General features: G+C 71.2%; 47 protein-coding genes and 2 pseudogenes (2 of these 49 only partly in view). 26 read left to right on the top strand and 23 right to left on the bottom strand.

The features are described from left to right. Both IH68_RS0128415 and IH68_RS0128410 read left to right on the top strand, forming a co-directional pair. Positions 1–257, top strand: partial view of a catalase gene (locus IH68_RS0128415; protein WP_030940472.1) — the 3' portion only. It extends 1201 nt beyond the left edge of the window; the window shows 257 of its 1458 coding nt (coding positions 1202–1458); its start codon lies beyond the left edge, outside the window; its stop codon occupies positions 255–257. Positions 258–626: 369 nt separating this feature from the next. Beyond that, positions 627–866, top strand: coding sequence for a hypothetical protein (locus IH68_RS0128410; RefSeq protein ID WP_030940469.1), 240 nt, complete (start codon positions 627–629; stop codon positions 864–866). A gap of 259 nt (positions 867–1125) precedes the next feature. Here IH68_RS0128410 and gcl read toward each other — a convergent pair whose 3' ends face one another. Beyond that, the gene (gene gcl / locus IH68_RS0128405) at positions 1126–2910 is read right to left on the bottom strand and encodes a glyoxylate carboligase (RefSeq protein WP_030940466.1); all 1785 of its coding nucleotides are present in this window, start codon (positions 2908–2910) and stop codon (positions 1126–1128) included. A gap of 183 nt (positions 2911–3093) precedes the next feature. Here gcl and IH68_RS0128400 point away from each other — a divergent pair, with 183 nt between their 5' ends. Then, positions 3094–3798, top strand: coding sequence for a hypothetical protein (locus IH68_RS0128400; RefSeq protein ID WP_030940463.1), 705 nt, complete (start codon positions 3094–3096; stop codon positions 3796–3798). Between the two features lie 59 nt (positions 3799–3857). On the opposite strand, the gene IH68_RS0128395 is transcribed toward IH68_RS0128400, so the two are convergent. Both IH68_RS0128395 and IH68_RS0128390 read right to left on the bottom strand, forming a co-directional pair. Further along, a complete protein-coding gene (locus IH68_RS0128395) occupies positions 3858–5447 on the bottom strand; it encodes an AMP-binding protein (protein WP_030940460.1) in 1590 nt (529 codons plus the stop codon). Then, the gene (locus IH68_RS0128390; protein WP_030940458.1) at positions 5444–7120 is read right to left on the bottom strand and encodes an AMP-binding protein; all 1677 of its coding nucleotides are present in this window, start codon (positions 7118–7120) and stop codon (positions 5444–5446) included. Before IH68_RS0128390 ends, IH68_RS0128395 begins: the two co-directional genes overlap by 4 nt. A gap of 117 nt (positions 7121–7237) precedes the next feature. Here IH68_RS0128390 and IH68_RS0128385 point away from each other — a divergent pair, with 117 nt between their 5' ends. From IH68_RS0128385 to IH68_RS0128375, 3 genes are all read left to right on the top strand, one after another. Then, positions 7238–8083, top strand: a complete 846-nt coding sequence (locus IH68_RS0128385) for a helix-turn-helix transcriptional regulator (protein ID WP_030940454.1) — start codon at positions 7238–7240, stop codon at positions 8081–8083. 133 nt (positions 8084–8216) lie between these two features. Then, complete coding sequence (locus tag IH68_RS0128380; protein WP_030940451.1) at positions 8217–11024, top strand: ATP-binding protein; 2808 nt, start codon at positions 8217–8219, stop codon at positions 11022–11024. 205 nt (positions 11025–11229) lie between these two features. Next, positions 11230–12021: a S1 family peptidase gene (locus IH68_RS0128375; protein ID WP_030940448.1), complete on the top strand. Its 792-nt coding sequence runs from the start codon at positions 11230–11232 to the stop codon at positions 12019–12021. A gap of 120 nt (positions 12022–12141) precedes the next feature. Here IH68_RS0128375 and dmpI read toward each other — a convergent pair whose 3' ends face one another. Both dmpI and IH68_RS0128365 read right to left on the bottom strand, forming a co-directional pair. Beyond that, complete coding sequence (gene dmpI / locus IH68_RS0128370) at positions 12142–12324, bottom strand: 4-oxalocrotonate tautomerase DmpI (RefSeq protein ID WP_030940445.1); 183 nt, start codon at positions 12322–12324, stop codon at positions 12142–12144. Between the two features lie 113 nt (positions 12325–12437). Continuing rightward, the gene (locus IH68_RS0128365) at positions 12438–13304 is read right to left on the bottom strand and encodes a LysR family transcriptional regulator (RefSeq protein ID WP_030940441.1); all 867 of its coding nucleotides are present in this window, start codon (positions 13302–13304) and stop codon (positions 12438–12440) included. Between the two features lie 78 nt (positions 13305–13382). On the opposite strand from IH68_RS0128365, the gene IH68_RS0128360 reads away from it, so the two are divergent. After that, positions 13383–14030: a LysE family translocator gene (locus tag IH68_RS0128360; RefSeq protein WP_030940439.1), complete on the top strand. Its 648-nt coding sequence runs from the start codon at positions 13383–13385 to the stop codon at positions 14028–14030. A 3-nt stretch (positions 14031–14033) separates the two neighbouring features. Here IH68_RS0128360 and IH68_RS53625 read toward each other — a convergent pair whose 3' ends face one another. After that, the gene (locus IH68_RS53625) at positions 14034–15461 is read right to left on the bottom strand and encodes a winged helix DNA-binding domain-containing protein (protein WP_078912635.1); all 1428 of its coding nucleotides are present in this window, start codon (positions 15459–15461) and stop codon (positions 14034–14036) included. Between the two features lie 202 nt (positions 15462–15663). Between IH68_RS53625 and IH68_RS0128345 the strand changes: the two genes are divergently transcribed. Next, on the top strand, positions 15664–16803 hold the full coding sequence (locus IH68_RS0128345) for a magnesium and cobalt transport protein CorA (protein ID WP_030940436.1): 1140 nt from the start codon (positions 15664–15666) through the stop codon (positions 16801–16803). Here IH68_RS0128345 and IH68_RS58350 read toward each other — a convergent pair. After that, a complete protein-coding gene (locus IH68_RS58350; RefSeq protein ID WP_234341628.1) occupies positions 16800–17096 on the bottom strand; it encodes a hypothetical protein in 297 nt (98 codons plus the stop codon). The two genes, IH68_RS0128345 and IH68_RS58350, sit on opposite strands and share 4 nt — an antisense overlap. Positions 17097–17146: 50 nt before the next feature. On the opposite strand from IH68_RS58350, the gene IH68_RS58345 reads away from it, so the two are divergent. The 3 genes from IH68_RS58345 to IH68_RS0128325 all read left to right on the top strand — a co-directional run bounded on the left by IH68_RS58345 (position 17147) and on the right by IH68_RS0128325 (position 23364). Next, complete coding sequence (locus IH68_RS58345; protein ID WP_234341626.1) at positions 17147–17644, top strand: hypothetical protein; 498 nt, start codon at positions 17147–17149, stop codon at positions 17642–17644. 37 nt (positions 17645–17681) lie between these two features. Then, the gene (locus tag IH68_RS0128335; RefSeq protein ID WP_030940431.1) at positions 17682–21407 is read left to right on the top strand and encodes a helix-turn-helix domain-containing protein; all 3726 of its coding nucleotides are present in this window, start codon (positions 17682–17684) and stop codon (positions 21405–21407) included. 1195 nt (positions 21408–22602) lie between these two features. Then, positions 22603–23364 (top strand): ribosome-inactivating family protein, encoded by a 762-nt coding sequence (locus IH68_RS0128325; RefSeq protein WP_030940429.1) that lies wholly within the window; start codon positions 22603–22605, stop codon positions 23362–23364. 111 nt (positions 23365–23475) lie between these two features. On the opposite strand, the gene IH68_RS0128320 is transcribed toward IH68_RS0128325, so the two are convergent. Beyond that, positions 23476–24507, bottom strand: coding sequence for an NADP-dependent oxidoreductase (locus IH68_RS0128320; protein WP_030940426.1), 1032 nt, complete (start codon positions 24505–24507; stop codon positions 23476–23478). Between the two features lie 100 nt (positions 24508–24607). Between IH68_RS0128320 and IH68_RS0128315 the strand changes: the two genes are divergently transcribed. Together IH68_RS0128315 and IH68_RS0128310 are read left to right on the top strand one after the other, a co-directional pair. Then, positions 24608–25540, top strand: a complete 933-nt coding sequence (locus IH68_RS0128315; protein ID WP_051833766.1) for a LysR family transcriptional regulator — start codon at positions 24608–24610, stop codon at positions 25538–25540. Between the two features lie 13 nt (positions 25541–25553). After that, on the top strand, positions 25554–26426 hold the full coding sequence (locus tag IH68_RS0128310) for a MaoC family dehydratase N-terminal domain-containing protein (protein ID WP_030940423.1): 873 nt from the start codon (positions 25554–25556) through the stop codon (positions 26424–26426). Here the strand turns inward: IH68_RS0128310 and IH68_RS0128305 are convergent. Continuing rightward, positions 26419–28578, bottom strand: coding sequence for an alpha-galactosidase (locus IH68_RS0128305; protein WP_078912634.1), 2160 nt, complete (start codon positions 28576–28578; stop codon positions 26419–26421). The two genes, IH68_RS0128310 and IH68_RS0128305, sit on opposite strands and share 8 nt — an antisense overlap. A 50-nt stretch (positions 28579–28628) precedes the next feature. Here IH68_RS0128305 and IH68_RS0128300 point away from each other — a divergent pair, with 50 nt between their 5' ends. Next, the gene (locus IH68_RS0128300; protein WP_159403731.1) at positions 28629–29258 is read left to right on the top strand and encodes a thiol:disulfide interchange protein DsbA/DsbL; all 630 of its coding nucleotides are present in this window, start codon (positions 28629–28631) and stop codon (positions 29256–29258) included. A gap of 32 nt (positions 29259–29290) precedes the next feature. On the opposite strand, the gene IH68_RS0128295 is transcribed toward IH68_RS0128300, so the two are convergent. Continuing rightward, positions 29291–29953, bottom strand: coding sequence for a histidine phosphatase family protein (locus tag IH68_RS0128295; RefSeq protein WP_030940418.1), 663 nt, complete (start codon positions 29951–29953; stop codon positions 29291–29293). 102 nt (positions 29954–30055) lie between these two features. Between IH68_RS0128295 and IH68_RS50260 the strand changes: the two are divergent. Next, a pseudogene (locus IH68_RS50260) lies at positions 30056–30577 on the top strand (AbfB domain-containing protein); the annotation flags it as partial. A gap of 17 nt (positions 30578–30594) precedes the next feature. Here IH68_RS50260 and IH68_RS0128285 read toward each other — a convergent pair. After that, on the bottom strand, positions 30595–31809 hold the full coding sequence (locus IH68_RS0128285; protein WP_030940408.1) for a cytochrome P450: 1215 nt from the start codon (positions 31807–31809) through the stop codon (positions 30595–30597). Between the two features lie 87 nt (positions 31810–31896). Further along, a complete protein-coding gene (locus IH68_RS0128280; protein WP_030940406.1) occupies positions 31897–32907 on the bottom strand; it encodes a DUF2278 family protein in 1011 nt (336 codons plus the stop codon). A 202-nt stretch (positions 32908–33109) separates the two neighbouring features. Here IH68_RS0128280 and IH68_RS0128275 point away from each other — a divergent pair, with 202 nt between their 5' ends. Genes IH68_RS0128275 through IH68_RS58335 form a run of 3 tightly spaced genes read left to right on the top strand, consistent with a single transcriptional unit; the run spans position 33110 to position 34119 of the window. Next, on the top strand, positions 33110–33550 hold the full coding sequence (locus IH68_RS0128275) for a hypothetical protein (RefSeq protein ID WP_030940405.1): 441 nt from the start codon (positions 33110–33112) through the stop codon (positions 33548–33550). Continuing rightward, complete coding sequence (locus IH68_RS58340; protein ID WP_234341620.1) at positions 33550–33867, top strand: hypothetical protein; 318 nt, start codon at positions 33550–33552, stop codon at positions 33865–33867. The genes IH68_RS0128275 and IH68_RS58340 overlap by 1 nt, the downstream gene beginning before the upstream one ends. A 54-nt stretch (positions 33868–33921) precedes the next feature. Then, positions 33922–34119, top strand: a complete 198-nt coding sequence (locus IH68_RS58335; RefSeq protein WP_234341619.1) for a hypothetical protein — start codon at positions 33922–33924, stop codon at positions 34117–34119. A 31-nt stretch (positions 34120–34150) separates the two neighbouring features. Here the strand turns inward: IH68_RS58335 and IH68_RS0128265 are convergent, their stop codons facing one another. The 5 genes from IH68_RS0128265 to IH68_RS0128245 all read right to left on the bottom strand — a co-directional run bounded on the left by IH68_RS0128265 (position 34151) and on the right by IH68_RS0128245 (position 40919). After that, complete coding sequence (locus IH68_RS0128265) at positions 34151–35302, bottom strand: XdhC family protein (protein WP_030940403.1); 1152 nt, start codon at positions 35300–35302, stop codon at positions 34151–34153. 47 nt (positions 35303–35349) lie between these two features. Beyond that, entirely contained in the window at positions 35350–36807 is a 1458-nt protein-coding gene (locus tag IH68_RS0128260; protein ID WP_030940401.1) for an NCS2 family permease, read from the bottom strand. Positions 36808–37045: 238 nt separating this feature from the next. Then, on the bottom strand, positions 37046–39442 hold the full coding sequence (locus IH68_RS0128255) for a xanthine dehydrogenase family protein molybdopterin-binding subunit (protein WP_030940397.1): 2397 nt from the start codon (positions 39440–39442) through the stop codon (positions 37046–37048). A gap of 2 nt (positions 39443–39444) precedes the next feature. Continuing rightward, positions 39445–40029, bottom strand: coding sequence for a (2Fe-2S)-binding protein (locus IH68_RS0128250; RefSeq protein WP_030940395.1), 585 nt, complete (start codon positions 40027–40029; stop codon positions 39445–39447). Next, on the bottom strand, positions 40029–40919 hold the full coding sequence (locus tag IH68_RS0128245; protein WP_030940393.1) for an FAD binding domain-containing protein: 891 nt from the start codon (positions 40917–40919) through the stop codon (positions 40029–40031). The genes IH68_RS0128250 and IH68_RS0128245 overlap by 1 nt, the downstream gene beginning before the upstream one ends. Positions 40920–41263: 344 nt before the next feature. On the opposite strand from IH68_RS0128245, the gene IH68_RS0128240 reads away from it, so the two are divergent. Both IH68_RS0128240 and IH68_RS0128235 read left to right on the top strand, forming a co-directional pair. Continuing rightward, positions 41264–42964: a PucR family transcriptional regulator gene (locus tag IH68_RS0128240; protein WP_030940390.1), complete on the top strand. Its 1701-nt coding sequence runs from the start codon at positions 41264–41266 to the stop codon at positions 42962–42964. A gap of 153 nt (positions 42965–43117) precedes the next feature. Continuing rightward, a complete protein-coding gene (locus tag IH68_RS0128235; protein ID WP_030940388.1) occupies positions 43118–43900 on the top strand; it encodes a hypothetical protein in 783 nt (260 codons plus the stop codon). Positions 43901–43960: 60 nt separating this feature from the next. Here IH68_RS0128235 and IH68_RS0128230 read toward each other — a convergent pair whose 3' ends face one another. Next, a complete protein-coding gene (locus IH68_RS0128230; protein ID WP_030940385.1) occupies positions 43961–44761 on the bottom strand; it encodes a GntR family transcriptional regulator in 801 nt (266 codons plus the stop codon). Positions 44762–44899: 138 nt separating this feature from the next. Between IH68_RS0128230 and IH68_RS50250 the strand changes: the two are divergent. After that, a pseudogene (locus IH68_RS50250) lies at positions 44900–45697 on the top strand ((2Fe-2S)-binding protein). A gap of 302 nt (positions 45698–45999) precedes the next feature. Beyond that, a complete protein-coding gene (locus IH68_RS0128220; RefSeq protein ID WP_030940384.1) occupies positions 46000–47046 on the top strand; it encodes a DUF2637 domain-containing protein in 1047 nt (348 codons plus the stop codon). Between the two features lie 56 nt (positions 47047–47102). Here IH68_RS0128220 and IH68_RS0128215 read toward each other — a convergent pair whose 3' ends face one another. Further along, positions 47103–47591 (bottom strand): ATP-binding protein, encoded by a 489-nt coding sequence (locus IH68_RS0128215; protein WP_037885358.1) that lies wholly within the window; start codon positions 47589–47591, stop codon positions 47103–47105. 196 nt (positions 47592–47787) lie between these two features. Here IH68_RS0128215 and IH68_RS0128210 point away from each other — a divergent pair, with 196 nt between their 5' ends. Then, entirely contained in the window at positions 47788–50796 is a 3009-nt protein-coding gene (locus tag IH68_RS0128210) for an alpha-mannosidase (RefSeq protein WP_030940382.1), read from the top strand. On the opposite strand, the gene IH68_RS0128205 is transcribed toward IH68_RS0128210, so the two are convergent. Both IH68_RS0128205 and IH68_RS0128200 read right to left on the bottom strand, forming a co-directional pair. Continuing rightward, entirely contained in the window at positions 50797–51258 is a 462-nt protein-coding gene (locus IH68_RS0128205; protein ID WP_030940380.1) for a hypothetical protein, read from the bottom strand. Positions 51259–51373: 115 nt separating this feature from the next. Continuing rightward, positions 51374–51985 (bottom strand): hypothetical protein, encoded by a 612-nt coding sequence (locus IH68_RS0128200; protein WP_030940379.1) that lies wholly within the window; start codon positions 51983–51985, stop codon positions 51374–51376. Between the two features lie 188 nt (positions 51986–52173). Between IH68_RS0128200 and IH68_RS0128195 the strand changes: the two genes are divergently transcribed. Further along, a complete protein-coding gene (locus tag IH68_RS0128195; protein ID WP_030940378.1) occupies positions 52174–53547 on the top strand; it encodes a helix-turn-helix domain-containing protein in 1374 nt (457 codons plus the stop codon). Here IH68_RS0128195 and IH68_RS0128190 read toward each other — a convergent pair. Continuing rightward, entirely contained in the window at positions 53544–55286 is a 1743-nt protein-coding gene (locus IH68_RS0128190) for a pyruvate dehydrogenase (protein ID WP_030940377.1), read from the bottom strand. The two genes, IH68_RS0128195 and IH68_RS0128190, sit on opposite strands and share 4 nt — an antisense overlap. A gap of 64 nt (positions 55287–55350) precedes the next feature. Then, positions 55351–56853 (bottom strand): PP2C family serine/threonine-protein phosphatase, encoded by a 1503-nt coding sequence (locus IH68_RS0128185; RefSeq protein WP_030940375.1) that lies wholly within the window; start codon positions 56851–56853, stop codon positions 55351–55353. Between the two features lie 227 nt (positions 56854–57080). Here IH68_RS0128185 and IH68_RS0128180 point away from each other — a divergent pair, with 227 nt between their 5' ends. Both IH68_RS0128180 and IH68_RS0128175 read left to right on the top strand, forming a co-directional pair. Next, positions 57081–57563 (top strand): DUF456 domain-containing protein, encoded by a 483-nt coding sequence (locus IH68_RS0128180; protein WP_030940373.1) that lies wholly within the window; start codon positions 57081–57083, stop codon positions 57561–57563. A gap of 66 nt (positions 57564–57629) precedes the next feature. Next, on the top strand, positions 57630–57671 hold the 5' end (the start) of the coding sequence (locus IH68_RS0128175) for a PPOX class F420-dependent oxidoreductase (RefSeq protein ID WP_030940371.1). It continues 327 nt past the right edge of the window; only the first 42 of its 369 coding nucleotides appear in the window; the start codon lies at positions 57630–57632; its stop codon lies beyond the right edge, outside the window.

The following is a 57671-nucleotide window of genomic DNA, read 5'->3' as shown; positions in this document are numbered from 1 at the left end:
CGCTGGCGCTGACCGGCCACACCGGCACCCACGAGGCCCCGCTGCACACCAAGGACGACGACTTCTTCCAGGCGGGCGAGCTGTACCGCCTGATGTCCTCGGACGAGAAGTCCCGTCTGATCGCCAACATCGCCGGCGGCCTCTCCCAGGTCTCCCGCGACGACGTGATCGAGAAGAACCTGGCCCACTTCCACGCCGCCGACCCCGAGTACGGCAAGCGCGTGGAGGAGGCGGTCCGCGCCCTGCGCGAGGACTGACCCACAGGCGGCCCGCGACCGCCGGACGGCCCGGATGAGGGGTGGCCGGCCGGCGGTGGCGGGCGAGGCAAGGACCGCGGCGGCGTGCGAGCCAGTGCGGTGGTGAAGGTCCCGGGCACTGCTTCTTCGACCTGAGGGAAGCGGCGCCGCGGTTCCGTCGCACCCGCCGCGGTCCCAGCCACCTTCCCCACAACCCACCGACTCCGTCCGGCGGCGCGAACGTCCTGTCGCGCCCAGCCTCGCACCGCCGGACGGCCACAACCGAAGACCTCACCGGCCGAGCGGCGCCGGATGCGGACGGTCCCGCATCCGGCGCCTTTCGGCGTTCGTGGGGGTGCGGATCGGCGCGGCCCGCAGGACGCTGAAGGCATGGCACATCCAACGGAGCATCCGCACATCGTGGTGCACTCGCCGGCCCTGGACGGCTCCCGACGAGTGACGGAGGGCGACGAGACGCTGGGGATCGCCACCCACGTGGACGACGTCAGCGAGATCCTGCGCCTGGCCGACCTGTACGTCACGGACGTCGAGGAGAGCGACCTCATCGAGTGGCAGGGCGGCGGCCCGGACGACTGGCCCGGGCTGTCGGAACACCACGAGGGGCCGTGAACACGTACGTACATCCGGGAACGTAGGACGTCTACGCAAACCTCAAATCCTGCTCTGAACATGGTTCAAGAGGCTTCAGCCGCCCCCACCCGAGGGGATATTCACGTCACATGGGGCCCGTCGGCACGGGGGCGGCGGGCCCCATGCCGGGGGAAACGGGGGATCGCACGGGGGAAACGGGGGACGGCTCCTGGGAGCCGGGCACGCGAAAGGGGCGGCCCAACCGGCAGGTTGGACCGCCCCTCAGCTGTCGGCCGGGTCAGACCTTCAGCGTCCTGATCGACGTCGGGGCGTGCCCCGGCTCCGTCGCGAGCTCCTCGAACTCGACGATGTTGCTGATGTCGTTGGTGGTCGACATGGCGATGTTGGTGACGCGCTCCAGGATCGCCTCGACGACGACCGGCACCTGGAACTCGGCGGCGAGCTTCTTGGCCTGCTCCAGGGCCGCACCCAGCTCGTTCGGGTCGGTCACCCGGATCGCCTTGCAGCCCAGGCCCTCGGCGACCTTGACGTGGTCGACGCCGTAGACGCCGAGCTCGGGCGAGTTGATGTTCTCGAACTCCAGCTTGACCTGGAAGTCGATGTCGAACGCCCGCTGCGCCTGCCGGATCAGGCCCAGGTAGGCGTTGTTCACCAGGACGTGGACGTACGGGATCCTGTGCTGTGCGCCGACCGCCAGTTCCTCGATCATGAACTGGAAGTCGTAGTCGCCGGACAGGGCGACGACCTGTGCCTCCGGGTCTGCCTTCGCGACACCGAGCGCGGCCGGGATGGTCCAGCCGAGGGGGCCCGCCTGGCCGCAGTTGATCCAGTGGCGCGGCTTGAAGACGTGCAGCATCTGGGCGCCTGCGATCTGGGACAGGCCGATCGTCGAGACATAGCGGGTCTCGGGTCCGAAGGCCTTGTTCATCTCCTCGTAGACGCGCTGCGGCTTGATCGGGATGTCGTCGAAGTGCGTACGGCGCTGGAGAGTTGCCTTCTTCTCCTGTGCCGAGGCCGCCCACGCGGAGCGGTCGGGGAGCCTGCCGGCCGCCTTCAGCTCCCTTGCCACCTCGACGAAGAGCTCGAGAGCCGCCTTCGCGTCGGACGCGATGCCGTAGTCCGGGGCGAAGATCTTGCCGATCTGGGTGGGCTCGATGTCGACGTGGACGAACTTGCGGCCGGCCGTGTAGACGTCCAGCTTGCCGGTGTGGCGGTTGGCCCAGCGGTTGCCGATGCCGAGGACGAAGTCGGACTCCAGGAAGGTCGCGTTGCCGTAGCGGTGCGAGGTCTGCAGGCCGACCATGCCGGCGTTCAGCTCATGATCGTCGGGCAGGACGCCCCAGCCCATCAGGGTCGGGACGACCGGGATGCCGGTCAACTCGGCGAACTCGACGAGGAGTTCGGCCGCGTCGGCGTTGATGACTCCGCCGCCCGCGACGATCAGCGGCCGCTCGGACTCGTTCAGCAGCCCGATCGCCTTCTCGATCTGGGCGCGGGTCGCGGCCGGCTTGTACGCCTTGAGCGGCTCGTACGTCTCCGGGTCGAACTCGATCTCGGTGAGCTGCACGTCGATCGGCAGGTCGATGAGGACCGGGCCGGGACGGCCGGAGCGCATCAGGTGGAAGGCCTGCTGGAAGACGCCGGGGACCTGTGCGGCCTCGAGCACCGTGACCGCCATTTTCGCGACCGGCTTGGCGATCGAGGCGATGTCGACGGCCTGGAAGTCCTCTTTGTGGATCACGGCGGTCGGGGCCTGGCCCGTGATGCACAGGATCGGAATGGAGTCCCCGATCGCCGAGTACAGGCCGGTGATCATGTCGGTCCCCGCGGGCCCCGAAGTGCCCATGCAGACACCGATGTTGCCCGGGTGCGTGCGGGTGTAGCCCTCGGCCATGTGCGAGGCGCCCTCGACATGGCGGGCGAGGGTGTGGTTGATGCCGCCGGAGGCCTTCAGCGCCGCGTAGAACGGGTTGATCGCCGCGCCGGGCACACCGAACGCGTTGGTGATGCCCTCGCGCTTGAGGATCTCAACTGCCGCACGGGCAGCGGTCATACGTGCCATCGAGTACTCCTGCTTCGGCTGTCGGACCAGCCCTCCCGTCGCGCCCCGCGGTGGGCTCTTCCGTAATCGACTTCCCTATCTAGTTTCCACATTGCGGAAACTATTTTCTACTATCTGGAAACAATGTAGGTGGGCGAGGGAAGGCCGTCAAGAGACGGACAAGCGGGGGCCCACTGGGGGACGATGTGGGCCATGTCAGAGAGCGTCTCGGTGCGCTGTCCGGCCTGCCGGCGCGAGCACCTCTATGCGGCGCCGTCGTATCCGTGCACCTGCGGGGCGCCCGTCGCCCCGCAGCTGGACCGGCACGGGACGGCGACGGCCGTCACCCATCGGGCCTGGGCGGAGGACTGGGTCACGCTGCAGTGCGGCTCCTGCGGCCGCCGGGACCAGTGGCCGCGCCCGGAGCTGGGCTGTCCGTGCGGGACGGTGCTGCGGATCGCGGTGGCCGGGCAGACCGCCGCGGCGGAGGCGGGCACCGGGGCCGCGCCCGCCCCGCCGAGGCGCCGCCGGCCCTTCCAGCCCGTCACGATCCGCACCGCCCGGGACGCGGTGACGGCCGCCGCCGTGTATCTGCGCTGGCTCGGCTGCCGGGACATCCGCCGGGCCGACCAGCGGCCCCCGTCCGGCATAGGAATCGCCGCCCGTGGCCTGCTGGCCCAGGTCGACCCGACCGTACGACCGGCCTCGCTGCGGGACGTGGAGTGCCTGTGGCTGACCGCCATGACGGAGTCGGCGGCCTGCGTCTACTTCTCCCTGGCCGGCTACGCCACCGACGCCCGCACCCGAGCGGACACCCTCGGCGTCCCCCTGTTCGTCCTCGACCTCACGGGTACACCGCAGCCGGTCAACAGCCTCGCCGACGAGCTGGACGCCACCGGGGTGCGGTAGTTCCGCACGGAAAAAGCGGGGGCGCCGTGGGCACCCCCGCTCGAACGACGTTCACGGAACTACAGGGCGTACTTCTCCCGCAGCTCCACCTTCCGCACCTTCCCCGACACCGTCATCGGGAAGGCCTCCAGGATCTGCAGCCGGCTCGGGACCTTGTAGTGGGCCAGCCGGCCCTCGCAGAAGGCGCGCACGTCCTGAAGGGTCGGCGGGTCGGCCGGGTCGCGAGGGATGACGCAGGCGAGGACCTCCTCGCCGTAGCGCTCGTGCGGTACGCCCACGACCTGGACGTCCGCGATCTTCGGGTGGCCGTAGAGGAACTCCTCGATCTCGCGCGGGTAGATGTTCTCACCACCCCGGATGATCATGTCCTTGATGCGGCCGACGATCTCGACGTAGCCGTCCTCGCGCATCACCGCCAGGTCCCCGGTGTGCATCCAGCGGCCGGGGTCGACGGCCTCGGCGGTCTTCTCGGGCTCGTTCCAGTAGCCGAGCATCACGCTGTAGCCGCGGGTGCACAACTCGCCCGGGACACCGCGGGACTGGGTCACTCCGGTCGCCGGGTCGACGACCTTCACCTCGATGTGCGGCAGGACCCGGCCGACCGTTCCGGTGCGGTGTTCCAGGTCGTCGTCCCTGCGGGTCTGGAGGGAGACCGGGGACGTCTCCGTCATGCCGTAGCAGATGGAGACCTCCTCCATGTGCATCTCGGCGACCACCCGCTTCATCACCTCGACCGGGCACGGCGAGCCCGCCATGATGCCGGTGCGGAGGGTGGAGAGGTCGTAGCTCGCGAAGTCGGGGAGGTTCAGCTCCGCGATGAACATGGTGGGGACGCCGTACAGGGATGTGCAGCGTTCCTGCTGGACGGCCTCCAGCGTGGCCTTCGGGTCGAAGGACGGCGCCGGGATCACCATGCACGCACCGTGCGAGGTCGCCGCGAGGTTGCCCATCACCATGCCGAAACAGTGGTAGAAGGGCACGGGGATGCAGATCCGGTCCTGTTCGGTGTAGGCGATCAACTCGCCCACGAAATAACCGTTGTTGAGGATGTTGTGGTGGGAGAGGGTGGCCCCCTTGGGGAAGCCCGTCGTGCCCGAGGTGTACTGGATGTTGATGGGGTCGTCGCAGGACAGCTCCTCGTACGAGGCCTCGGCCATCCCGCGGCCGAGCAGCGCCTGCCAGCCCGGGTCGCCGATGTACACGACCTCGCGCAACTCGGGGCAGCTGCCGCGCACTTGGTCGACCATCGCCCGGTAGTCGCTCGTCTTGTGGCTGAGGGAGGCGAAGAGCAGTGAGATCCCGGCCTGCTTGAGGACGTACTCGACCTCGTGGGTGCGGTAGGCCGGGTTGATGTTCACCATGATCGCGCCGATGCGGGCGGTGGCGTACTGGACGAGCACCCACTCCGGGCAGTTGACCGCCCAGATGCCCACCCGATCGCCCTTGGCGACCCCGCTCGCGACCAGCGCCCGCGCCAACTCGTCGACGTCCGCGCCGAATTGGGCGTATGTCCAGCGCCGCCCGGACGGCACGTCGACGAGCGCCTCGCGGTCCGGCCAGGTCGCCACCGCCCGGTCCAGGTTGGCGCCGATGGTGTCCCCGAGCAGGACGGTCGGGCTCGTCCCGTGCGTGTACGACAGTCCGGTCACCGGAAGTCCTCCTCGCGGTACTCGTCGGCCGAGCCCGCGGCGGTCGCCTCGCGCAGCTCGATCCGGCGGATCTTGCCGGAGACGGTCTTGGGCAGCGGCGCGAACTCCAGGCGGCGGATCCGCTTGTACGGTGCGAGGACCTCGCGGGAGTGCTCGAACAGCACCTTCGCGGTGTCGGGGCCCGGCTGCCAGCCCTCGGCGAGGACGACGTACGCCTTGGGGACGGCGAGGCGCAGTTCGTCAGGGGCGGGCACGACGGCCGCCTCGGCCACCGCCTCGTGCTCAAGGAGCGCGCTCTCCAGCTCGAAGGGGCTGATCTTGTAGTCGGAGGCCTTGAAGACGTCGTCGGCGCGGCCGACGTAGGTGATGTAGCCGTCGGCGTCGCGGGAGCCGATGTCGCCGGTGCGGTAGTAGCCGCCGGCCATCGCCTCCGCCGTACGGTCCGGGTCGCCGTGGTAGCCGGTCATCAGGCCGACGGGCTGCGCCGACAGGTCGAGGGCGATCTCGCCCTCGGTGGCTCCGGGCGCGCCCGTCACCGGGTCGAGGAGCTCCACCTTGTAGCCCGGGCTGGGCCGCCCCATCGAGCCGGTCTTGAGCTCCTGGCCCGGGCTGTTGGCGACCTGCACGGCCGTCTCGGTCTGCCCGAAGCCGTCCCGGATGGTGACGCCCCAGGCGCGCCGGACCTGCTCGATGACCTCGGGGTTGAGGGGCTCGCCCGCCGCCACGACCTCGCGCGGCGGGGTGCGCAGCTGGGTCAGGTCGGCCTGGATGAGCATCCGCCACACGGTGGGCGGGGCGCAGAAGGTGGTGACCCCTGCCCGGTCCATCTCGGCCATCAGCCGGCCCGCGTCGAAGCGGGTGTAGTTGTGGATGAAGACGGTTGCCTCCGCGTTCCACGGGGCGAACAGGTTCGACCAGGCGTGCTTGGCCCAGCCGGGCGAGGAGATGTTGAGGTGGACGTCACCGGGCTTGAGGCCGATCCAGTACAGGGTCGCCAGGTGGCCGATCGGGTAGGAGGTGTGGGTGTGCTCGACCAGCTTGGGCCGGGCGGTGGTGCCCGAGGTGAAGTACAGCATGATCGGGTCGTCCGCGAGCGTGGGGCCGTCGGGGAGGAACTCGGCGGGGCCGAGGGCGTACGCGTCCTCGTACGGCTCCCAGCCCTCCTCCGGCAGACCACCGACGGAGATGCGGGTGTAGGCGCCGGGGACGTCGTCGAACTTGGGGGTGTCCTCGGCCCGTACGATCACGTGCTTCACGCGTCCCCGCTCGACACGGTCGCGCAGGTCGGCGGGGCCGAGCAGCGGGGTGGCCGGGATGACGACGGCGCGCAGCTTCATCGCCGCGAGGGCCGTCTCCCACAGCTCGGCCTGGTTGCCGAGCATGACGAGGATGCGGTCCTCGGCGCGGACACCGCGCTCACGCAGCCGGCTCGCCACCCGGTCGGAGCGGTCGGACATCTCCGCGAACGAGACCCGGACCTCGCTCCCGTCCTCCTCGACGATGTGCAGGGCGGTCCGGTCGTTGCCGTCGGCGATGACGTCGAACCAGTCGAGCGCCCAGTTGAAACGCTCGGGCCGGGGCCAGCTGAAACCCTCGTACGCCTTCGCGTAGTCCTCGCGGTGCTCCAGCAGGAAGTCCCGCGCACTGCGGAAGAGCTCCGTCGCCGTCGTCATCGTCGTTCCTCCTCATCACCGGACCATTGCCGGGCGGCTCTCTGCCATCGTGTAATCCGTGATGCAGGTCTCACTACCCCCGAACGGGGGTGTGCGCTGCAGGGAAAGGGCAAGCAGGTGACAGCAGACGCGGCCGGGGCGGTCGAGATACGCAATGCGCTGGTACGGCTGCGGCGCACGACCGGGCTCCCGGTCGCCTTCGGCGGCCTGGTGGAGCCGGGGCGCCGGCACATGCGCATCAGCGAACTCAGCGGCACCGAGACACCCGCGCTGAGCGGACTGCCGGTGACCTCCGGCAACGGCCTGGGCGGCCGGGCGGTCGCGCTCGCCAGGGCGTGCGCGGTGACGGACTACTCCTCGTCGCGGCAGATCAGCCACGAGTACGACATCCCGGTCGCCACGGAGGGACTGCGTTCGATCCTCGCGGTGCCGGTGGTGGTGCGACGCCGGGTGCGGGGTGTGCTCTACGGCGCCCTGCGCACGGCGCAGCCGCTCGGTGACCGGACGCTGGGCGCGGCGATGGAGGCCGCGCGGGACGTGGAGCAGGCGCTGGCCGTGGGGGACGAGGCGCGGGGGCTGCTGGCGGCGACCGCCCGCACCGAGCGGGACCGGGATCCGGTGGCGGGTGCCGCCTGGGAGCAGGTGCGGGAGGCCCATGCGGCCCTGCGGGCGCTGGCGCCGCGGATCGCGGACCCCGCGCTGCGGGCGGAACTGCTCGGCGTGTGCGGGCTGCTGGCCCCGAAGGCCCGGGGCGGCCTTTCCGAGGGGCTGGACCTGGCCCCCCGTGAGCTGGACGTGCTGGCCTGTGTGGCAGCGGGAGCCACGAACGCGGTGGCCGCCGAGCGGCTCGGTCTGCGTGCCGAGACGGTCAAGGGGTACCTGCGGTCGGCGATGCGGAAACTGGGTGCTCACACGCGGGGCGAGGCGGTGGTCGCGGCGCGTCGGGCGGGGCTGCTGCCGTAGCGCTCTATTCGTTCACCGGAGCTTTGAATTTCACCATGCCTGACTGTTGTTATATCCCTCACCACGTGCTCCGTCCGAAATTCAAGGAGAGATTGCCTAGAATTTGGCCCGAACACGACACTTGGAGGGGAGCGTGCCTGTGCGAGGGGACTTGAGGGAGCCTGCCAGACGCCACCCCGACCTGGTCATCGGCCGGGACGAACTGCTCAGCGCGGCGCGCGAGCAGCTCGCGCAGGGCGGCAGCGTGCTGCTCCACGGCCCCGCCGGAATAGGAAAGTCGACCGCTCTGCGGGCATTGGCATCCGAATACGGGACAGCCGCCCGCACCGTGCTGCGCTGCTCGGCGACCGAGTCGGAATCCCACCTCCCGTTCCTGGCCCTCGCCGACCTGCTCGGCCTGGTCGTCGACCAGGTGTACGACAAGCTGCCCACCGCCCAGCGCACGGCACTGGAGTCGGCGCTCACCGGCCGCGGCGAGTCCACCCTCCAGCGCGACGGCCTCGCCCTGCGCCTGGCCGTCCTGTCCGCGCTGCGCGCGCTCGCCGCGCAGGGCCCCGTCCTCGTCGTCGCGGACGACCTGCAGTGGCTGGACCCGGCGAGCGCGGAGCTCCTCGGCTTCGCCGCCCGCCGCCTGGGCGACACCCCGGTGCAACTGCTGTGCGCGGTGCGCACGGAGGGCGAGGAGTACGACCGCCACCTGCACGCGTCGCCGCCCGACACCCTGGCCGTACGGCTCGGCGCGCTCTCCCGCGCCCAGGTGTCGTCCCTGCTCGACCACCGCGGCTACACCGGACTGCCACGTTCCACCGTCCGGGACATCCACCGCACCAGCGGCGGCAACCCGTTCTTCGCCCTCGAACTGGGCCGCGCCCTGGCCGAGAGCCCGACCCCGCCGCGGCCGGGCGAGCCGCTGCCGGTGCCCACCTCGCTGCGCGCCCTCGTCCTGAACCGGCTCGACATGCTCTCCGTCGAGGCCCGCCGCACCCTCCTGGTGGCCAGCGTGGGCGCCCGCCCCACCCTGGCCCTGCTGCACGACGCCGGCCGGGAGAACGCCGAGGCCGAGACCGCGCAGGCTGCCGACCTCGGGCTGCTGGCCACCGAGCCGGAGGGCCCCGCCGTACGCTTCGCGCATCCGCTGATCTCGGCCGCCCTGTACGCGGAGGCGCCCGCGCAGGAGCGGCGCGCCGCGCACGCCGCGCTGTCCACGGCGGCCTCCGACCCGATCGAGCGTGCCCGCCACCTCGCGCTCGCGACCACCGGCACCGATCCGGAGGCCGCGGCCCGGCTCGCCGAGGCCGCCGCCCTGGCCCGGGACCGCGGGGCACCCTCGGTCGCCGCCTCGCTCGGACTGCTCGCCGCCCGGCACACTCCGGCCGATGGCGAACCGGGCCCGGACGAGCACCGACTGCAGGCCGCCGAGGACGCGATCACCGCCGGCGAGGTGGACCTCGCCCGGGACATCGCCCGCGACGTGCTGACCCGGGCCGCCGAGCCCGCGGACCGGGTGCGGGCCTGGATGGTCGTCATCGAGGCCGCGGGGCAGGCCCTCGGCGAGGTCGACACCGTCTACCCGCAGGCGCTGGCCGACGCCGGCGACGACCCCGGGCTGCTGGCCCTGGTCCACTACCAGCTGGCCTGGCGCGGCCTGGTCGTGGAGGGCGACTTCGCCATCGGCCGGGAGGAGGCCGCGCACGCCGCCGAGCTGGCGGCCCGGGCCGGCGACCGGCGCACCGAACTCCTCGCGCTGGCCTTCCAGGCGACGACCGAGACCCTGATGGGCCACCCGGACGCCCCCGCGACCATCAAACGCGCGCTGAAGGAACCTCAGCTCCCAGACGTGGCCTGCCACCACAACGGGGCGGGCGCGACCCGCTACCGCTGGCTGATCATGAGCGACCAGCTGCCCGAGGCCCGCTCCACCGTCAACGCGCTGCTGCGCGAGGCGCGCCGGCGCGGCATGGTCGAGAGCGAGGTGCACTTCGTGCGTCTGCTCGCCGAGACCGAACTGCGCTCCGGGCACTGCGGCCGGGCCCTCGACCTGGCCCGGGAGAGCATGCGGCTGGCCCGCGACTCGGGGATCGGCGAGGTGCCCTCCGCCGTGCTCGCCTCCCTCACGGAGGCCTCCGGCGGGGACGTGGAGCGGGCGCTGACGCTGGGCCGCGAGGCGGTGGAGCAGGCCGAGCGGGCCGGCGACCAGATGTACATCTCCCGGGGGCTGACCGCGCTCGGCCACGCCCAGCTGGTCGCCGGGGACGCCGAGGGTGCGGTCCGCTCCCTGCGCCGGGTGCGGGACCTGGAGAACGGGCTCGGCATCACCGACCCCGCGCGCGGCCGCTGGCACGGCGACCTCGCCGAGGCCCTCGTCCGTATCGGCGAGACCGACGAGGCGCAGCAACTCCTCGACATGGCGCGCGAACACGCCCTGCGGCTCGGGCGCGAGGGCGTGCTGGCCGTGCTGGACCGGGCCGAGGCACTGGTGCGTGCCGCACGCGGGGAGCACGAGGCCGCACTCACCCAACTGACGTCGGCCCAGGACCGGCTCGCCACACTGGGGTACGGCCTGGAGGAGGCACGCGCCGCGTTCGCGCTGGCGTCGCTGCGTCCCGGCCGGCCGGGTCGCACGTCGTACGACGAGGCGGCCCGGCTGTTCCGGCGTTGCCGGGCGCTGCCGTGGGTGCGTCAGGTGGAGGCGGCCGCCGTGGCGAACCCGGTGGAACCGATCCCCCTCACCGCCGCGTCAGAGGGCCTGGAAGGGCTCGCCGCGATGGAACGCCAGGTCGCCGCGCTCGTCATGGAGGGCGCGACCAACCGGGAGATCGCCGCGCGGCTGTTCATCAGCGTGAAGACGGTCGAGGCAACACTGACCCGGGTCTACCGCAAGCTGGGGATCCGCTCGCGCGTGGATATCGTCCGTTTGGCGGCGGCACGGCGAGCGAAGTGACGGCGCGCCAGGTTAACTGAACCCGACCGAGGGTTTTCCCTCACGCAACCCCCTAGGGGGTTCCCTCATTGGGAGCCGGGGGTTCCGCGTCCTAGCTTGAGGACGTGCCGCTCGCCCGGGCATACGGGGGTCGGTCCCGCGACCCCCGTGCACAACCCCCCACACCCGCGCGACCCCCCACCGGCAACCCCCACTGAGGAGACTCATGTTCGGGTCCAACCGTGCCAGGAAGACCGCCGCGGTACTCACGGCGACCGCTGCAGCGGCCGCCACCGCACTGCTCGGCGCTCCTTCCGCGGCAGCCGCGCCCCAGCCCATCGTGGGCGGCACCACGACCACGACCACGGCCTACCCGTTCGTCATGCAGATCACGGACGCCTCGCAGAACCAGTTCTGCGGCGGCACCCTCGTCTCGGCCACCAAGGTGATCACCGCCGCTCACTGCATGGTCGGCGAGACCACCAGCAGCGTCAGAGTCGTCGGCGGCCGCACCTATCTGAACGGCACCAACGGTACGGTCAGCAAGGTCAGCAAGATCTGGATCAACCCGGACTACACGGACGCCACCAACGGCGACGACGTGGCCGTACTGACGCTGTCGACGTCGATGCCGTACACGACGGCCTCGTACGTCTCGTCGTCGGACACCTCGGTGTACGCGGCCGGCACCACCGCCCGCATCCTCGGATGGGGCACCACCTCGGAGAACGGCAGCTCCTCCAACCAGCTGCGGACCGCGACCGTGCCGATCACGGCCGACTCCAGCTGCAAGAGCTCCTACGGGTCTGACTTCGTCCAGACCGACATGGTTTGCGCCGGATACACATCCGGCGGCACAGACACCTGCCAGGGCGACAGCGGCGGTCCCCTGCTCATCGGGGGCGTCCTGGCAGGGATTACTTCTTGGGGCAACGGCTGTGCGGAGGCCGGGTACCCGGGTGTCTACACCCGGCTGACCACCTTCTCCAGCCTGGTGACCGCACAGGTCAACTCGTAGGACGGGTACCCCAGAAGATCTCCTGAGCACTCCTCAGGTGACAGACAAGGGGGCGTTGCGGGCTACCACGAGCAGCTCGCAGCGCCCCCTTTCCATGCGCTACTTGTCGCGCATGGGGCACTACTTGTCGGCGGTGAGCTTCCCCGCCGCGCCCCAGCTGTCCGTCGGCACCTCGTGGATCCACACCTGAACGGTCTCGGCCGGGATCCTGTACGCGTCGACGAAGGCATCGGTGATGCGCTTGACGAGGTCCCGCTTGAGCTCGGTGTCGCGGGGACCCTGCTGGACGGTGACGATCGGCATGGCTGAACTCCCTTGAGTGACTTGCCTGTTGGGGCCTGTTGCGGTCCCTTTCGGTGAGTCCAGTCCATCGCGTCGGGCGTCCGCGACCAAGAATCAGACCGCGACCGCAGCGATCAGTTCTCGTGATCGCCGCAGGCCAGCAGCAGGGTGTCCAGGTGCGGGGGCGGGGCACTGACGGGCACGGCGAGGCCCGTGGACAGGGCGAGGCCCGGCGCGCGGAACGGCACGAAGGCGACGCGGAGGCTGTGCAGCACGCGCGCGTGGGACGCGTACACGACGGTCCACAGGGGGCGGCTGCCGATGGTGGCGAGGATGTTCTGGAGGGAGCCGCTCGCCGGCCCGGGCAGCGGCTCGAACCCGGCCTCGTGACAGGCGCCGACGACCAGGTCGACCAGGGCGGGGTTGTTGCGGCGTTCGGTGAGGGCGAGCGGCAGCTCGGCCAGCTCCTCGATGCCGATCTCCTCGCGGCCGGCAAGGGGATGCGTGGCGGGGAGGGCGGCCACCAACGGGTCGGGCCACAGGGGCAGCACGCGTACACCCGGCACCGGTTCGACGGCCCGTACGAAAGCGGCATCCAACTGGCCGCCCGCGACCCGGGCCAGGCGTTCGGCGACCGGCAGCGAGAACAGCTCCACGGGCACGTCCGGCGCACGGCGCGCGAACGCCGCGAGCACACGGTCGAGATGCACGCCCAGGCCCGTACTGGTGCCGATCCTCAGGCCGGGCAGCGGGGCGACCGCGGCACGCGCCCGGTCGGCCGCCGCCAGCACCTCCCGCGCCTCGGGCAGCAGCCGCTCCCCCGCCGCCGTGAGCCGCACCCGGCGCGGCGTCCGGTCGAACAGCTCGGCGCCCAGCTCCCGCTCCAGACGCTGTATCTGCATGCTCACCGCGGACTGCACGATGTGCAGCCGCTCGGCCGCCCGTCCGAAGTGCAGCTCCTCGGCGACGGTCACGAAATAGGTGAGCTGCCGCAGTTCCATGGGCTCGACTCTAGAGGGGCCCCGCGGGGAGCTGTTTGAATGAGCGCCGGAAGGCACCGACCCGAGGGAGCGATACGCATGGTGTCCACGGACCGTTTCCTCGCCTTCGCCGCGATGTCCCTGCTGGTGATCGTGATTCCGGGACCCAGCGTCCTGTTCGTCATCGGCCGCGCGCTGGCCCACGGCCGCCGTACGGCGGTGGCGACGGCCGTCGGCAATGTCTTCGGCTCGTATCTGCTGGTGGTGGCGGTCGCGATCGGCATCGGCTCGCTGGTGGAGCGCTCCGTGGCGGTGTACCTGGCGGTGAAGCTCGCAGGCGCCGCCTATCTGGTGTACCTCGGTGTGCAGGCCTTCCGGCACCGGGGGCAGCTGAAGGCGTCGGCGATCCGGACGCAGCCGGCGGGACCGGCGCGCGGCGATCTGCGCACGGTGCTCGACGGTGTGCTCGTCGGGGTGACCAACCCGAAGGGAGTGGTCTTCTTCGCCGCCGTACTTCCCCAGTTCGTGAACCACGCGGCGGGCCACGTACCGCTGCAGATGCTGCTGCTCGGCCTGATCCCGATCTCGATCGGCCTGGTCACGGACACCCTGTGGGGCCTGACCGCCTCGGCCGCCCGCACCTGGTTCGCCGGCTCCGACCGCCGTCTGTCGATGATCGGCGGCGCGGGCGGCTTCGCGATGATCGGGCTGGGCCTGACGGTGGCGGTGACGGGCCGGGCGGACTGACGGTCACGCAACCACGGTCCCGAAGCGGATGTCGTACGACGACCCGGGGTGCATGGTGTCCAGCATCCTCACCCCTTCTTCCGCGAGGTCCGCGCGCTGGGCCTTGGTGAGTGTGCCGAACGGCTCGATGACGAGGGCGCCCTCCGCCAGCCTCCACACCCCCGCCAGGAAGCCGTCGACGAGGAACGTGCAGTAGGCCTGGTTGCCCACCCAGCTGCGGCCCCAGTACTCGGCCGGGACGACCCGGGTGCGGTCGGCATGCGAGAGGAGCAGGTTGTCGAACTCGGGGAGGAAACGGGGCGGGGCCGGAGTGTCGGCGTCGGGACGCGGTGCCTCCGGCAGATCGAAGAGCTCGACGCCGCGCTCGTCCCGAAAGGTGACGAGCTGCGGACTAAGCCGCTCGAAGGCCTCGCGCAGCCGGGTCAGACCGGCCCAGGTCTGCATGTCCTTGACGGAGGCGGGACCGAAGGCGGCGAGATAGCGGAGCACCGTGGCGTCGGGGGCGGGCGCGGCTCCGGCGCCCGGCGCCGGGGCGGACGCGGCCGATGATGCCGCGCCAGGCGCAGTCACGGCCGACGCGGTCTCGGCCGACGGGACGCCTTCGGCGAACGGTACATCCGACGGCGGAGCAGTCTCCGCCGACGCAGCCACGCCCGACGGCGTCACGGCTGACGCGGTCTCGGCCGGTTCGCCCCCGGCCGGAGGAATCGCAGCCGCCGAAGTCGACGGGACGCCTTCGGCGAACGGCATGCCCGGCGCCGGGGCAGTCGCCGCCGACGCAGCCGTGCCCGGGGCGGTCTCGGCCGGCGAAGTCGCGGTCGGCGTGGCCGGGCGCGCGGCCGGGCCGCGACCCAGCCAGTGCTCCGCGGTGGTCAGGGCGACCTGACCGCTTCGGCCCCACAGGCCGCGCGGGGTGACCTGGACGAGCGGGAGCTTGCAGCGGGCTGCGATGGCGAGGGCCTGTGGGTCGGCGTCGGGCCACTCGGTCTGCAGGGCATCGCGCAGTTGCTTCATGGTGCGCGGCTCGGCCTCGACGAGATCGCGGGCGAGGGCAGCGAGCCGTTCGAGGTCCACGCCGACAAGTCCCCTGCGGAAGTTGGTGAGTTCACGGTCACGGGCCGGCTGGACGAGCGGACGCAGGGTGAGGGCGTCGGCGGCGGTGTGGGTGTGGATGGTCGAGCGCATGGTGACGATACGGACGACCTCGCGGTCCGCCATCAGCCCGGACAGCTCCTCGGGGGTGAAGCCGTCGAGGCGGGCGGCGAGCGCGTAGTACGGCGGCTTGACGTTCTGCGCCTGGAGCCCGAGAAGATGCTCGACGGCGGCCTTGGCGGAGAGCGGCGACCGGCGCAGGAGCAGCTGCCGTCCGAGGGTCGCTCGGTTGAGAGCGCGGGTGCCGAGCACAGGAGCCGTCGCTGTCGTCTTCGTCATGCCCCGCACGCTAGCCGTGCTTGCGGACACCTGCTGTCCGCAACTCTCACCGAGCCCCGGACGCCCGGGTCACCCCGGCGCCGTTTGCCCCGTATATCCTGCCGGGGATCACGCAGCCGCAGGTTCGACCCGGGAGGCAGCCGCATGTCCGAGCGACGCACCCTCCCCCACTCTCGACTTCGCTCGAGCGGGAGGTACCCCCATGGCCTCCGGTAATGGGAGGAAATCCGTCTGGCGCCGTGCGCTGACCCCACCGCAGCCGCCGGCATCGAACAGCACACCGGCCCCGGCCGAACCGGCACCCCCGGAGCCGTCGGAGGTGGCCAGCGTCGTCCAGGCGGCGCTGTACCGGGACGGCGTCCGCGTCTCCGCCCCCGCCACCCTCGCCGAGACCTTCCGCGAACTGCGCGACCAGCCGTCCGGCATGGCCTGGATCGGCCTCGCCCGCCCCACCGAGGGAGAACTCCTCTCCCTGGCCGCCGAGTTCGACCTGCACCCGCTGTCGGTCGAGGACGCGATGGAGGCCCACCAGCGCCCGAAGCTGGAACGATACGGCGACACGCTCTTCGTCGTACTGCGGGCGGCCCGGTATCTCGACGCCCCGGAGGAGGTCGACTTCGGCGAGCTGCACGTGTTCGTGGGACCCGACTTCGTCATCACGGTCCGCCATGGCGCCGCCCCCGACCTCTCCGCGGTCCGCCGCCGTATGGAGGAGTCGCCGGAGCTGCTGAAGCTGGGCCCGGAGGCCGTCCTGTACGCCATACTCGACGCAGTCGTCGACGGTTACGCCCCGGTGGTCGCCGGCGTCCAGAACGACATCGACGAGATCGAGACCGAGGTCTTCCGTGGCGACCCGGAGGTCTCGCGCCGCATCTACGAACTCTCCCGCGAAATGGTCGAGTTCCAGCGCGCCACCCGCCCCCTGGTCGGCATGCTGCACGGTCTGATCGCCGGGTTCTCCAAATACGGCACGGACGACGAACTCCAGCGCTACCTCCGGGACGTCGCCGACCACGTCACCCACACCAGCGAACGCGTCGACGGCTTCCGCCAGGCCCTCACCGACATCCTCACGGTGAACGCGACGCTGGTGACCCAGCAGCAGAACGCGGAGATGCGGGCGCTCGCGGAGGCGGGGTTCGAGCAGAACGAGGAGATCAAGCGGATCTCCTCGTGGGCGGCGATTCTCTTTGCTCCCACACTCGTGGGAACCATCTACGGCATGAACTTCAAGCACATGCCGGAGCTGAGTTGGAGCTTCGGATACCCCTTCGCGATCGGCCTGATGGGGGCGGTCTGCGTGAGTTTGTATGTGATTTTCAAGCGACGGGACTGGCTCTAGAGGCCGTCCCTGACCTTTTGTGGGGGGCGGATGTGCCACTCGAGCATCCGCCCCTCATACACAACGGGCACTCGCGGTACGGGGGTCACCGGAGCGCTGTTCTCCACCGAGTCGCACAGATCCGCGAGCATGAGATCCATCCGCGGCCACAGCATGCGGTACTCGGGATCGCCGAACGACATCTCCCCGATCTCTCCCCAGTGATGATGCCGGTGGTCCACGAACAGCAGATCGCCGGCGATGTTCCGGGCGAGGGGAACCCATTGGCCGTCGGCGATGCGGCCGAGGACCAAGTCCTCCTGCCCTCCTCGCGGGCGTCCTCCACCATCGAGACGAGATCTCGATGAGCTTCCAGGATTCCGTCGACGTCAAGGAGGCTGTAGCCGAGGAGAAAGGCTCCCGGCTCCGTACTGGCCCTCCGCATGGTGACGCCATTGTGCAGTCCGAGGATTGTCCTCACATCCTCGTGGAGGGAGAAGCCGAGGCCATCTTCCAGACGCTTGATCCCGCCGACCGGACAACCCGGTCGCAAGGCCCCATGGTCTCCCGGAGCATGCTCGGCCAGCCAATCGTCGAAGCGCTGCCACAACTCGGTAAGACCAGGTATTCCGGTAGCCATGAGCACTTCTGTACCACGTGGTGGTTGCTCCGCAGGAAGAGCGGGTGTTGGTGGCGGCGATGGCGATGGCGGCGGCAGGACCGCGCACCCGCGGCGGCGCGCTCGGTGAAGAGCCGGACGACGTCCGGCCACGGCGTGGTCCGCGCGGCGGCCTCTTCGACGGACATCACAGTCGGAAAGGGTTTTCGCCCGAGGGGGACGAAACGTACCTTGTGCTGCTGATCAGCTTTTTCTTCTTGTGTGCGAAAGAGGCTTCGCGGTGGGGCGTCCCGAACTACCGGTCGACCCGGCGGCCGGTCCGGTGCAGCGGCTCGCCCATGATCTTCGGGAGCTGCGCCGTTCGGCGGGTGGCGTGTCGTACCGGGCCATGGCGAAGAAGGCCGGCTTCTCGGTGACGACCCTGGCGAAGGCCGCGAGCGGCGAGCGACTGCCGTCGTTGGCCGTGCTCCAGGCGTACGTCCAGGCGTGCGGGGAGGACCCCGCTGCCTGGGAGGCACGGTGGGCGGAGGCCGAGGCGCTGTCCGGGGAGGAGAGGCAGGAGGGTGCCGACGCCGCCCCGCCCTACCGTGGCCTCGCGCGTTTCGAGCCGGATGACCGTGAGCTGTTCTTCGGCCGGGACCGGCTGATCGACGAGCTGAGCGAGCTGGGGTCCGGGTCTCCGTTCGCCGTGGTGTTCGGGGCGTCCGGCAGCGGCAAGTCCTCCCTGCTGCGGGCCGGTCTGATTCCCCTGCTGCGGGAGAGGATCGCGAAGCAGGGGCGTTCGGCGGTCCTTCGGATCCTCACTCCGGGAGCCCGGCCCGCCACCACCTACGGCCATCTGCTGACGCCCGAGGCCGACGAGCCGGAGAGCTGGGTGGTGGTCGATCAGTTCGAGGAGGTCTTCACCCTCTGCCGCGAGCGCGCCGAGCGTGACCGCTTCCTCGACCTTCTGCTCGCCGCACGCGACCCGGGCAGCCGACTGCGCGTGCTCATCGCCGTACGCTCCGACTTCTATGCGCGGTGCGCCGAGCACCCGCGACTGGCGGAGGCGCTGCACGGCAGCGGGCTCCTGGTCAGGCCGATGACCGCGGACGAACTGCGCGAGGCGGTGGTCGGTCCCGCGCAGGCGGCCGGGCTCATCGTGGAGCGGACGCTGACGGCGCGGATCGTCGAGGACGTGCTCGACGAGCCCGGCGGACTGCCGATGCTGTCGCACGCCCTGCTGGAGACCTGGCGCCGGCGCAAGGGACGGATGCTGACCCTGGCCGCGTACGAAGCGGCCGGCGGGGTGCGCGGCGCGATCGCGGCCAGCGCCGAGGAGGCGTACGGGGAACTCTCACCGGCACAGGCGCACGCTGCCCGGCACCTGCTCCTGAGGATGGTCGAGCCCGGCCAGGGCAACGCCGACACGCGCCGCCCGCTCGGCTGGGAGGAAATGGCCGGGTGGGAGGACCCCGAAGTGCGGGCCGTCGCCGGGCGGCTGACCCGGGCCCGGCTGCTGACCACCGACGACGACGGAGTGCAGCTCGCCCACGAGGCGCTCATCACCTGCTGGCCGCGGCTGCGCGAGTGGATCGACGCGGACCGGGAGCGGCTGCGCCACCACCGGCAGCTGACCGACGCCGCCCGCACCTGGCTGGAGCACGACCGCGACCCGGGCACGCTCTACCGGGGCACCCGCCTGGCGCGGGCCGAGGAACTGTTCGCGGGCGAGGACCGCGGCTACGACGGTCTGACGTCCGAGGAGACGGCCTTCCTGGTCACCGCGGCGGAGCAGCGGGCGGCGGAGGAGCGGGCCGCCACCCGGGCCCGGCGCCGGAGCCGCACGCTCACGGCCTCGCTCTGCGCCGTGCTGGTGGTGGCCCTGGTCGTCGGCCTGACCGCGCTGCGACTGCGTCAGGACAGCGAGAAGCAGACCACCGACACGGCGGCCCGCCGGGTCGCCGCGGTCGCCGACGCGCTGCGCACCACCGACCCGCGCACCGCGATGCTGCTCGGCGTCGCCGCATGGCGCACTTCTGAGCTGCCGGAGTCCCGCCGAGCCCTGCTGGGCGCACTGGCCCAGCCCGAACTGGACAACTTCACCGACCCGGCGCCCGGTGACGAACCGACCCGGATCCTCGACAGCTCCGGGCGCACTCTGCTCAGCCTCGGCGACACCACCTGGCGGACTTGGGATGTGGACACCCACCGCCGTATCGCCTCGGGGTCGGTACCGCACGGGACGCTGCTCGGCGCGGGTCCGGGCGGCCGGGTGCTCGTCATCCAGACCGCCCGGCAGACCCAGCGGCTGTGGGACACCCGAACGAAACGCTGGATCGGGGATCCCCTGCCGTTCGAGGACACCGTGAGCTTCGGCGCGAGTGGCCGCAATTACCTGGTGACGAGCATGTTCGGCGACCGGGCTGGGCTCTACTCCTCCACCGACGGCCATCTGGTCTTCCGAACCCCCTCGGCCGGCAGCGGGGAGCTCGCCGCCGCGGCAGCCGACGACGACCGGCTGCTGGCCGTCTGCCCGCACGGTCGGGCCCCGCAGGTCTGGGACACCTCCGCGCGCAGCGTCCGGACCGGTGCCTGGACGAGCGCTCGCGGCGTCTGTGATGGTGACCGCACTCTCTTCGGCCTCACCGGCGGCCGGCTCCTCGCTCTCACCGGGGGCCGGGTGCGGGTATGGGACACCACGTCGGGACGAAAGCTCGCCGACGTCGCCCACCCGGGTGTCCTTTCGGCCGTCGTGAGCGCGGACGGCTCGTTCCTGGCGACCGGCGGCGGCCAGGAGATCAGCGTGTGGCGTCTGTCCAAGGGCGGCGCCCCTGTTTTCCGTCACTCCCTGGACAACGAGTCGCTCTCCGGTCTCGCCTGGGACTCCTCGCGGCCCCTGCTGCGGTACCTCGAAGGAGGCACGGTCCACACCCTCGACCTCACCACGACGCTCAACCGCGCCTGGCGCAAGAGTCCGCTCGCCGGGGTTCGGCTCAGCCCCGACGGCAGGACGCTCGCCACCGCCGAACGTGTCGGTGACCGCTACGTCTTCCAGCTGCGGAACACGCGCGACGGCCGTCTGCTGCGAACCCTGCCGCCCCCGTCACGTTCCTTCTTCCGCCCCGGCAACCGGACGGTCCCGGGGGAGGTCACCGAGCCTTTGCTGTCCTTCAGCCCCGACGGAGGCATGGTCGCGTACGGAGTCTCCGCCCCCTGGGACACGGCGCCTCAGCGTGTGACGGTGTGGGACGTGGCCGGCGGACACGCGAAGACCACTGTGGACCTGGCGACGGCGTCCACGACGTCTACGGACGCGATCGCTCTGGGACCGGGCGGTCGTACGCTCCTCACCGCACGTTTGACCGAGGACGGCTACTTCAACGAGACATGGGACACCACGCGGCAGCGCAGGACGGCGCTCCTCCCCGGCCCGGGCGGCCGCATTCCGGCCGTCAGCCGGGACGGCGGGCTTCTCGTGACCGACAACCGCGTCGTCCGAGCCGGCCGGTCCCACGTCCAGGACCTCGTCCAGCACGACGGCATCGAAGAAATCGCCTTCGCCCCCGACGGCTCCCGCATGGCGGCCGGCGACGAAACCGGGCGGGTGGCCATCTGGGACGGCGACCTCCGGCACCGAGCCGGCATCCTGAGGAACGTCTTTCCGGCGCCCGCCGATCCGTCCTCCGGCTCGGCCGAGGCGATCAAGGCTCTCGCCTTCAGCCCGGACGGCAGCACGCTCGCCGTGGGCGGCGACGCGGGCACCGTCCAGCTCTGGGACATCGCAACCCAGCAACCTCTCGGTCCTCCTCTGCCCACCCACGGTGAGAGCATCGACACGCTCGCCTTCAGCCCGGACAGCAGCATGCTGTACGCGGGCGGCGAGCACGTCCCGCTCCAGCGGTACGTGGTGGATCCGGACCGAGCGGTATCCCTTGTCTGCGCCCGTGCCGGGAACACGGAGCTGACCCGGGCGCAGTGGCGCACCTACGTTCCGGACCGGCCCTACAGGCGGATCTGTCCCTGACCGTCTCCGTGGGTGGTACCGGCAGCAGTGGCCCCTCTTTCGCTTGCCGTAGTGGACCTCGGCCCAGCCCTGGGACTTGCGCCGGTAGGGGGCGAAGCAATGCTCGCCCGCCTCACCTTTTTTGATGTGTCCACTGAGCGTGGTGGTGGCGCCGGCGGTCTTGCCCACCTCCCGTTTCTCGGTCTGCGAGACGCCGGCGGACACGGGGGCGAACCGCACGGGGGAGGTGCCCGCGCAGTTGGACACCGGGTTGCCGCCCTGATGCCCCTTGCCCGGTTCGGTCCGCACCTTGGCGGTGTTGCAGTCCCGGAGCACGTCGGGCTTGTCGTCGCCCCGGCCAGCGCCGGTGTTGGCGTCGGTCGTCCCCGTGGAGAGGGGGATCAGCGCGAGGGACAGGGCCGATGCCAGCACGGCCGCTCGGCGGCGGACGGTCTTCCGGACCTTCATGGACAGCTCTCCCGTCGGATTCCTCGACCCGCAGACCGGGTCGGGCTGCTGCCCCGGCCGAGGGGGGAGTCGGACCGAGGCAGCGACGGGTCGATCTTCAGGGGCCCGGGAGTTGTCCCTCCAGCCGTCCCCCCAGGTCGGACAATCCCAGCCGCTGCGGCCGGCCGGTCCGCCGACGTCCACAGGGTTGTCCGACCTGGCAAAAGGGAGGTGCCAAACAACATTCCGGTTGCGAGCGTCGGTGCAGCAAGGCCGGCTCCCGGCACACCGAGTCATCCGAGGAACAGCGCATGGCCGCCACGGACGCGACGACGATCCCTGAATCGAGAGCGCCTCAACAGCCCGCGCCGGGGCCACCGCGACGCCGCAACCGCAAGATCACCGTCTTGCCGCAAGGCGTCGCCGTCGCTCCGGGAAACGTGCGCGGGGCGACCGCGCGGGCGAGGGCTTCGGCGCCCTGCGCGAAGAGGCGGGCGGGGCGCCGAGCAGGTTGCCGAGCAGCCGCCGTACGCCGGTGGCGTCCTGCACCTGCGTTCGCCCGCCGGCTGTTGCCCGACGGTGTCGATACCGAGCCTCGCGGTGGGAGTGAGGTAGAGACGTGGGGCAACGACAGCGTTACGTCCGGACAAGTCATGCGGAACTCGATCCTCCGGAATTGTCTGCGGCGGCAAAAGGGGCCTGCCAAACAACCTCCCGGCTGTGAGCGTCGGTCCTGACCTCGCTGCACGTCGAACAACCGGAGCACACCATGCCCACCAGCGTCCTCATGGTGGTCGCCTTGTCCGTCCTTCTCGGATTCCTGGTGATCATGCTGGCGCCGAGGGACACCGACACATCCGCCTCGACGGCGGAGGACCAGGTGACGATCGACGCGGAGACCGGCGCCGGCGAGAAACACATCGACTTTCCACAGGTCCGCTGGAACATCAAGCGCGGCTCGGGCTCCTATCTGACAATGCTCGACCAGCTGCGCAACCTCGCCGAGACCTCGGCCGACGGCCGCGTCATGCGCAACGTCGACACCGGGGTGAACGCCGTCATCACCGACAACACGGAGACCCGGAGTTTCGCCGACGTCGTGATCAGCACCGGCAGCCACATCCCCGCCGTGCATGCGATCGTGCGGCTCAGCGACTTCTGCGTCGTGCGGTTCTTCTCCAGCGACACCCCGCACAACTTCGTCCTGAACCTCGTCTCCGACGTCCCCGGCAAGGAGGACGCCACCGACGACAACTGGTTTCTCGGCAAGGGCTACGACGCCCTCGCCCGCGTCGCGGACCAGTCGCTGACCGAAGTCAACCTGTGCGAGTCCAGCCTCGAGAACAGCCTCAGGGACCTCGGCGCCCGCGGCACGGACCGCACGGCCCAGGCCCGCGGCATGCTGCGCTACATCATGGCCATCACCGAGGCCTCCCGGTTCCGCCCCATCGCCAACCGCATCGCGAACGGCATGGACAGCGGATCCGACGTCTTCGTCACCGCACAGCAGGCCGGCCTGATGCGTGACTAGACCGCATCAGCCTTTCCCGAAGCCGTCGGGCTGCCGGAGTACGAGCCGCTCCGGGACACCCCTTCGCCATCGGGCTGATGGCGGTCGTATGCACCGGTCTGTACGTGATCTTCAAATGGCTGGTCCGGCTCCGAGTACCGCCGGACTCGCCCGCACGATGATCTTGCCGGTGTTCCGGCCGCGCAGCATTCCCAGGAACGCGTCCACGATGTGCTCGAACCCGTCGACCACCGTCTCGTCCAGAGCGAGCCGGCCGCTCTGCAGATGCGGTACCGCGAACTCGTACAACTCCTCCTGCATGTCGCGGTAGTTGCTGACCAGGAAGCCCTCCATGCGGAGGCTCTTCTCCACGATGTCCGCGTAGTCGAAGCGCGGCGGCGGCGCGTCAGGGGTGTTGTACTGGCTGATCGTGCCGATGCGGACGATGCGCCCGAACTCGCGCAACGCCCCCACGGCCACGGCCAGTTGCTCGCCGCCGACGTTGTCGACGAACACGTCGATGCCGTCCGGTGCGACCTTGCCGAGAAGGTCGGCGGCGGGGCCGTCGTGGTAGTCGAAGACGGCGTCGTAGCCGACCTCCCGCGTGAGGTGGTCGGCCTTCGCAGCCGAGCCTGCGCTGCCCACGAGCCGTCCGGCGCCGAGGAGCCGCGCGAACCGCCCGGTGGCCGTGCCGACCCCGCCCGCCGCGGCCGACACGAACAGGTCCTCGCCCTCCCGGAGCCGGGCGATCCGGGTCAGGCCCACATAGGCGGTCAGGCCGGTGCCACCGAGGATGCTCAGGTACGCGGTCAGGGGCACACCGTCGAAGCGGGGAAGCTGCCGGATCTCCTCGGGCGTGACGAGCGCGTGCGTGCGCCAGCCCTGCCGGTGGAACACGATCTCTCCCTCGGGCAGCCGGGGCGTGCGCGAGGCGATGACCCGCCCGATGGTGCGGCCCTCCAGGGGCGCGTGCAGCGCGAAGCCGCCGGGCACGTCGTCCATCATCTCGCGGTGATAGGGGTCGACGGACCAGTAGAGGTTCTCCACCAGGGCGCTGCCGGGGGTGGGGGCGGGAAGCGCGGACTCCACGAAAGCAAAGTGTTCGGCGGTGGGGAAGCCGTGCGGGCGGCCCGTCTGGTGCACGGTGAGCGCGGTCTCGTTCATGAGCGGACCGTAGGGCGGGAATGCCCCTGCCGGGCAGCCGGTTGGGCTCATGCGACGCCCCGTTCCATGAGCATTTCTCATACGTTGAGGTGAGCGCCCCGTGGCCCGCACGACAGACTCCGATCTCGCCCCGCACGAACTGCGCGTCCTGGTGGCGGTCGCGGACACCGACGGCTTCTCGGCCGCGGCCCGGGCACTCGGTCTGACGCAGTCCGCGGTCTCCCACTCGGTGCGCGGCAGCGAGCGCAAGATCGGTGCCGTGCTCTTCGACCGCGGCCGTACCGGCGCCCGCCCCACCCCTGCCGGAGAGAAGGCCGTGGCGCACGCCCGCCGCATCCTGCGCCTGCTGGACGTCCTGACCGCCGAGGCGCGCGGTGCGGCCATGTCCGACGCGGCGGAGGGGCCGTTGCGGATCGCGGCCTTCCGCAGCGCGGCTCTCCATCTGCTTCCGCCCGTCCTCGAGCGGTTGCGCGCCCGGCATCGCGGGATCGAGCCGCGGGTGCGGATCGTCCGGGAGGTGGGGCGCGGCACCGCGGGCGAAGTGGCCGACGGGAAGGCCGACATCGCCATCGCCACGCTGGGCGGCTCCGCGCCGCTGCCGCCGGGTCTGGTCACCGGCGGCCTCTTCGAGGAGCCGTACGCCCTGGTGCACGCGGCGGGACACGCCGCCCCGCGTTCGCTGCCTCTGGTCGACTGGGCGGAGAACTGCGGTTCGTACACCCGTGACTGGTGGGCGGCACAGGACTGGATCCCGAAGGCGACCGTCGAGGCCGAGGACGACGGAGCGGTGCTCTCCTTGGTGAGCGGAGGGCACGGAATGGCGATCATGCCCGCGCTCTCGCTGGCCGGAGCACCGGACTCGGTCGCGATCGCCGATCTCGGCCCCGAGCGCCCGACGCGCCGGGTCGGCTACGTCACCACCTCCGAACTGGCCGGAGCGGCTGTCGTGCGCGCCTGCGTGCGGGAACTGCGGGCCACGGCCGCTCACCTGCGACTGGCTCCGGTGAGCTTGCCAACCGCCCCGCCGACCTGAGGAAATCAAGCCCATGTCCTCCTCCCCCGCCCCCCTTGCCTCCTACGTCGAGTCCTGGCGTCCCGAGCCGGTCACGGACGGGGACGCTCTGCCGGCCGGGCCGGCGGCGGCTCTGTCGGCGGTGCTGGACCTGCCCGGCACCGCCGCCGAGGACGGTGATCCGCTGCCTCCGCTGTGGCAGTGGCTGTACTTCCTGCACTGGCCGCCCCAGGAGTCCCTGGGCCCGGACGGGCATCTGCGCGACGCGCGCTTCCTGCCGCCCGTCCCGAGCCGTCGGCGGATGTTCGCCGGCGGGCGCTGCACGATCGGCGAGCCCCTGCGCCTCGGCGAACCGGCCGAGCGGGTCAGCAGTCTGGCCGCGGTCGCCCCGAAGCAGGGCCGCAGCGGGGAGCTGCTGTTCGTCACCGAGCGCCAGGAGTTCCGGCAGCACGGCCGCACCTGCCTGGTCGAGGAACAGGACATCGTCTACAGGTCGGGCGCGGGCCCCGCTCCCCGGCACCCGGCCGCCCTCGACGACTCTGCCGTACCGGAGCCGGAGGGCTCGTGGTACCTGCGCCTGCAGCCGGACGAAACCCTGCTCTTCCGCTTCAGTGCGCTCACGGCCAATGCGCACCGCATTCATTACGACACCCCGTACTGCCGTGACGTCGAGGGCTACCCCGGCCTCGTCGTGCACGGCCCGCTGCTGGCGCTGCTGATGCTGGAGCTGGTCCGCAGGAACGCCCCGCAGCGGCAGGTGCGGTCACTGTCCTACCGGCTGCACCGTCCGACGTTCGTGGGCGAACACCTCCTCGCCGACGGCGCGCCCTGCGACGGGCAGGCCCAACTGCACATCGCCACCCCTCGCGAGGCCCGGCACGCGAGCGCCGAGGTGATCTTCAGCTGAGCCGGAGGAGGACGGCCGTGTCGGAGCGGGGCAGGGAGACGGTGAGCTTCCCTTCTGCCGCGTTCCACTGTGCGGTGCCGCCGGACGCGGTGGGGTGGAGCACGGACGGGTGGAGCTGTGCGCCGCGCAGGTGGGGGACGGTGAGCTCGCGGGTCGTTCCGTCGGCGGGGCCCCTGCGCCACACCGTGACGAACGTGGACTGCGGGCCGCGCAGTCCCTGGGCGATCCAGGTGTCGTCCCAGCCGGGCAGGCCGAGCGGCCAGAAGGGGTGCGCCTCGGCGATCTCCCGCCGGATGTCCTTGTACACGTCGAGCGCCGAGCGTACGAGGGCGGACTGGTCGTCGTTCATTCGGTCGAGGAAGCCGGAGAGGTGGATCCGGCCGAGCAGCGCCCCGGCGAGGGTGAAGGCGATCTCGTCGAGGGTGTGGCCGGGCTGCGGATAGGCCCACACGGCGGCCTGTTCGGGGGCCACGGCGGTGGCGGCCGCGGCGGCGATGGGCGGGTAGCGCCGCAGGTCCTGCTGGTCGCTGGTGGACTGCAGCTGGGCCACGGCCAGTTGGGCGTAGTCCATGCGCAGGCCGCCCGACCCGCAGTTCTCCAGGACCAGGCCGGGGTGCCGGTCGAGGACGGAGGCCATCCAGTCGAGGTGGGCGCGATGGTGCCCGAGCAGTCCGGCACCCGGGCTCTCGACGCCGTTCTCCGTACCGGGGCCGATGTTGATGTTGTAGTCGAGCTTGAGATAGCCGACACCCCATTCGCCGGCCAGCCGGTCCACGACCGAGTCGAGATGGTCGCGGGCCGCGGGGTGACGCAGGTCCAGGTGGTGCCGGCCGTGTTCGGTGACGCGGATGCCGCCGCGCCGGAAGAACGCCTCGGGCGGCAGGGTGCGGGCCAACGGGCTGCGCACACCGACGACTTCGGGTTCCAGCCACAGCCCCGGGGTCATGCCGTGGTCCCGGACGGCGTCCAGGACCTCCTTGATGCCGCCGGGGAAGCGCCGCTGCGCGGGCTCCCACGCGCCGACCGCGTCCCACCAGCCCTGGGCGTCGTCGTCGTACCAACCCGCGTCGACGACGAAGACCTCGGCACCGGCCGCGCCCGCTGCCTCGATGAGCGGCATGAGCCTCTCGGTGGTGGGGTCGCCCATGAGGGTGTTCATGTAGTCGTTGTAGATCACCGGAAGTGTGCGGTGATCGGGGTGGTCGCGGCGGAAAACGCGGCGGCAGTCGGTGAGTTGACCGAACGCGGCGTCGAGACCGCCCGTCTCGACCCGGACGAGGACGGCGGGAACGGTGTGGAACTCCTCGCCTGGCGCGAGGGTGTGGTGCCACTGGTGGTGGGCGTCGTCGGGGCCGAACAGGGCTGCGTAGGCCGCGCCTTCGCGTTCACCGGTCTCGAAGCGCCAGCCCGCGCTGGACTCGATCTGCCACAGCCAGGCGCGACCGTCCCCGTCGGTGAGTGCGCCGACGGGGAGATGCCGGCCGGTGGACCAACTGCCCTGCGAATAGCGCTCGAAGCAGCCGCGCCCCTCGTGTCCGTGGGCGGACCGGCTGAGCGGGACGACCCGGTCGCGGAAGGCGGCCTGCCGCCAGCGGCATTCGGCGAGCCAGTCGTTGTCGGCCCAGTGCAGGGTCAGACCGTCGGAGCCGCCGTCGGCATCGGTGATGCCGCCGAGGGTCAGGGTGGTCACGCTCTCCAGCCGGAGCGGTGCCCCGCCCTCGTTGACCAGGCGCACCCGGGCGCGCAGGAAACCGGCGCCCGGACCGGTCTCCAGGACGACGTCGGCGGCCAGTTCGGTCACAGGGTCCGCCAGTCGGATCGTCGTACGCTCGCGGGTTCCGTCCTCGGCCGTCTCGTGGCCGCGGTAGGCCAGGCGGTCGCCGATGGCCGTCTCGATGAAGCGTTCGCCCGACCACAGGCGTCCGTGGCCGGTGGCGGTGACCTCGACCAGGGGGACGAGGGAGGCCCAGTCCTGGTCGGACGTGCCCAGCCTGACCGAGCCGGTGGCGTCCGCGAAGGCGTGGAGTCCGAGTTCCGGGTGCGACCAGAGACGGGATCTCTGCACTGCTGCGACGTCAGCGGTCAACACTTTCCCCTTCCAAGGCTCTTCCAGGACGGTTCCGGGCAGTTGGGCGGTCCGAACGAGGGACATTGCGAGTGTCACCGAGGTCCGCCGAGGCGCGGAGCGCCAAGGTGGCCGCCATGAAGAAGAAGATCATGCGCCTGTTCGCGCTGTCGACCGTCCTGACCTGTCTGCTCGGTGCCGCCGACGGCCAGCCGAAGGAGGGCGAGCAGTACCTCAAGCTCAAGCACCGGGTCACCGGTGTCGCCCCCCGGGAAGTGGCGGAGGTGTTCTACTACGACTGCCCGCACTCCTACGAGCTCGAGAAGCCGTTGGAGGACTGGGCCGCACAGCAGCACCCCGCGGTGAAGCTGGTGCGAATCCCCGCAGTCTGGGCGGACCAGACCGACATGGTCGCGTACGCCCGCCTGTTCTACACGCTGGACAAGCTCCACCTCGCGGAGAAGGAGGCGCTTCCCGTGTTCCAGGCCGTGCGGGAGGAGGGCAAGGAGCTCACCTCCGAGCGGACTGTCGTGAGATGGGCGGCGGCAGAGGGGCTCGACGTGGCGGCGGTACGAGCGGCTTACACGTCCAAGGAGGTCGACGCCTCCGTCGAGGCGGCGCCCGCGCTCCGTGAGCACTACCAGGTGACCGAAATGCCCACTGTGGTCGTGGGCGGACGTTTCCGCACCACCCCCATGCTGGTCGGCAGTGCCGCCGACACCGTCTCGGTGCTGGACCACCTCTATCACGCCCAACCGCACCACTGAGCGACCGTCGAAGCGGCGGGGGCTCCTACAGCTCAGCGGTAGGTGAGCAGTCGGCGGCCGTCGCCGGTGAAGTGGGCGTGGTCGTTGAAGGTGAGGAGGTTGGTCCCGGAGCCGCCCACGACGAGGGTGGTGACGGAGGCGTTCACGACGACGCGGTTGAGGGCGACCACCGAGGCGGGCGGCAGCGACAGCAGGGTGCCGCAGAGCGCGGCGAGGACGCCGCCCGAGGTGACCACGACCGCGTCGCGGCCCTGGCCGAGGGTCGTGGTCAACTCGGCCAGCGCCGCGCTCGCGCCGCCCGCGAACGCCGTCCAGCCGGTGGGGCCCGTCTCGGCGGCGTCCTCGATCCACCGCCCCAGGGCCCGGTCGAGGACCACTTGCACTGCCCGGGAGTCCGCCTGGTCGTCGGACCCCGGGTGCTGGGGGTAGCGGGACAGCAGGCTGGTGTGGTCGTACTCGTTCCAGCGCGGATCCTCGGGGGAGGGCTTTTCGAAACCCGCAGCTTCGGCGAGGAGTTGGGCGGTGTCGCGCTGGCGGGTGAGCGTGCCGGAGACGACCTGCGGGTCGCGCAGGCCGCGGCGGGCGAGTTCCCTGCCGACGGCGGTGCCCTGTTCGCGGCCCAGGGCCGACAGCGCGTCGTAGTCCTGCGCACCGAAGGAGGCCTGGCCGTGGCGGACGAGGCAGATGAGCGGCATACGGTGTTCCTGCTTCCCGCATCTCGGCGGTCGTTACGGCGGATCGTCGGGCGTCGACGTCGGTCAAGGTAGCCGACGGCCCTGTCATGCAGTCGCGGGCGGTACAAGGACATCACCGGCGACCCGCTCAACGACCCCAACCGCCGCACCCGCGTCCAGAAGATCTACTGGAAGGCGGACGGCACCCCCGACTTCGGCATCCCCGTCGCCGACGGGGTCACCCCTCAGCGCTTCTCCTCGTACAACTACCCGGACCGTTTCATCCGGCACTACGACTACCGCGCCCGCATCGAGGCGAACGTCAGCCCGCTCGCGGACTCGCAGTTCCGGGTCGTGACGGGCCTGGCGGGCAGCGGCACCGTCTCGCTGGAGTCGGCCGACCACCCCGGCTACTACCTGCGGCACAAGAACTTCGAGGTGTGGCTGGAGAAGAACGACGGGACGACGACGTTCGCCTCCGACGCGACGTTCTACCAGCGGGCCGGTCTCGCCGACTCCGCCGGGATCTCCTACGAGTCGTACAACTACGCCGGGCGCTGCATCCGGCACTACAACTACCTGCTGTACGTGCAGACCCCGAGCACGGCCACGGACAAGGGGGACGCCACGTTCTACGGCCAGTAGCCGGACAGAGCTGCGCGTCACCAGGTGAGGTGCAGGCTCTCCGGTGACCGGTGGATCATCGTCGGCCGCATGGTGACCGGACGGTCGTCCGCCAGTCGCAGGCCCGGCAGCCTGCGGGTCAACTCCGCCAGGGTGAGGCGGAGTTGCTCGCGGGCGAGCTGGGAGCCGGGGCAGCCGTGCACGCCGTAGCCGAAGGCGAGGTGGCGGCCGGGGGTGCGGGTGATGTCGAACTCGTCGGGGCGGGGGTGCCGGGCGGAGTCCCGGTTGGCGGCGCCGAAAGCCACGAACAGCGTTGCACCGGGCGGGAGTTCGGTACCGGCGAGGGTGACCGGACCGGTGGTGACACGGCGGAAACCCTGCAAGGCGCTGTCATGGCGGGCGGCCTCCTCGACGGCCGCCGCGATGCGCTCGGGCTCGGCGCACAGCAGCTCCCACTGGCGGGGGTGCCGGAGCAGGTGCAGAACGGCCGTTCCGATGAGGGCAGTCGTCGTCAGATGCCCGGCGATCAGCAGGTTCTGGAGATGGGCGACGAGTTCGTGCCGGTGTTCCAGGGTGAGCTCGCCCTCGCCGACGACCGAGGTGACGAGCTCCGTGCAGAGATCCTCGCGGGGCGCGGCGTGCCGCTCCCGGGCGTACCGGTCGAGGATGTGCTGCATCGCGACCACGTCCTCGGCCGCGGCGATCTGCTCGTCCTCCGCCAGGGGGCGGAACAGCAGTTCCTCGGCGCGATGGCCGCCGTGCACGACGGCGGGCACGTCGGCGGGGTCGAGGCCGACGACACGGCCGATGACGTCTCCGGGCAGCTTCCCGGCATACGCCGACATCAGCTCGACGTGCCCGTCCTTCACGAAGGCGTCGACCAGGGCTGCGGCCCGCTCGGCGGCGTACGGCAGCACGGCCGCGACACGCGCCGGTGAGAGCCCGCGGACGATCGGCGCCCGTAGCTGCTGATGCCGGGCGCCGTCGGCGGTGACGACGACGGGCCGCCCGCCGAACCCGCCGCCGAGGACGGCGAGTGCGGCGGGCCCGGGCAGCACGTCGGGGACAAGGGCGTTCGCCGACGAGAAGTCCTCGGGCCGGCGCAGGACTTCCCGTACGTCGGCGTCCCGGGCGACCAGCCACGCGTCGAGCTCGGCGACGTACGTCAGGCCCTCGGCATGTCGCGCCCGCTCGTAGTGCGGGTAGGGGTCACGCTGCAACTCGTCGAGCCTGCCGTGCAGTTCACGGTCCACGGGACACCCTCCCGGCCGGCGGTGGTGCGGGTCGGGCTCATCGTGCCGTACGGGTGTGCGAGTGCGGTAGAGGGCTTCCGGGTGCCGTCAGAACACCACGGACCAGCCTTCGCGGGCGGCCTGCTCAGCGGTGTATGACACCCCGTGCACCTTGAGGCCGTCGGCGTTCTTCAGGGTGATCTCGCCGCCGTGGTTGCCGAGTTGGGCGCCGCCGATCAGAGGAACGAGCAGACAGGCTCCGGCGGCGAGCGGCCCGGGTGGCACGGCGGAGCCCTGGCCGATGCGGTCGACGAGGTGCCAGCCGGTCAGATCGACCTGGGCGGGCGAGGCGTTGAGCAGGGTCACCGTCTCCGACTCGGGCGCCGGGCCGGCCGGGTTGACCAACGCCGCGACGATCCGGACGGGCTGGGTGCCCGGCTGCGGGCGATTGCCGTCGACGTCGTCCTGGGAATGCCCGGTCACGTCGTCCGTGTGCCAGGACTGGCTCTGGAAGGCGAGGAAGACGCCGACCCAGCGTTCCTGCGCCGGGAAGTGCAGGAGCAGCCCGCCGTCCTGCCAGACGCCGTCGTCGCCCTGGAACTTCCGGCTGTTGCCCTGGTTCATGTGGATGTCGTGGACGCCGTTGCCGGGCAGGAAGCCGAACACCTTGTCCTTGACGGCCGGTTCGGGGCCGAAGCGCTCGCCGAAGACGTACAGCCGGGCCTGCCGGTCGTCGACCGCGCGGCGTACGTAGTGGTCCAGGAGGTCGGCCAGGTCGTTGTCGGGACCGGAGACGTCCGGGGGCAGGGTGCGCATCTTCGCCGGGTCGAAGAGGTTGCCGCGCACGAAGTCGAGGTTCGGGCCGCCGGGGCCGGGCGGCAGGGTGTTCCAGCCGCTCGGCAGGCCGTCCAGACGGGCGGTGACCGGGTGCCGGAGGTCCTCGTCAACCAGGTACAGCAGCTCGGAGGGGCGTTCCTGGGAGAGGACGTTGACGGCGGCGCGGTAGTTCGTGCCGGCGTCGTCCTGGAGGTGGATCTGGTAGTGCGGTGTGTTCGTGGCGCCCTCGCGCCGGGTGTCGACCGCGCGTGCGATCAGCACGCCGTAGGCTTTGAGTGGCATGACGTCCAACTTCCCCCGGGGGCAGGCGGATTGCCCGCCCATGTGAGGAATGGTAGGGGGATGGGACTTATGTGACCCCACCCTTGCGGCATTCCGCAGCCACCGTCCTGTCTACGCCTTCCGGCATTACGCCGCTGGGCCAAGTGCGTGACGTGCGGATGAACACCCCTCTGAGCAGCCTTGATTCCTTACGATTCGTTACGTGGTCAACTTCCTCCTCGAACGCACGGCACCGCTCCCTCTCGACGAGGCGTGGCGCCGCCTGACCGAGTGGCCCCGGCACGGCGAAGTGGTCCCGCTGACCCGCGTCACGGTGACCACTCCCCCGCCGACCCGCGAGGGCACGGTGGTCGTGGCCCGTTCGGGACTCGGGCCGCTCGCCTTCGACGACCGGATGGAGGTCACGGTGTGGCGGCCGCCGACGGACGACGCACCTGGTCTGTGCCGGCTGGAGAAGCGGGGACGGGTCGTGACAGGCTGGGCGGAGATCGAGGTGCGGCCGGGGCCCGGGGGCCGCAGCCGGGTGGTCTGGCGGGAGGAGCTCGGGGTCCGGCTGCTGCCGGGGTTCCTCGACCCGCTCCCCCTGCGGGCGGCCCGGTACGTCTTCGGGCGAGCGGCGAACCGCCTCCTCAGGATGCCGTGATGCCCGCCGGCCGGGACCACTGGGAGGACCACTTCGCGGCGGGCAACGGCTTGCTCCGCGCCGACGCCCGCGAGACACGTCTGCTCGGCGAGGCGTTACGACCGGCCCGCGGAGCCCGGGCCCTGGACGTCGGCTGCGGCCTGGGCACGTACGCCGCCGCACTGACCGGCCTCGGCTACCGCACCCTGGCCGTCGACTGGGCCGACGCGGCGGCGACGCGGGACCGGTACGCGGACCTGGAGCCTCGGTTGGAGGCCGCCCGGCTGGACTTCGAGGACGCGACGGCGCGCCTGCCGCGTGCGGCCTTCAATTGGTGACCATGCGGCTCGTCTTCGCGTTCATGGCGGACAAAAAGGCGGGCCGCCGAGCGCGTGCGCGGACTGTTGGCGCCCGGCGGGGCATGGGTGGTCACGACATCGCCGGCTCAGCGGCTGCCCGAGGAGCTTCGCTGCATCGGGCTCACAGCTGCCGAGGCCGGCAGCCTTCTGGGTGGCTGGAGCCGGGGACACTGGTACGACCTGGAGCCGGACGGGCTGCGCGTCTTCGTGCTGCGGGCACAGGACGACTGAGCCGACGGCCGGCGGGCACGTGCAGCGGCTCTCAGGCCACCGACCCGATCCGCCCCGCCGGTTCGGACGCCGTGTCGCGATGGATCGGCGTGTGTGCCCCGGTGAGCGAAACCCCGCTGCCGCCCCGCCGGTTGGCGACGATCTCCGAGGCGATCGACAGGGCCGTCTCCTCAGGTGTACGCGCGCCGAGGTCCAGGCCGATCGGGGATCGCAGGCGTGCCAGCTCCAGTTCGGTGACGCCGACTTCGCGGAGGCGTTCGTTGCGGTCCAGGTGGGTGCGGCGGGAGCCCATTGCGCCGACGTAGGCCACCGGGAGGCGCAGGGCCAGCTGCAGCAGCGGTATGTCGAACTTGGCGTCGTGGGTGAGGACGCACAGGACGGTGCGGGCGTCCACGGAGGTCTGCTCGAGGTATTTGTGGGGCCACTCGACGACGATCTCGTCCGCCTCCGGGAAGCGGGTCCTCGTCGCGAAGACGGGGCGCGCGTCGCACACCGTCACGTGGTAGTTCAGGAACTTGCCGATCCGCACCAGCGCGGACGCGAAGTCGATCGCACCGAACACGATCATCCGGGGCGGGGGGACGGAGGACTCCACCAGGACCGTGAGCGGGGCTCCGCAGCGTGAGCCCTGCTCACCGATCTCCAGGGTGCCGGTCCGCCCGGCGTCCAGGAAGGCCGCCGCCTCCCCGACCACCGTGCGGTCCAGTTCCGGATGTGCGCCGAAGCCGCCCTCGTACGAGCCGTCGGAGCGCACCACGAGCGCCCGGCCCCGAAGTTCGGCCGGTCCCGACACGATCCGCGCCACCGCCGCCGCCTCCCCACGGGCGGCGGCGGCCAGCGCGGACGCGACCACCGGGCGGGCGGGATCACCGGCCCGTACCGGCGTGACGAGGATGTCGATGATGCCGCCGCAGGTCAGGCCGACTGCGAAGGCGTCCTCGTCGCTGTACCCGAAGCGCTCCAGGACGGTTTCGCCGTCCTGAAGCGCCTGTTGGCACAGGTCGTACACGGCGCCCTCCACACAGCCGCCGGAGACCGAGCCGATCGCCGTGCCGTCGGCGTCCACCGCGAGGGCGGCGCCCGGCTGGCGGGGTGCGCTGCCGCCGACGGCCACCACGGTGGCCACGGCGAAGTCACGTCCCTGCTCGACCCACCGGTTCAGCTCCTCGGCGATGTCCAGCATCTCTCGGTCTCCTAACGGGGTTGGTGTGGAGGGCCATTCAAGGACGTCTAGTGGACGCCCATCCAGCTCTCGATCGGGTTGAGGGCGAAGTACACCAGGAAGATCACCGTCAGCCCCCACATGAACGCCCCGATCTCCCGTGCCTTGCCCTGGGCGATCTTGATGGCGACGTAGGAGATGACTCCGGCCGCGACGCCCGCCGTGATGGAGTACGTGAAGGGCATGATCACGACGGTCAGGAAGACCGGGATGGCGGTGGCGCGGTCGGCCCAGTCCACATGGCGGGCGTTCATCATCATCATGGCGCCGATGACCACGAGGGCCGCGGCCGCGACCTCACCGGGGACGATCGCCGTCAGCGGGGTGAAGAACAGACAGGCCGCGAAGAACAGTCCGGTGACGACGGAGGAGAGACCGGTACGGGCCCCCTCGCCGACGCCCGTGGCGGACTCGACGAACACGGTCTGGCCGGAGGCGCCCGCGATGCCGCCGATCGCGCCGCCCGCGCCGTCGATGAACAGCGCCTTGGACAGGCCCGGCATCCGGCCCTGCTCGTCGGCCAGCTTGGCCTCGGTGCCGACGCCGATGATGGTGGCCATCGCGTCGAAGAAACCGGCGAGCACCAGCGTGAACACGATCATGCCGACCGTCATCGCGCCCACGCTGCCCCAGCCGCCGAACTCGACCTTCCCGAAGATCGAGAAGTCCGGCATGGACACCGCGCTGCCGTGCAGTTCGGGAGCCCCGCTGGCCCACTGCTTGGGGTCGATGACGCCAAGTGCGTTGAGCAGTACGGCGATCACGGTGCCGCCGACGATGCCGATCAGGATGGCGCCGGGGACGGCGCGCGCCTGGAGCATGAAGATGACGAGGAGGGTCGCCGCGAAGAGCAGCACCGGCCAGCCGGCGAGTTCACCGGTCGGGCCGAGGGTGACCGGGGTCGCCTTGCCCTGGTGCACGAAGCCCGCCTTGACCAGGCCGATCAGGGCGACGAACAGGCCTATGCCCATGGTGATCGCGTGCTTGAGCGCGAGCGGAATCGCATTCATGATCATCTCGCGCAGGCCGGTGACGACCAGCAGCATGATGACGACGCCGTACATCACGCACATGCCCATGGCCTGCGGCCAGGTCATCTGGGGCGCGACCTGCGAGGAGAGCACACCGGAGACGGAGAGGCCGGCGGCCAGGGCGAGCGGCACCTTGCCGAAGAAGCCCATCAGCAGCGTGGTGAAGGCCGCCGCGAACGCGGTCGCGGTGATGAGGGCCTTCTGGCCGAGCGTGTCCCCCGCCGCGTCCTTGCCGGACAGGATCAGGGGGTTGAGCAGGAGGATGTACGCCATCGCCATGAAGGTGGTGATGCCGCCGCGCACCTCGCGCGCGACCGTGGATCCTCGCTTGGATATGTGAAAGTACCGGTCGAGCCAGGACCTGCCGGCCGGGATACGGGTTCCTTCACCCGCATCGTCGGCGGTGGTCGACGGCTCAAGTGACTGCTGGGTCATGTGGGCCTACTCCCAAGGTTCACAGGGGCACCCGCGGTTGTTCTATGGGTTTGCGGGATTTGGGAAGGTGCTTCGGCCGCACGACCCGGGGGACGGCCCGAGACGAACGAACTCTCTGGTACTGACGGTGGTGCCGTGGTGCTGTGGTGCTTCAAGTGCCGCGAGCGGTGCGGTGCTTGAGTACTCCGGGCGGCGCGGCGAAGTGTGACGTTCCCGGCGCCGCCCGGAGAGACGGTGCCTACGCCGTTCCGGTCAGGTGCTCCGGACGTACCGGCGTGCGGTTGAGCTCCAGCCCGGTCGCGTTCCGGATCGCCGCGAGGACGGCCGGAGTGGACGACAGGGTGGGGGCCTCGCCGATGCCCCGCAGCCCGTACGGGGCGTGGTCGTCGGCGAGTTCGAGCACGTCGACCGGGATGATCGGCGTGTCGAGGATGGTCGGCAGCAGGTAGTCCGTGAAGGAGGGGTTCCTGACCTTCGCGGTCTTGGGGTCGACGATGATCTCCTCCATCACCGCGATGCCCATGCCCTGGAGGGTGCCGCCCTGGATCTGGCCGAGGACGGACAGCGGGTTGAGCGCCTTGCCGACGTCCTGGGCGCAGGCCAGCTCGATGACCTTGACCAGGCCGAGCTCGGTGTCGACCTCGACGACGGCGCGGTGCGCGGCGAAGGAGTACTGGACGTGCCCGTTGCCCTGGCCGGTGCGCAGGTCGAAGGCCTCGGTGGGGCGGTGCCGCCACTCGGCCTCGATCTCGACGGTCTCGCCCTCCAGCACGTCGGCCAGGTCGGCGAGGACCTCGCCGCCGTCGGTGACGACCTTGCCACCCTCCAGCAGGAGTTCCGCGGTGGCCCAGGCCGGGTGGTACGTGCCGAACTTGCGGCGCCCGATCTCCAGGACCTTCTCGCGCACCAGCTCGCAGGAGTTCTTGACGGCGCCACCGGTGACGTACGTCTGCCGCGAGGCGGACGTCGAGCCGGCGGAACCGACCTGTGTGTCCGCCGGTTGGATCGTCACCTGCGCGACGCCCAGCTCGGTGCGGGCGATCTGCGCGTGGACGGTGACACCGCCCTGGCCGACCTCCGCCATGGCCGTGTGGACGGTGGCGACCGGCTCGCCGCCGACGACCTCCATGCGGACCTTGGCGGTGGAGTAGTCGTCGAAGCCCTCGGAGAAACCGACGTTCTTGATGCCGACCGCATAGCCGACACCGCGCACGACGCCTTCGCCGTGGGTGGTGTTGGACAGACCGCCGGGCAGCTGCCGTACGTCGGAGCCCTCGCTGGACTCCCACTGGCGCTCCGGCGGCATGGGCATCGCCTTGACGCGGCGCAGGAGTTCGGCGACCGGGGCGGGCGAGTCGACCGGCTGTCCGGTCGGCATGATCGTGCCCTGCTCCATCGCGTTGAGCTGACGGAACTCCACCCGGTCCATGCCCACCTTGTCGGCGAGCTTGTCCATCTGCGCCTCGTAGGCGAAGCACGCCTGGACCGCGCCGAAGCCGCGCATGGCGCCGCAGGGCGGGTTGTTGGTGTAGAGGGCGATGGCCTCGATGTCGACGTCGTCGATGACGTACGGGCCGACGGAGAGCGAGGAGGCGTTGCCGACGACGGCCGGGGAGGCGGAGGCATAGGCGCCGCCGTCCAGGACGATCCGGCACTTCATGTGGGTGAGCTTGCCGTCCTTGGTCGCCCCGTGCTCGTAGTAGAGCTTGGCGGGGTGGCGGTGCACGTGCCCGAAGAAGGACTCGAAGCGGTTGTAGACGATCTTGACCGGCTTGCCGGTGCGCAGCGCGAGCAGACAGGCGTGGATCTGCATCGACAGGTCCTCGCGGCCGCCGAAGGCGCCGCCGACACCGGCGAGCGTCATCCGGACCTTGTCCTCGGGCAGGCCCAGGACCGGGGCGATCTGGCGCAGGTCGGAGTGGAGCCACTGGGTGGCGATGTAGAGGTCGACACCGCCGTCCTCCGAGGGGACCGCGAGACCGGACTCGGGACCGAGGAAGGCCTGGTCCTGCATGCCGAAGGTGTACTCGCCCCTGACGATGAAGTCGGCCTTCTTGGCGGCCTCTTCGGCGTTGCCGCGCACGATCGGCTGGCGGTGGACGATGTTCGGGTGCGGGACGTGGCCGATGTGGTGGTCGTCGCGGTTCTCGTGGATGAGAATCGCGTCCGGCGCGGTCGCGGAGGCCTCGTCGGTGATGACCGGGAGTTCGCGGTAGTCGACCTTGATCTTGGCGGCGGCGCGGCGCGCGGTCTCCGGATGGTCCGCGGCGACGATGGCGACCGGCTCACCGTGGTGGCGTACCCTGCCGTGCGCGAGCACCGGGGTGTCCTGGATCTCCAGGCCGTAGTTCTTCACCTCGGTCGGCAGGTCGTCGTACGTCATGACGGCGTACACGCCCGGCGTCTTCAGCGCCTCGCTCGTGTCGATGGACACGATCTCCGCGTGGGCGACGGTGGAGCGCAGGATCTGGCCCCAGAGCATGTCCTCGTGCCACATGTCGGACGAGTACGCGAACTCGCCGGTGACCTTGAGGGTGCCGTCCGGGCGGAGCGTGGACTCGCCGATGCCGCCCTTGGTCTTCGAACCCTGGGTGACCTTGGTGGGAGTGCCGAGTGGAGCACCGTTGGTGGGCATCGTCAGACCGCCTCTCCCTGCCGGGCGGCCGCCAGACGGACCGCGTCCATGATCTTCTCGTAGCCCGTGCAGCGGCACAGGTTGCCCGACAGGGCCTCGCGGATGTCCGCGTCGGTCGGGTTCGGGTTGCGCTCGAGCATCTCGTCGGCGGCGACCAGCAGACCCGGGGTGCAGAAGCCGCACTGGACGGCGCCGGCGTCGATGAACGCCTGCTGGATCGGGGAGAGTTCGGTGCCCTCACCGGTCTGCGAGTCCTGGCCCTTGGCGGCCCACTGCTGGGAGTCCTGCAACGACGTACCGCAGGCACCTGAGGCGCAACCGCCGTGCTCGGCGCGCTGCTTGGCGAAGTCCGCCAGACCCTCGACGGTCACGACCTCACGGCCCTCGACCTGACCGGCGGCCACCAGGCAGGCACACACGGGCACGCCGTCCAGACGGACCGTGCAGGACCCGCACTCGCCCTGCTCGCAGGCGTTCTTTGAACCGGGCAGACCCAGGCGCTCACGCAGGACGTACAGCAGGGACTCGCCCTCCCAGACGTCGTCGGCTTCCTGCGGACGTCCGTTGACGGTGAAGTTGACGCGCATTACGCAGCTCCCTCGGTGGTGCGGCGGGCGCCGCGGTACGACTCCCACGTCCAGGTCAGCGTGCGGCGCGCCATGACGCCCACCGCGTGCCGGCGGTAGCTCGCCGTGCCCCGGACGTCGTCGATCGGGTTGCAGGCGCCGGAGCACAGCTCCGCGAACTGCTTGGCGACCGACGGGGTGATGATCTTTCCGTTGTCCCAGAAGCCGCCCTCTTCGAGCGCCGCGTTCAGGAACTCCTCCGCGGCCTTCGCCCGGACGGGGGTCGGGGCGGCCGAGCCGATGCCGGTGCGGACCGTACGGGTCTCGGGGTGCAGGGCGAGCCCGAAGGCGCACACGGCGATGACCATCGCGTTGCGCGTGCCGACCTTGGAGTACTGCTGCGGGCCGTCGGCCTTCTTGATGTGCACGCTCTTGATGAGCTCGTCGGCGGCGAGCGCGTTGCGCTTCACGCCGGTGTAGAACTCGTCGATCGGGATCAGCCGGGAGCCGCGCACCGACTCGACCTCGACCTCGGCGCCCGCCGCGAGCAGCGCGGGGTGGGCGTCGCCGGCCGGGGAGGCGGTGCCGAGGTTGCCGCCTACGCCGCCGCGGTTGCGGATCTGCGGGGAGGCGACCGTGTGCGAGGCGAGGGCGAGCCCCGGCAGCTCGGCGCGGAGGCTCTCCATGATCTTCGAGTACGGGACGGAGGCACCCAGCCGCACGGTGTCGTCGCCGACCTCCCACTCGTAGAGGTCGCCGATGCGGTTCAGGTCGAGCAGGTACTCGGGCCGGCGGTGGTCGAAGTTGATCTCGACCATCACATCGGTGCCGCCCGCAATGGGCACAGCGGTGGGGTGCTCAGCCTTGGCGGCGAGCGCCTCCTCCCAGCTGGCGGGGCGAAGGAAGTCCATGACCGGCTCTCTTCTTCGTCTCGTGAGTCGTACGGATCAAGCCAGATCTGGTGCGGCGGGCCCGGCTTGTTCATGTGCTGTTTACGCGGAGTGGAGCCAGTACACAGCGCCGTGCTCCACCCAGGTCAGTCACGGAAACCATGAAGGAGTTGGCTGGCCAGGCCGGGCATCTTGTAGATTCGTATGAACGGAGGTCATCAGTAACCTCTTCGTTTTCCTGTAGAAACGCAGGAAACAGCCTGGCAATCAAAGGATGCGCCGTGCGCACCGGTCGCCGGGCTCCTCCCACCGACCATCCTCACGACTCATCGTAGATTTCGAGACAAAGAACGGCGGCGACGAGAATGCGGCTGCGCGCACTGCTGGACACCGACGCGCTGGGCCTGCGGCTGCTCGGCGGCGAGGACGAGCTGGACCGCACCGTACGCGGTGTGATGACCACCGACCTCAGGGACCCCAGCCGCTACCTCTCGGGCGGGGAGCTGGTCCTCACGGGGCTGGCCTGGCGCCGCGACGCCGACGACTCCGAGGCATTCGTACGGATCCTGGCGCAGGCCGGGGTGGTCGCGCTGGCCGCCGGCGAGGCGGAGCTCGGGGACATCCCGGACGACCTGGTCGTGGCCTGCGCCCGGCACCGCCTGCCGCTGTTCGCGGTGCACGAGTCGGTGGCGTTCGCGACGATCACCGAGCACGTGGTACGGCAGGTGTCCGGGGAGCGCGCCGGGGACCTCGCGGCCGTCGTCGACCGGCACCGGCGGATGATGACCTCCGGCCCGGCGGGCGGCGGCCCGGACGTGGTCCTCGACCTGCTCGGTTCCGACCTGGACCTGCGGGCCTGGGTGCTGTCCCCCACCGGGCGGCTGATCGCGGGCCCGAAGGTCGCCGGCTCCGGGCTGCCCGCCGACACCTGCGCCGAGCTGGCCGCCGAGCACCTCGCCGCCGCCCGCACGGGCCGCCGCGGACCCCACCGTGTGACGCTCGGTCCGGCCACGTACAGCCTCTTCCCGATCCGCAGCTCGGGGCACCGCCCGGTGGCGGCCGGGGCAGGGCGCTCCCCGCAGGCCTTCCGGGACGTCCGCGAGACGGTCCTGTCGGACTGGCTGCTGGCCGTCGAGGCGGACGCCGGGGACTGGCCCGCGGAGCGCCTGGACCTGCTCCAGGGCGTCACCCAGCTGATCTCGGTCGAGCGGGACCGCCGGGACGCGGCGCGCACGGTGCGCAGGCGGCTGGCGCAGGAGGTCCTGGAGCTGGTGCAGACGGGTGCCGCGCCCGCCGAGATCGCCGCCCGGCTGCGGGTGGCCGCCCCGGTGCTGCTGCCCGGCCTGGGGGCCGCCCCGCACTGGCAGGTGGTCGTGGCCCGGGTCGAGTGGGAGGGTGGCCAGATCGAGGCGGGGCCGGTCGCCCAGTCGCTCCTGGAGGAGATCCTCGTCGACCCGCTCGCCACGGGTCCCGAGCCCTCCGACCGCATCGCCGTGGCCCACACGGGCGACGAGGCCATCGCACTCGTACCGCTGCCGGCCGTCTCCACCGAGCACGACGGCTCGGAGTCCGGCATCCTCGCGGATGCGCTGCTGGAGTCCGTACGGGACCCGCTGTCGGCCGGTCTGGACGGCGACGGGCAGGTCACGCTGGGCGTCAGCGCGGCCGTGCACTCGGCGGAGGGGCTGCGCGGGGCGCTGGAGGAGGCCCGGCACGCGCGGCGGGTGGCGGCGGCGCGGCCCGGGCGGGTGTGCGCGGCGGGCCACCAGGAACTGGCCTCGCACGTCCTGCTGCTGCCGTTCGTCCCGGACGACGTGCGGCGGGCGTTCACCGCGCGGCTGCTGGACCCGCTGCGGGACTACGACCGCCGGCACCGCGCCGAGCTGATCCCCACCCTGGAGGCGTTCCTCGACTGCGACGGCTCCTGGACGCGCTGCGCGACCCGGCTGCACCTGCACGTCAACACGCTGCGCTACCGGGTCGGGCGGATCGAGCAGTTGACGAGCCGTGACCTGTCGCGGCTGGAGGACAAGCTTGATTTCTTCCTGGCGTTGCGGATGAGCTGAGGTCACCGGGGCATGCCACGGGAGAGGCACCAAGTGCCGTCGCTGTCCCACGACTTTGTGAAATCCTTCACCCACCCCCTTGGCCGGGCGCTGCGATTCGTGCTGAGATGCCGCCACCACTCATAGCTCGATGGCGTGCTCGGGGAGGGCAACGTGGCGCATACCGCCATGTCTGGTAACGGAACGACCGCTGGTGACGATCCCCTCCAGACCGCGGTATGGCGGCTGCGCTCACGCGCCTGCTGGGCCGACGCGGCAGCCCTGCTCCAGCCCGGCACCGCGGACGCCGCGCTGCAGCGGGCCGCGCTGCTGGTCGAACGGTGTCTGTACACCGAACAGGGCTGGGAGGAGGCCGAGGACGCACTGCGTACGGCCGAGGCGCTGGCCCACACCGACGACGAGCGGGGCGCGGCCGCTTGTGAACGCGGGTACTTGGCGTACGCAGCGACGCTGCTGGGGGTGCGGGACCGGGCCGACGAGGCGCGCGCCGCGCTCGGGCGGACGGCGGCGCTGATCCCTCCGGGGACGGCGGGGCGGGCGTTGCTGGACTTCCGGCGCGGGCTGGTGGCGCAGAACCTCGCCGACGCGCCCCAGGCGGCGCGTGCCGCGTTCCGACGCGCCCATGCGGGTGCGACCGCGCACGGCGATCTCCTGCTGCTCTCGTTCACCTGGCGGCATCTGGCGGGACTCGCGCTGCGGGAGGGGGAGTTGGCGGAGGCGCGGCACGGGTTCGCCGAGTCTCTGCGGATCCGTGAGGAGCTGGGGTATCTCGTCGGTACGGCGCCGGCGCTGGTGTCCCTGGCGGATGCGGAGGCGGAGCCTGAGGCTTCGCGCCTGCGGGAGGAGGCCCGGCGGCTGTTCCAGTTGCTCGGGGGTGTGCCTACGTGGTTGGCACGGCAGTTGGCGCCGCCTGCGACCGGGGCGGCGACGGCCTAGCCGACGGCGCCCGCCTGAGAGACGCCGACCGGCGCTGAGAGAAGGCCACCCGGACCGCACTCAGGACGTACCCGCGAAGTGCCCGCCCACCAGTGACCGCACCATGTCCAGGTCCCGGGCGATCAGTGCGTCCAGCAAGGTCGTGTGTTCGGTTGCGTCTGTCAGGAGGTCGGTGCGGGCCCGGGAGGACGGGGCGCCGACCAGGGGCCACTGGGCCCGGCGGTGGAGGTCGTCGGCGATCTGGACCAGTTGTTCGTTGCCGGAGAGGGCGAACAGGGCGCGGTGGAAGGTGCGGTCGGACTCGGCGTAGGTCGCGCGGCAGCCGGAGGACGCGGCGCGGAGGGTCGCCTCGGCGAGGGGGCGCAGTGCGGTCCAGCGTTCGGCGGACACCGTGCGGGCCAGGCGCAGCATCACGGGGATCTCGATCAGTGCGCGGACCTCGGCCAGCTCGGCCAGTTCGCGGGCGCCGCGCTCGACCACCCGGAAGCCCCGGTTGGGCACGACCTCGACGGCGCCTTCGAGGGCAAGTTGCTGCATGGCCTCCCGCACCGGCGTCGCGGAGACCCCGAACCGCTCCCCGAGCGCGGGCGCCGAGTACACCTCGCCGGGCGTCAGTTCGCCCGCGACCAGCGCGGTGCGCAGCGCGTCGAGGATCTGCCCGCGCACGGAGGCCCGCTGGACCAGGCGGGGCCGGGGCATCGGCGGCTCACTGTGCGTGTGCTCACCACGGGTGGCCCCCGCGGCGACGCCCCGCTCCCGGTCCACGTCCTGGGCCCTGGGCTGCGCCGGAACCCGGGGCACCCCGCCGGTCCGGGCCTCCGGAATCCCCGTCCCCGCGGAGCCGTGGGTGCTCTGCTGCACGGGTCCTCCTCCGGACGTGTCGGTACTTGGGGTCATTACGGCGGGTTGTTACTCGTCCGTCAAGCACCTTAGGCGCAGTTGTCATCAGTTCAAATCCCATTCAGCCCGAGTAAGGGTAGGCTTGCCTTCTTAGTCGCCATGCATCCGACGTGGATCGGTGGTCCTCGCACGCCTGCGCCCCACTCGGCGCTCAGCGGCGCCTACGCCCGCCTGAACAGGGTCTTCCCCGGGCCGCCCGTCATGGAGGTGGGCGTCGGCAACGGGTGGTGGAAGGGTCGCCGCCGCCTCGCTCCGGGAGGGCGGGGTCGGTCTCGACACATTTCTGGCACGGGACGACGCACAGGTGCTGCGCGACTACGGAGTGCGCGCCCGGCCGGACGCCGTCGCGAGCTTCGGGCTGCATCGGCATGCGTGGCCCGTCTGCCTGTTGATCACCGTGCCGTGGTTCCTGCCGCATGGCCGTGCGGCCCGCAGGCTTCGCCTGCCTGCCGGGCGATCCGGCCGCGGCACTGCCCGGCGCGCACGTCGTCGACGGCGAGGAGGCACTGCGGGGGGAGGTGCGGGCCGCGATGGCCGAGCATCTCGAACCCATCCTCGCCCGGTTCGGGCCGCCCATGCGGCGGCGCGGGCGGGCCCTGTGGGGGATGGTGACCGACGAGGTGGTGGAGGGGCTCTGGTACGTCGCCCGGCTGCTCGGCGAGAAGCGGCGGGCCGTGCGCGAACTGGAGGCGCTGCTGCCGGGCACCACCAAGCCGTACGCCGGGTCCGCGGCCTTCCGGGAACTGAACGGCCCGGACGGGGCCCCGCTGCCCACCCGCGACCGGGTGAGCTGCTGCATGTTCTACACGGTGCGCCCCCGAGGACACCTGTGCCACCTGCCCGCGCACCTGTGACCCGGACCGGGCGGGCAAGCTGTCGGCCGCCGACGCGAGTTGAGGCACCCTCAGGCGCACCGGCCGTGGATCGTCCCGTAAGATCGGCGCGAACAAGGCGCCCGCCCGGTTACAGGCAATTCACAACTTCCTCACTTGCCGCAGGAACTTTCCGTGGAACCATCCGTACGGGTAGTCTTATTCGAACTCAACTCCCGCCCCTCAAGCGGCAGTTCGAGCAGAACGCCGCCCTGGGCATCCCCTTGCACTTCCTTGGCGGCCTCTTGCCCCGAAACCCCCTGAGGGCCGGTGGGATTGGGCCACTATGGCGGGCGTTACGCCCTATCCCAATGCAAGGGACCCCAGATGAGACTGACCGACATATCGCTGGACTGGCTGCTTCCGGGCGCCGTACTGCTCCTGGGCATGCTGGCGGCGGTGGCGGTGCTCGCGCGCAGCAAGCGGTCCGGGGAGCACGCGAAGACTGACGATTCGTGGGAGCGCAGCGAGGAGCGCCGCCGGCGCAAGGAGGCCATATATGGCACCGCCTCCTATGTCCTGCTGTTCTGCTGTGCGGCGGTCGCCGCCGCCCTCTCCTTCCACGGTCTGGTCGGCTTCGGCCAGCAGAACCTCGGCCTGACCAACGGCTGGGAATACCTGGTGCCGTTCGGCCTGGACGGTGCGGCCATGTTCTGTTCCGTGCTCGCGGTGCGCGAGGCCAGCCACGGTGACGCGGCCCTCGGCTCCCGGATACTTGTGTGGACGTTCGCGGGCGCCGCGGCCTGGTTCAACTGGGTGCACGCGCCCAGGGGCATCGGTCACGACGGTGCGCCCCAGTTCTTCTCCGGCATGTCCCTGTCCGCGGCCGTCCTCTTCGACCGCGCACTCAAGCAGACCCGCCGGGCCGCGCTGCGCGAGCAGGGTCTGGTGCCGCGTCCGCTGCCGCAGATCCGTATCGTCCGCTGGCTGCGGGCCCCTCGCGAGACCTACAAGGCCTGGTCGCTGATGCTGCTGGAGAACGTGCGCAGCCTGGACGAGGCGGTCGAAGAGGTGCGCGAGGACCAGCGGCAGAAGGAGACGAACCGGCTGCGGCGCCGCGAGGCGGACCGCCTGGAGCGCGCCCAGCTCAAGGCCATCAGCCGAGGCCACCGCGGGTTCATCGGCCGTGGCGGCGGGGGACGTCAGGTGGAGCCCCAGGCCCTGGAGCGAGCCTCCGCTTCGGTCTCCGCGGAGCCTGCCATATCGAGCGCGGAACCGCTGCCCGTGCGCTCACGCCCGTCCCTGCAGCCCGTCCGCAAGGCCGGCTCTGAACCGGTGACCGTCGACCTCACCGCGGAGGACGACACCATGGCCCTGCCGCGCCTCGACTCCCTGGAGCGCAAGCTCAAGGACCTCGAGCAGCAGTTCGGCTAGAACGGCCGTACATGGGAAGGGGGGCGCGCCCTGTGGGCCGCGCCCCCCTTCCCGTGCTACGCCGGTCCGGCGTCGAGTTCGAACCACACCACCTTCCCCACCCCGTGCGCCCGTACTCCCCACGCGTCCGCGAGGGACTGCACCAGGACCAGACCTCGGCCGTGCGTGCCGTCGTCGGCGTTCGGTACGCGCAGTCTGGGCCTGCGGCCCACGAAGTCCCTCACCTCCACCCGCAGTCCGCGGGGTCCGACGGTGGCGGTCAGCACCGCGTCGTGGTCGGTGTGGATGAGTGCGTTGGTGACGAGTTCGCTGGTGAGCAGCTCCGCTATCTCCGAGCGACCGGGCCTGCCCCACTGCCGTAGCAGCTCACGCAGCGCCCGCCGTGCTTCGGGCACCGCCTTCAGGTCCGCCCGGCCCAGTCTCTGCCGCAGCTTCCGTATCTGGGACGGCTGCGCCTGGTCCGCGTCGCCGTCGGTCTTTTCCTCCGTCTTCGCCGAGAAGGCCCCGATCGCTATGGGACCGCCCCCTCGTGCCTGCCTCTTCATGACCCCCGCCCGCGTGCCGATGTCGGTCCCCTCCTTGTCGAACACGTTCACGGGATCCATGCCCCACTGGGCACGCGGCAGTCATGTCGAATCCTCGGGCGGCCAGGTGTTCGGCCACGGATGCAGCAGTTCCGGCCGGGTAGAGGGACTCTTTGGAGAGAGGCACCACAGCCGTCCGAGCGCCGAGGGAGCCGCCGTGCACGACGACCGAACGCTGGTGGAGGCGCGCCTGGAGCGCGCCATGGGGCAGTTCGTGCGGCCCGCGCAGTACGCGGAGCGCGTGCCGCTGGCGCTGTCCGTGTGGCATGTGCCCGGCGAGCCGGTGCCGGTGGACCAGGCGCTGCAGGCCGACTACGAGACCTTCACAACCGGAACGGCCTGGGGAAAGCCCTGGTCGACGAGTTGGTTCCGGTTGACGGGGCGGGTCCCCGAGGAGTGGGCCGGGCGCCGGGTCGAGGCGGTGATCGACCCCGGGTTCACGGGCGACGGGCCCGGTTTCCAGGCCGAGGGACTGCTCTACGACGCCGCGGGCGTCCCCCTGAAGGGCATTCACCCGCGCAACCGTCACCTCCCCGTCGGCTCCCCCGCGAGCGGAGGCGAACCGGTGCATCTGCTTCTGGAGGCGGCCGCCAATCCGGCCGTGCTGCACGGCTTCGAACCCACGCCCCTGGGGGACGTCCTGACCGCCGGGGATCGGCCCGTCTACCGATTCCGCTCTGCCGACCTCGCCGTACTCGACGAAGCCGTGTGGCAGTTGGTGCTGGACGTCGAGGTGCTTTCGGAACTGATGCACGAGCTGCCCATGGACCGGCCCCGGCGACACGAGATCCTGCGGGCACTGGAGGACATGCTCGACGCCCTCGACCTGCACGACGTCTCCGGTACGGCGGCCGCCGCCCGGGCCGCGCTGACGGACGTACTGTCCCGCCCGGCCTCGGCGAGCGCGCACCGGATCTCCGCGACCGGGCACGCGCACATCGACTCGGCCTGGCTGTGGCCACTGCGCGAGACGGTCCGCAAGGCCTCACGCACCTTCGCCAACGTCACCGCGCTCGCCGCCGACTACCCCGAGCTGGTGTTCTCGTGCTCACAGGCCCAGCAGTACGCCTGGGTGAAGGAGCACCAGCCGCACATCTGGGAGCGCATCAAGAAGGTGGTGGCGGACGGCAACTGGGCACCCGTCGGCTCGATGTGGGTCGAGTCCGACGCCAACATGCCCGGTGGTGAGGCGCTGGCCCGGCAGATCGTGCACGGAAAGCGGTTCTTCGCCGAGGAACTCGGGGTGGAGACGGAGGAGATCTGGCTGCCGGACTCCTTCGGCTACACCGCCGCCTTCCCGCAGCTCGCGAAACTGGCCGGAATCCGATGGTTCCTCACGCAGAAACTCAGCTGGAACCAGTCGAACAAGATGCCCCACCACACCTTCTGGTGGGAGGGCATCGACGGCACCCGCGTCTTCACGCACTTCCCGCCCGTCGACACGTACAACTCGCAGTTTCACGGCCGCGAACTCGCCCGCGCGGAACGCAACTTCGCCGAGAAGGGACGGGCCACCCGGTCGCTGGTGCCGTTCGGGTGGGGCGACGGGGGCGGCGGCCCGACCCGCGAAATGCTCGAGAAGGCCCGGCGGCTGCGCTCCCTGGAGGGCTCACCTCGGGTCGGGATCGAGAAGCCGTCCACGTTCTTCGCAGCCGCCGAGCAGGAGTACGGGCCCGAGGCCCCGGTGTGGTCGGGCGAGCTCTACCTGGAGCTGCACCGGGCCACGTACACCACCCAGGCGAAGACCAAGCAGGGCAACCGGCGCTCTGAACACGCCCTGCGCGAGGCCGAGTTGTGGTGCACCACCGCGGCCGTACGCAATCCGTCGTACGCCTACCCGTACGACGCCCTGGACCGGCTGTGGAAGACGGTGCTGCTGCACCAGTTCCACGACATCCTGCCCGGGTCGTCGATCGCCTGGGTGCACCGGGAGGCACGGGACACGTACGCGCGGGTGCTGGCCGAGCTGGAGATGATCACGGCAGCGGCGGTGGCCGCGCTGGGAACGGGCGGACCTGCGGTGTTCAACGCCTCGCCGTACCGGCGGACGGAGGTCGTGGGGGAAGGGCTGGTGACGGTGCCGGGGCTGGGCAGCGCACCGGTGGCGGACAGCGCGGGCGAGACCGTACGGGCGGAACGGGACGGCGGCACCCACGTGCTGGAGAACTCCCGGCTGCGGGTGGTCGTGGACGCGGACGGCCTGCTCACCTCCGTACGCGACCTGGCCGCCGACCGCGAAGTGCTGTCCGGCCCCGGCAATCTCCTCCAGCTGCACCCCGACCATCCCAACGCCTGGGACGCCTGGGACATCGACCGGCACTACCGGCGCCGGCACACGGACCTGACGGACGTCGAGTCGGTGCAGCTGGTGCAGGACGGGCCGCTGACGGCGGCGGTGCGGGTGACGCGGACGTTCGGGAAGTCGCGGATCACCCAGGAGATCCGCCTCGCGGCCGGTGCCCGGCGCCTCGACATCGGCACGGACGTCGACTGGCAGGAGTCCGAGAAGGTGCTGAAGGCCGCCTTCCCGCTCGACGTGCACGCCGAACGCTCCACGGCGGAGATCCAGTTCGGGCACCTCCACCGGCCGACGCACAGCAACACGTCCTGGGACGCGGCCCGCTTCGAGATCTGCGCGCACCGCTGGCTCAGGGTCGCGGAGGAGGGCTACGGCGTGGCGGTCCTCAACGACTCGACGTACGGCCACGACGTGACCCGTACCCCGCACGAGGGCGGCCTCGGCACGACCGTACGCCTGACGCTGCTGCGTGCCCCGCACAGCCCGGACCCCGAGACGGATCTGGGCCCGCACCGGTTCACGTACGCGCTGCTGCCGGGCGGGGACGTCGGGCACGCGGTCGCGGAGGGGCTCGCGCTGAACCTGCCGCTGCGGGTGGCGCAGGCGCCGGTCGTGGAGCCGCTGGTCCGTGTCGACCACCCCGCCGTGACCGTGGAGTCGGTGAAGCTCGCAGAGGACCGCAGCGGGGATGTGGTGGTACGGCTGTACGAGTCCCGGGGCGGGCGGGCGCGGGCCACGCTGGCGCCCGGGTTCCCGGTGGGCCGGGCCGAGGTGACGGACCTGCTGGAACGGCCGCAGCACGAAAGCGACTTGCGCTTCGAGCTGCGGCCGTTCCAGATCCTCACGGTGCGGCTGCGACCGGCGTGACTACTTGGCTGCCGCGGCCTTCTCGCCGATGTGGAAGATCTTGCGGCTGTCGCGGGCCATGTCCACCACCAGCTTGCTGGTGGAGTTCCGGCTCCACGTGAGGGTGACAATGGCCTCCGTGCGGTTCGCGGTGCTGCCGTTGTCGGTGACCTTCCAGGCGAGCGGGACGTTCTGGGCGCGCAGGACGCCGTCGGCGTGCTCCCTGTCCTCCCAGGCCGCCAGTTCCTTCTGGAAGGCAGGGGTGAGGTAGTGGGCGCGCAGCGCCTCGCCGAGGTTGCCGCTGTCCTCGTCGGTCACCGCGTCGATGTAGGCGCCGTAGAAGTCGGCGATACGGGTGATGTTGTCGGACGGCTTGCCACTGACGCTGTGCGCGGCACCGGCGGAGGCCTGGGCGGTGGCGCCGAGGCCGAGGGCGACGGCGAGAAGGCCGGCGGTGAGGGCGGTGCGGGTCTTGCTGCTCATGTTCGGTTCCCCGTTTCGAGTGATCCAGTAGTCGAGTGTGATCGAGTGGTCGAGATGTGTTGTTGCGGGCCACCCTCCCCTCCCCCGAGGCGGGAGGGCGGCCCTGGTCGTGCGGTCAGTGGAGCTTGTTCACGGCCGTTGTGGTCGTCTTCTTGAAGGCCTTCACCGGAGCGCCCCTGAAGTCGCCCAGCTGGGCCCAGTTCACGACCGTGACGGTGCGGCCGTCCCGGCCGACCGACAGCAGGCGGACGTCGCTCGCGCCCCCGGAGGTCTCGGTGTGGACGCCGTACACATGGGCGCCCTCCTCCACGGCGAGCTTCCCGTAGTCCTTGCCGGTGGCCTCGGTGTCCGGGTCCCGCTGCTCGATCCGGGCCGCGCAGGACTTGATGTCCTTGTTCAGCCACGAGGTCAGCTGCTTGGCCGCACGGGTGTCCGGCAGGACCACGGTGATCTGCCGGGCGTTCGTGTCGAGATCGGTGCGGAAGTCGCGGTGCCAGGCGGACTCGTGGCCCGGCAGCGCCCGCAGGCAGGTGTCCCGGTCCGTCTCCTCCGGTACGCCGACGGTGACCTTCCCGGCCGTCCACGACGAGCTCGGGTGCGCCGGCAGGTCGGCCGCCGCGAGGAAGCCGGGCGCCTTCGGAGCGGCGGCTGCCGATCCGGCGAGCGCCGCGGTCAGCCCCGTGACGGCGATGGCGAGGAGCGCGCCTGCTCGGGTGCGCTTGGGCATGGATGTCCCCCGTGAATGAGTGCATGGGTGTCGGATGTCGCGCCGACGCCGGTTGGTCGGTCCGGCCCTGGTCGGTGCGACACCAAGAGCATCGGCCGTCACGGGAGCCCGGCGCAACGCTCAAGGCCCGTTCGGCGACGGTGGAACCATCCCAGCCCTTCTGACGTGCAGATACATGAGTGCCTGGGATGGGCGATGCAGTGGACGACGGGGGAACAGTGGAGACTCGGGACGACGTCGAGGCGTTCGCGGCGCTGTTACGGCAGCTGAAGGACCGCACGGACCGGAGCTACGGCTCCCTGGCCCGCCGCCTCAACATGAACACCTCCACGCTCCACCGTTACTGCGCGGGCGAGGCCGTACCGCAGGACTTCGCTCCGGTGGAGCGGCTCGCGGCCTTCTGCGCGGCAACGCCGGAGGAACGGCTCGAACTGCACCGGCTGTGGCTGCTCGCGGTGGCGGCCCGGCAGCGGGTGCGGCCGAACGGCTCGGCGGAGGTCGCGGTTCCGGCGCCGGATGCGGAACCCACCGAGGAGAGCGGCCGGTCGAGCGGCCCGTCGCAGCCCCTGGACGAACCGGAGTCGAGCGAGCCTGTCCGCGCCTCCGCTCCTCGCCCCTGGTACCGCCGCCGACGGATTCTGGTGTCCACCGCCCTCGCCTGCGCGCTGCTCGCCACTCTCGGCAGCCTGTCCGCCCTGTCGGCCGACCGCTCCTCGGACACGGCGGGTTCTCACTCGTCCTCCGGCCCCCGGACGACGGAGTCCACCGCGCCCGGCCACTCGTCGAAGCCGAAGCCGAAGCCGTCCGCGAGCCCCTCCCCCACCACCGGCGGCGACAACTCGTCCTCACCCGGCGCCGAGAACAAGCCTCCGGCCTCGTCGGCCGCGGGCACGGGCACGGGCACCACCGGTGCCGGGAAGGCGGCCACCGGTGTGCCCCTCGCCTGGAGCGCCGACTCGCAGATCTGGGACGGCGGTTGCGCGCACGACTACGTCATCGGCAAGAAGCCGGACCAGGTGCCCCCGCCGCCGGTGCCGCAGGACGCTGCGGCATGGGCGGCGACGCAGGGGGCGGTGCACGGGCGGCAGACGATGGTGCAGGTCTCGGTGCAGGGGAAGTCGTCCACGGCCGTGGTCCTGGAGGCCCTCCGGGTCCGCATCGTCGGCCGCGGCACCCCGGTCACCGGCACCACCTACGACATGGCACAGGGCTGCGGCGGCGGCCTCGGTCCGCGCTACTTCGACGTGAACCTCGACATCAACCGCCCCATCGCCCGCGCGGTCCCGGGCGCCGACGACAGAGGAGACCCCGCCCCCGCGGTGCAGTTCCCCTACCGTGTCTCCGCCCAGGACCCGGAGGTGCTGCTGGTCACCGCGACGACCGAGACGTACGACTGCAGCTGGTACCTGGAACTCGACTGGTCCTCCCAGGGCCGCACCGGCACGGTCCGTATCGACGACCACGGCCGCCCGTTCCGCACCAGCAGCATCAAGGGCCTGCCCCGCTACTGGTACGGCACGAACGGCCACGGCGTACGCCAGTGGGTACCGGCCGACAGTTAGGGCCGAGGCACGTTGCGGAGGTTCGAGCGGGCCATCTGCAGCATGCGGCCGACCCCGCCGTCCAGCACGATCTTCGAGGCGGACAGGGCGAACCCGGTCACCATCTCGGCGCTGATCTTCGGCGGGATGGACAGGGCGTTGGGGTCGGTGACGATGTCGACGAGGGCCGGGCCCTTGTGCTTGAAGGCCTCCTTGAGGGCGCCGGGGAGGTCCTTGGGCTTCTCGACGCGGACGCCGTGGGCGCCGCAGGCACGGGCGACGGCCGCGAAGTCGGGGTTCTTGTTCGCGGTGCCGTACGAGGGAAGTCCCGCGACCAGCATCTCCAACTCGACCATTCCCAGTGAGGAGTTGTTGAAGAGGACGACCTTCACGGGGAGGTCGTGCTGCACCAGGGTCAGGAAGTCGCCCATCAGCATGGAGAACCCGCCATCCCCCGACATCGACACGACCTGCCTCTTCCGGTCGGTGAACTGGGCGCCGATCGCCATCGGCAGCGCATTCGCCATCGAGCCGTGGGAGAAGGAACCGATGACGCGGCGGCGGCCGTTGGGTGAGATGTAGCGGGCGGCCCAGACGTTGCACATGCCGGTGTCGACCGTGAAGACCGTGTCGTCGTCGGCGAGTTCGTCGAGTACGGACGCCACGTACTCGGGGTGGATGGGAACGTGCTTGTCCACCTTGCGCGTGTAGGCCTTTACCACTCCCTCCAGCGCGTCCGCGTGCTTCTTGAGCATCCGGTCGAGGAAGCGCCGGTTCTCCTTCGCCGTGACCCGCGGGATCAGACAGCGCAGCGTCTCCCGTACGTCGCCCCACACGGCCAGGTCGAGCTTGGAGCGGCGGCCCAGGTGCTCGGGCCTGACGTCGATCTGAGCGATCTTGACGTCGTCGGGGAGGAACGCGTTGTACGGGAAGTCGGTGCCGAGCAGGATCAGCAGGTCGCACTCGTGGGTGGCCTCGTAGGCGGCGCCGTAACCGAGCAGCCCGCTCATTCCGACGTCGTACGGGTTGTCGTACTGGATCCACTCCTTGCCCCGCAGCGCATGTCCGACCGGCGACTTGATCTTCCCGGCGAACTCCATGACCTCGGCGTGCGCGCCCGCCGTGCCGCTGCCGCAGAACAGCGTGACCCTCTCCGCCTGGTCGATCATCTCGACGAGACGGTCGATCTCGGCGTCGCCGGGGCGGACGGTGGGCCGCGAGGTGACGAGGGCGGTCTCGGCGGCCCGTTCGGGGGCGGGCTGGTCGGCGATGTCGCCGGGCAGGGACACGACGCTGACGCCGCTGCGGCCGACGGCGTTCTGGATGGCGGTCTGCAGCAGCCGCGGCATCTGCTTGGGGCTGGAGATGAGTTCGCTGTAGTGGCTGCACTCGCGGAACAGCTGGTCGGGGTGGGTCTCCTGGAAGTACCCCAGGCCGATCTCGCTGGAGGGGATGTGCGAGGCGAGGGCGAGGACCGGGGCCATCGAACGGTGCGCGTCGTACAGGCCGTTGATGAGGTGGAGGTTGCCGGGGCCGCAGGAGCCGGCGCACGCGGTCAGCTTCCCGGTGATCTGCGCCTCCGCGCCGGCCGCGAAGGCGGCGGTCTCCTCGTGCCGGACGTGCACCCAGTCGATGGCGGCGTTGCGGCGCACCGCGTCCACGACCGGGTTGAGGCTGTCGCCGACGACGCTGTAGAGGCGCTTGACTCCGGCGCGGACGAGGATGTCGACGAACTGTTCGGCGACGTTCTGCTTGGCCATGGCGCACTCATGCCCTTCGGTCTCCGCGGATCCCTGTGGGTCCATGAATTCATACGCCGGGCGGTCACGCCTCCCAAACGGCGGCGGCCGTACGGTCGTCCGCGTACCCCTTGACCCTGACCTGGGTGTCGGCGAGGAACGCGGCGAGGCCGGGCGGGGTGGGCCCGGACCACCGGGTCGTCAGATACCGGCACAGATCGGGTTCGCCGCGCAACGGCTCCGCGAGACCGTCCGAGCACATCAGGAGCGTGTCCCCCGGGCGGGCGACGGAGGCACGGAACCGGAAGGGTTCGCGAGGCGGCTCGGGAGCGGGCTCGTACGGGCTCGGCGGGGTCGGAATCCCGAGGTCCATGGTGAGCCGGTCGCCCTCGGGCGTCTCGGCGGGCAGCGAGCCGAAGCCGACGACGGGTTCGCCGGTGACATCGCTGACCCTCGGCTCGATGTCCTGCCAGTCGCCGTCCCGGAGGCGGAACAGTCCGCCGGCGCCCACGCCGAAGAAGACGCGGGTACGGCAATCGGGGTCCGCGGGCAGGAGCAGGCAGCGCAGGGTGGCCGCGTACTCCTCGGGCTCGATGCCCTGCTCGGCGGCGCTGGCGCGGAGTTTGCCGAGGCTGCGGTCGGTGAGGCGGTGCAGGCCCGACTTGAGGTCGCCGCGCCGGGCCGCCCTTATGTCCTCCGCGAGCCGGGCGTGACTGCGGCCGACGGCCCGGCCGATCCAGTGGCAGGCCTCGGCGGCCGCCCGGTGCGCCCCGGGTGTGGCGCGGGCACCGGTGGCCATCGCCACCAGGACCAGTGCGTGTTCTCCGGTGCCGAAGCGGGCGGTGAGGAGCGAGTCCCGGCGCGGCTCGCCCCGGTAGCGGGCGGAGTCCCCGCGGACGGAGACGGCACGGAGGGTGCAGGCGCCGTAGCGGGCGCCGTCCAGCACGGTGTCCGCGACCAGGTCGTCGAGGTCGTCGGGGTCGGCGGGCGGGAGCGCGGTGGGTTCGGCGTCGTAGGTGGGCGGGCCCGAGCCGACGTAGTCGACGGAGGCCGGGGGGAGGGTGGGCAGGTCGAGGTGGGTGGCGGTACGGGCGGGTACGGCGTCCGCCGCGGGGGCCGGCGTCGGCGAGGAGGCGGCCTGCTGCGGGACGGGCTTCTCGGCGGCGGCACGATGACGCGCGGTGTGCGGGAGCGTACCGTCAGCGACCTGCGGCGAAGTGTCTGCGGCATGGCGCGGGCGGTGCTCCGCGGCCGGTGAGTCGCCCCGGGCGGAGTCTGCGCCCGCCCCGCCGCCGGGGCTGGTCGCCTCGGGGGGCATGCGCGATGCCGGCACCGTCGTGACGGGCGTTTCCGTGGAGGTACGACCGCCGGGCGGGTCCGGGGGGTCCCGCGGCACCCGCGGCTGGGCGAACCCCTCGTCCGCGGCCTCCACCCCGGCATCGGCACCCACGGCACCGGTCACCGAGGCGAACCGGTCGTCCACGGTGTCGGGTGCGGGTGCGGGACCCGTGTCCTCGGTGGAGTCGTCGTACAGCTGCCCCCACCAGTCGTCCTCATGACCGGTGGGACTTCCCCCCTGCTGGCTCATGCCCCTAATTGTCCACCGCATCGGCGGTATGAAAACGGGGCATCAGGAAAAACCGGCACAGCACTCCGCGTCGGGTGACGCGCATCGGGTGAGCGGTCGAACGGAGGTACGGAACATGCTGGCCGGGCGGCTCCACGCCCCACGGGAGAACCGCCCGACGACGGCGGAGTGCCCTGGGCCCGGAAGGCTGACCTGCGTCTCCTCCCTCCCTCCGGCACTCTGGTGAGATGGGAGTGTGGGACCTCCTGCTGGTCGGACTGGTCCTCCTGCTCGGCCTGTGCGGAGTGCTGGTGCCCGGGGTGCCGGGGTCGTGGCTCGTGTGGGCCGCGGTCCTGTGGTGGGCTCTGAAGGCCAAACAGCCGGTGTCCTGGTGGATCCTGGTGGGCGCGACCCTCGCGATGTTCCTCTCGCAGGTCGTGCGCTGGGCCCTGCCGCCCAGACGGCTGCGCGAGAGCGGTGCCACCCCCCGGATGGGGGTCTACGCGGGGGCGGGCGCGTTCCTGGGCTTCGTCCTCGTACCCGTGCTCGGCGCGATCCCCGGCTTCATGGGCGGTATCTACCTCTACGAACGCCTCCGCCTCGGCCGGCACGGCGAGGCGAAGGCGGCACTGCGCACCGTGATGCGCTCGGGCGGCTCCAGCGTGCTGGCGGAGCTGTTCACCTGTCTGCTGATCGTGGGAGCCTGGCTGGGCGCGGTGATCTGGGGCTGACGTAGGGCCAGGGGAGTAGGCCGAGGATCCGATGTGCGGAGCGGCCGGGCGTGCTTCGCTGCTCCCATGACGGAATTCAGCGAGGCGGAACGCGCGTACCTGAAGTCG

Source organism: Streptomyces sp. NRRL S-646, assembly GCF_000720765.1.
Taxonomy (GTDB): domain Bacteria; phylum Actinomycetota; class Actinomycetes; order Streptomycetales; family Streptomycetaceae; genus Streptomyces.
This window is presented reverse-complemented; position numbering and strand designations above follow the sequence as displayed.

Bases quoted from the DNA above. Each gene is read 5' to 3' on its own strand.
- IH68_RS0128410 (WP_030940469.1), top strand. From the start codon at position 627: ATGGCACATCCAACGGAGCATCCGCACATCGTGGTGCACTCGCCGGCC.
- gcl (WP_030940466.1), bottom strand. From the start codon at position 2,910: ATGGCACGTATGACCGCTGCCCGTGCGGCAGTTGAGATCCTCAAGCGC.
- IH68_RS0128400 (WP_030940463.1), top strand. From the start codon at position 3,094: ATGTGGGCCATGTCAGAGAGCGTCTCGGTGCGCTGTCCGGCCTGCCGG.
- IH68_RS0128390 (WP_030940458.1), bottom strand. From the start codon at position 7,120: ATGACGACGGCGACGGAGCTCTTCCGCAGTGCGCGGGACTTCCTGCTG.
- IH68_RS0128375 (WP_030940448.1), top strand. From the start codon at position 11,230: ATGTTCGGGTCCAACCGTGCCAGGAAGACCGCCGCGGTACTCACGGCG.
- dmpI (WP_030940445.1), bottom strand. From the start codon at position 12,324: ATGCCGATCGTCACCGTCCAGCAGGGTCCCCGCGACACCGAGCTCAAG.
- IH68_RS0128365 (WP_030940441.1), bottom strand. From the start codon at position 13,304: ATGGAACTGCGGCAGCTCACCTATTTCGTGACCGTCGCCGAGGAGCTG.
- IH68_RS0128360 (WP_030940439.1), top strand. From the start codon at position 13,383: ATGGTGTCCACGGACCGTTTCCTCGCCTTCGCCGCGATGTCCCTGCTG.
- IH68_RS53625 (WP_078912635.1), bottom strand. From the start codon at position 15,461: ATGACGAAGACGACAGCGACGGCTCCTGTGCTCGGCACCCGCGCTCTC.
- IH68_RS0128345 (WP_030940436.1), top strand. From the start codon at position 15,664: ATGGCCTCCGGTAATGGGAGGAAATCCGTCTGGCGCCGTGCGCTGACC.
- IH68_RS58345 (WP_234341626.1), top strand. From the start codon at position 17,147: ATGAGCTTCCAGGATTCCGTCGACGTCAAGGAGGCTGTAGCCGAGGAG.
- IH68_RS0128325 (WP_030940429.1), top strand. From the start codon at position 22,603: ATGCCCACCAGCGTCCTCATGGTGGTCGCCTTGTCCGTCCTTCTCGGA.
- IH68_RS0128320 (WP_030940426.1), bottom strand. From the start codon at position 24,507: ATGAACGAGACCGCGCTCACCGTGCACCAGACGGGCCGCCCGCACGGC.
- IH68_RS0128310 (WP_030940423.1), top strand. From the start codon at position 25,554: ATGTCCTCCTCCCCCGCCCCCCTTGCCTCCTACGTCGAGTCCTGGCGT.
- IH68_RS0128305 (WP_078912634.1), bottom strand. From the start codon at position 28,578: ATGTCCCTCGTTCGGACCGCCCAACTGCCCGGAACCGTCCTGGAAGAG.
- IH68_RS0128300 (WP_159403731.1), top strand. From the start codon at position 28,629: ATGAAGAAGAAGATCATGCGCCTGTTCGCGCTGTCGACCGTCCTGACC.
- IH68_RS0128295 (WP_030940418.1), bottom strand. From the start codon at position 29,953: ATGCCGCTCATCTGCCTCGTCCGCCACGGCCAGGCCTCCTTCGGTGCG.
- IH68_RS0128280 (WP_030940406.1), bottom strand. From the start codon at position 32,907: ATGCCACTCAAAGCCTACGGCGTGCTGATCGCACGCGCGGTCGACACC.
- IH68_RS58340 (WP_234341620.1), top strand. From the start codon at position 33,550: ATGCCCGCCGGCCGGGACCACTGGGAGGACCACTTCGCGGCGGGCAAC.
- IH68_RS0128265 (WP_030940403.1), bottom strand. From the start codon at position 35,302: ATGCTGGACATCGCCGAGGAGCTGAACCGGTGGGTCGAGCAGGGACGT.
- IH68_RS0128260 (WP_030940401.1), bottom strand. From the start codon at position 36,807: ATGACCCAGCAGTCACTTGAGCCGTCGACCACCGCCGACGATGCGGGT.
- IH68_RS0128255 (WP_030940397.1), bottom strand. From the start codon at position 39,442: ATGCCCACCAACGGTGCTCCACTCGGCACTCCCACCAAGGTCACCCAG.
- IH68_RS0128250 (WP_030940395.1), bottom strand. From the start codon at position 40,029: ATGCGCGTCAACTTCACCGTCAACGGACGTCCGCAGGAAGCCGACGAC.
- IH68_RS0128245 (WP_030940393.1), bottom strand. From the start codon at position 40,919: ATGGACTTCCTTCGCCCCGCCAGCTGGGAGGAGGCGCTCGCCGCCAAG.
- IH68_RS0128240 (WP_030940390.1), top strand. From the start codon at position 41,264: ATGCGGCTGCGCGCACTGCTGGACACCGACGCGCTGGGCCTGCGGCTG.
- IH68_RS0128220 (WP_030940384.1), top strand. From the start codon at position 46,000: ATGAGACTGACCGACATATCGCTGGACTGGCTGCTTCCGGGCGCCGTA.
- IH68_RS0128215 (WP_037885358.1), bottom strand. From the start codon at position 47,591: ATGAAGAGGCAGGCACGAGGGGGCGGTCCCATAGCGATCGGGGCCTTC.
- IH68_RS0128205 (WP_030940380.1), bottom strand. From the start codon at position 51,258: ATGAGCAGCAAGACCCGCACCGCCCTCACCGCCGGCCTTCTCGCCGTC.
- IH68_RS0128200 (WP_030940379.1), bottom strand. From the start codon at position 51,985: ATGCCCAAGCGCACCCGAGCAGGCGCGCTCCTCGCCATCGCCGTCACG.
- IH68_RS0128195 (WP_030940378.1), top strand. From the start codon at position 52,174: ATGGGCGATGCAGTGGACGACGGGGGAACAGTGGAGACTCGGGACGAC.
- IH68_RS0128190 (WP_030940377.1), bottom strand. From the start codon at position 55,286: ATGGCCAAGCAGAACGTCGCCGAACAGTTCGTCGACATCCTCGTCCGC.
- IH68_RS0128185 (WP_030940375.1), bottom strand. From the start codon at position 56,853: ATGAGCCAGCAGGGGGGAAGTCCCACCGGTCATGAGGACGACTGGTGG.
- IH68_RS0128180 (WP_030940373.1), top strand. From the start codon at position 57,081: ATGGGAGTGTGGGACCTCCTGCTGGTCGGACTGGTCCTCCTGCTCGGC.